This window comes from Streptomyces sp. AHU1 (assembly GCF_045343905.1).
Taxonomy (GTDB): domain Bacteria; phylum Actinomycetota; class Actinomycetes; order Streptomycetales; family Streptomycetaceae; genus Streptomyces; species Streptomyces triticiradicis.
On record NZ_CP174283.1, the window covers coordinates 1960515 to 2015491 of the forward strand.

General features: G+C 72.2%; 51 protein-coding genes, 7 tRNA genes and 2 pseudogenes (2 of these 60 cut by a window edge). 23 read left to right on the forward strand and 37 right to left on the reverse strand.

The window, feature by feature from the left end:
* Positions 1-917 carry the 3' portion of a DUF1705 domain-containing protein gene (locus ACICHK_RS08950; protein WP_151468444.1) on the forward strand. It extends 751 nt beyond the left edge of the window, so the window shows 917 of its 1668 coding nt (coding positions 752-1668); its start codon lies off the left edge, out of view; it ends in the stop codon at positions 915-917.
* A gap of 66 nt (positions 918-983) precedes the next feature.
* Here the strand turns inward: ACICHK_RS08950 and ACICHK_RS08955 are convergent, their stop codons facing one another.
* A complete protein-coding gene (locus tag ACICHK_RS08955; protein WP_151468443.1) occupies positions 984-1544 on the reverse strand; it encodes an HIT domain-containing protein in 561 nt (186 codons plus the stop codon).
* A 67-nt stretch (positions 1545-1611) separates the two neighbouring features.
* On the opposite strand from ACICHK_RS08955, the gene ACICHK_RS08960 reads away from it, so the two are divergent.
* The gene (locus ACICHK_RS08960; protein ID WP_406836491.1) at positions 1612-2271 is read left to right on the forward strand and encodes a potassium channel family protein; all 660 of its coding nucleotides are present in this window, start codon (positions 1612-1614) and stop codon (positions 2269-2271) included.
* Between the two features lie 42 nt (positions 2272-2313).
* Here ACICHK_RS08960 and thrS read toward each other — a convergent pair whose 3' ends face one another.
* The 3 genes from thrS to ACICHK_RS08975 all read right to left on the reverse strand — a co-directional run bounded on the left by thrS (position 2314) and on the right by ACICHK_RS08975 (position 6250).
* Complete coding sequence (gene thrS, locus ACICHK_RS08965) at positions 2314-4290, reverse strand: threonine--tRNA ligase (RefSeq protein WP_406836492.1); 1977 nt, start codon at positions 4288-4290, stop codon at positions 2314-2316.
* 179 nt (positions 4291-4469) lie between these two features.
* Positions 4470-5687: a hypothetical protein gene (locus tag ACICHK_RS08970; RefSeq protein WP_406836493.1), complete on the reverse strand. Its 1218-nt coding sequence runs from the start codon at positions 5685-5687 to the stop codon at positions 4470-4472.
* The gene (locus ACICHK_RS08975; protein WP_151468439.1) at positions 5684-6250 is read right to left on the reverse strand and encodes a DUF4365 domain-containing protein; all 567 of its coding nucleotides are present in this window, start codon (positions 6248-6250) and stop codon (positions 5684-5686) included. Before ACICHK_RS08975 ends, ACICHK_RS08970 begins: the two co-directional genes overlap by 4 nt.
* Before the next feature lie 170 nt (positions 6251-6420).
* Here ACICHK_RS08975 and ACICHK_RS08980 point away from each other — a divergent pair, with 170 nt between their 5' ends.
* On the forward strand, positions 6421-7146 hold the full coding sequence (locus tag ACICHK_RS08980; RefSeq protein WP_406836494.1) for a 3'-5' exonuclease: 726 nt from the start codon (positions 6421-6423) through the stop codon (positions 7144-7146).
* A gap of 66 nt (positions 7147-7212) precedes the next feature.
* Here the strand turns inward: ACICHK_RS08980 and ACICHK_RS08985 are convergent.
* Positions 7213-7284 (reverse strand) — tRNA-Val (locus ACICHK_RS08985).
* A 39-nt stretch (positions 7285-7323) separates the two neighbouring features.
* The gene (locus ACICHK_RS08990; protein ID WP_406836495.1) at positions 7324-7770 is read right to left on the reverse strand and encodes an SRPBCC family protein; all 447 of its coding nucleotides are present in this window, start codon (positions 7768-7770) and stop codon (positions 7324-7326) included.
* Positions 7771-7894: 124 nt separating this feature from the next.
* Between ACICHK_RS08990 and ACICHK_RS08995 the strand changes: the two genes are divergently transcribed.
* Positions 7895-10291 (forward strand): SCO7613 C-terminal domain-containing membrane protein, encoded by a 2397-nt coding sequence (locus ACICHK_RS08995; RefSeq protein ID WP_406836496.1) that lies wholly within the window; start codon positions 7895-7897, stop codon positions 10289-10291.
* A 130-nt stretch (positions 10292-10421) separates the two neighbouring features.
* On the opposite strand, the pseudogene ACICHK_RS09000 reads toward ACICHK_RS08995, so the two are convergent.
* The 3 genes and pseudogenes from ACICHK_RS09000 to ACICHK_RS09010 form a co-directional block, all read right to left on the reverse strand.
* A pseudogene (locus ACICHK_RS09000) lies at positions 10422-11258 on the reverse strand (ABC transporter substrate-binding protein); the annotation flags it as partial.
* A gap of 853 nt (positions 11259-12111) precedes the next feature.
* Positions 12112-12183 (reverse strand) — tRNA-Val (locus ACICHK_RS09005).
* A gap of 82 nt (positions 12184-12265) precedes the next feature.
* Positions 12266-12724, reverse strand: coding sequence for a TIGR02611 family protein (locus ACICHK_RS09010; protein ID WP_406836497.1), 459 nt, complete (start codon positions 12722-12724; stop codon positions 12266-12268).
* 191 nt (positions 12725-12915) lie between these two features.
* Here ACICHK_RS09010 and ACICHK_RS09015 point away from each other — a divergent pair, with 191 nt between their 5' ends.
* Complete coding sequence (locus tag ACICHK_RS09015; protein ID WP_003959770.1) at positions 12916-13329, forward strand: SsgA family sporulation/cell division regulator; 414 nt, start codon at positions 12916-12918, stop codon at positions 13327-13329.
* A gap of 245 nt (positions 13330-13574) precedes the next feature.
* Positions 13575-14132 (forward strand): CGNR zinc finger domain-containing protein, encoded by a 558-nt coding sequence (locus ACICHK_RS09020; RefSeq protein WP_151468434.1) that lies wholly within the window; start codon positions 13575-13577, stop codon positions 14130-14132.
* A gap of 149 nt (positions 14133-14281) precedes the next feature.
* Here the strand turns inward: ACICHK_RS09020 and ACICHK_RS09025 are convergent, their stop codons facing one another.
* On the reverse strand, positions 14282-14434 hold the full coding sequence (locus ACICHK_RS09025) for a hypothetical protein (RefSeq protein ID WP_167455603.1): 153 nt from the start codon (positions 14432-14434) through the stop codon (positions 14282-14284).
* A gap of 155 nt (positions 14435-14589) precedes the next feature.
* On the reverse strand, positions 14590-15036 hold the full coding sequence (locus tag ACICHK_RS09030) for a hypothetical protein (protein ID WP_151468433.1): 447 nt from the start codon (positions 15034-15036) through the stop codon (positions 14590-14592).
* 173 nt (positions 15037-15209) lie between these two features.
* Here ACICHK_RS09030 and ACICHK_RS09035 point away from each other — a divergent pair, with 173 nt between their 5' ends.
* On the forward strand, positions 15210-15731 hold the full coding sequence (locus ACICHK_RS09035; protein WP_406836498.1) for a DsbA family protein: 522 nt from the start codon (positions 15210-15212) through the stop codon (positions 15729-15731).
* 92 nt (positions 15732-15823) lie between these two features.
* On the opposite strand, the gene ACICHK_RS09040 is transcribed toward ACICHK_RS09035, so the two are convergent.
* The 3 genes from ACICHK_RS09040 to ACICHK_RS09050 all read right to left on the reverse strand — a co-directional run bounded on the left by ACICHK_RS09040 (position 15824) and on the right by ACICHK_RS09050 (position 18681).
* Entirely contained in the window at positions 15824-16648 is an 825-nt protein-coding gene (locus tag ACICHK_RS09040) for a GNAT family N-acetyltransferase (RefSeq protein WP_406836499.1), read from the reverse strand.
* A 79-nt stretch (positions 16649-16727) separates the two neighbouring features.
* Complete coding sequence (locus tag ACICHK_RS09045) at positions 16728-17549, reverse strand: aminotransferase class IV (protein ID WP_151468430.1); 822 nt, start codon at positions 17547-17549, stop codon at positions 16728-16730.
* An 85-nt stretch (positions 17550-17634) separates the two neighbouring features.
* Positions 17635-18681 carry a chorismate-binding protein gene (locus tag ACICHK_RS09050; RefSeq protein WP_406836500.1) on the reverse strand — a complete coding sequence of 349 codons (1047 nt, stop codon included), beginning with the start codon at positions 18679-18681 and terminating at the stop codon, positions 17635-17637.
* A 156-nt stretch (positions 18682-18837) separates the two neighbouring features.
* On the opposite strand from ACICHK_RS09050, the gene ACICHK_RS09055 reads away from it, so the two are divergent.
* The 5 genes from ACICHK_RS09055 (at position 18838) to ACICHK_RS09075 (ending at position 19315) form a co-directional block, all read left to right on the forward strand.
* Positions 18838-18910 (forward strand) — tRNA-Gly (locus ACICHK_RS09055).
* Positions 18911-18947: 37 nt separating this feature from the next.
* Positions 18948-19021 (forward strand) — tRNA-Cys (locus ACICHK_RS09060).
* A gap of 1 nt (position 19022) precedes the next feature.
* Positions 19023-19094: transfer RNA gene (locus tag ACICHK_RS09065), tRNA-Val, on the forward strand.
* 34 nt (positions 19095-19128) lie between these two features.
* Positions 19129-19200 (forward strand) — tRNA-Val (locus ACICHK_RS09070).
* 40 nt (positions 19201-19240) lie between these two features.
* Positions 19241-19315 (forward strand) — tRNA-Val (locus tag ACICHK_RS09075).
* A 160-nt stretch (positions 19316-19475) separates the two neighbouring features.
* Here the strand turns inward: ACICHK_RS09075 and ACICHK_RS09080 are convergent.
* From ACICHK_RS09080 to ACICHK_RS09095, 4 genes are all read right to left on the reverse strand, one after another.
* Positions 19476-19778 (reverse strand): zf-TFIIB domain-containing protein, encoded by a 303-nt coding sequence (locus ACICHK_RS09080; RefSeq protein WP_103547841.1) that lies wholly within the window; start codon positions 19776-19778, stop codon positions 19476-19478.
* A gap of 74 nt (positions 19779-19852) precedes the next feature.
* On the reverse strand, positions 19853-20812 hold the full coding sequence (locus tag ACICHK_RS09085) for a phosphotransferase (RefSeq protein WP_406836501.1): 960 nt from the start codon (positions 20810-20812) through the stop codon (positions 19853-19855).
* 275 nt (positions 20813-21087) lie between these two features.
* Complete coding sequence (locus ACICHK_RS09090) at positions 21088-21294, reverse strand: hypothetical protein (protein ID WP_406836502.1); 207 nt, start codon at positions 21292-21294, stop codon at positions 21088-21090.
* 241 nt (positions 21295-21535) lie between these two features.
* The gene (locus ACICHK_RS09095) at positions 21536-21769 is read right to left on the reverse strand and encodes a hypothetical protein (protein ID WP_386600777.1); all 234 of its coding nucleotides are present in this window, start codon (positions 21767-21769) and stop codon (positions 21536-21538) included.
* A 196-nt stretch (positions 21770-21965) separates the two neighbouring features.
* On the opposite strand from ACICHK_RS09095, the gene ACICHK_RS09100 reads away from it, so the two are divergent.
* Positions 21966-23249 (forward strand): serine/threonine-protein kinase, encoded by a 1284-nt coding sequence (locus ACICHK_RS09100; protein WP_406836503.1) that lies wholly within the window; start codon positions 21966-21968, stop codon positions 23247-23249.
* Positions 23250-23311: 62 nt separating this feature from the next.
* Here the strand turns inward: ACICHK_RS09100 and ACICHK_RS09105 are convergent, their stop codons facing one another.
* The 9 genes and pseudogenes from ACICHK_RS09105 to ACICHK_RS09145 form a co-directional block, all read right to left on the reverse strand.
* Positions 23312-24130 carry a TrmH family RNA methyltransferase gene (locus ACICHK_RS09105; RefSeq protein WP_406836504.1) on the reverse strand — a complete coding sequence of 273 codons (819 nt, stop codon included), beginning with the start codon at positions 24128-24130 and terminating at the stop codon, positions 23312-23314.
* 64 nt (positions 24131-24194) lie between these two features.
* Positions 24195-25427, reverse strand: a complete 1233-nt coding sequence (cobA, locus tag ACICHK_RS09110) for a uroporphyrinogen-III C-methyltransferase (RefSeq protein WP_406836505.1) — start codon at positions 25425-25427, stop codon at positions 24195-24197.
* Positions 25428-25576: 149 nt separating this feature from the next.
* The gene (gene cobT, locus ACICHK_RS09115) at positions 25577-29269 is read right to left on the reverse strand and encodes a nicotinate-nucleotide--dimethylbenzimidazole phosphoribosyltransferase (protein WP_406836506.1); all 3693 of its coding nucleotides are present in this window, start codon (positions 29267-29269) and stop codon (positions 25577-25579) included.
* Between the two features lie 347 nt (positions 29270-29616).
* The gene (gene cbiE, locus ACICHK_RS09120; protein ID WP_406836507.1) at positions 29617-30828 is read right to left on the reverse strand and encodes a precorrin-6y C5,15-methyltransferase (decarboxylating) subunit CbiE; all 1212 of its coding nucleotides are present in this window, start codon (positions 30826-30828) and stop codon (positions 29617-29619) included.
* A gap of 280 nt (positions 30829-31108) precedes the next feature.
* On the reverse strand, positions 31109-31747 hold the full coding sequence (locus tag ACICHK_RS09125) for a GNAT family N-acetyltransferase (protein WP_151468421.1): 639 nt from the start codon (positions 31745-31747) through the stop codon (positions 31109-31111).
* A gap of 174 nt (positions 31748-31921) precedes the next feature.
* Entirely contained in the window at positions 31922-32758 is an 837-nt protein-coding gene (locus tag ACICHK_RS09130) for a MetQ/NlpA family ABC transporter substrate-binding protein (RefSeq protein WP_103547851.1), read from the reverse strand.
* Between the two features lie 123 nt (positions 32759-32881).
* On the reverse strand, positions 32882-33619 hold the full coding sequence (locus ACICHK_RS09135) for a methionine ABC transporter permease (protein WP_103547852.1): 738 nt from the start codon (positions 33617-33619) through the stop codon (positions 32882-32884).
* A complete protein-coding gene (locus tag ACICHK_RS09140; protein ID WP_406841180.1) occupies positions 33616-34710 on the reverse strand; it encodes a methionine ABC transporter ATP-binding protein in 1095 nt (364 codons plus the stop codon). Before ACICHK_RS09140 ends, ACICHK_RS09135 begins: the two co-directional genes overlap by 4 nt.
* Before the next feature lie 335 nt (positions 34711-35045).
* Positions 35046-35204, reverse strand: a pseudogene (locus tag ACICHK_RS09145) (HAD family hydrolase); the annotation flags it as partial.
* A gap of 39 nt (positions 35205-35243) precedes the next feature.
* Here ACICHK_RS09145 and ACICHK_RS09150 point away from each other — a divergent pair.
* Entirely contained in the window at positions 35244-35603 is a 360-nt protein-coding gene (locus tag ACICHK_RS09150; RefSeq protein ID WP_406836508.1) for a hypothetical protein, read from the forward strand.
* 1 nt (position 35604) lies between these two features.
* Entirely contained in the window at positions 35605-36090 is a 486-nt protein-coding gene (locus tag ACICHK_RS09155) for a hypothetical protein (RefSeq protein ID WP_406836509.1), read from the forward strand.
* A 24-nt stretch (positions 36091-36114) separates the two neighbouring features.
* Here ACICHK_RS09155 and ACICHK_RS09160 read toward each other — a convergent pair whose 3' ends face one another.
* The 3 genes from ACICHK_RS09160 to ACICHK_RS09170 form a co-directional block, all read right to left on the reverse strand.
* A complete protein-coding gene (locus ACICHK_RS09160) occupies positions 36115-36618 on the reverse strand; it encodes a GNAT family N-acetyltransferase (protein WP_151468419.1) in 504 nt (167 codons plus the stop codon).
* A gap of 55 nt (positions 36619-36673) precedes the next feature.
* On the reverse strand, positions 36674-37168 hold the full coding sequence (locus tag ACICHK_RS09165) for a sigma-70 family RNA polymerase sigma factor (protein ID WP_406836510.1): 495 nt from the start codon (positions 37166-37168) through the stop codon (positions 36674-36676).
* Positions 37169-37307: 139 nt separating this feature from the next.
* The gene (locus ACICHK_RS09170) at positions 37308-38471 is read right to left on the reverse strand and encodes a glycerophosphodiester phosphodiesterase (RefSeq protein WP_406836511.1); all 1164 of its coding nucleotides are present in this window, start codon (positions 38469-38471) and stop codon (positions 37308-37310) included.
* A gap of 451 nt (positions 38472-38922) precedes the next feature.
* On the opposite strand from ACICHK_RS09170, the gene ACICHK_RS09175 reads away from it, so the two are divergent.
* Positions 38923-39552: a 1-acyl-sn-glycerol-3-phosphate acyltransferase gene (locus tag ACICHK_RS09175; RefSeq protein WP_225860412.1), complete on the forward strand. Its 630-nt coding sequence runs from the start codon at positions 38923-38925 to the stop codon at positions 39550-39552.
* A 105-nt stretch (positions 39553-39657) separates the two neighbouring features.
* Here the strand turns inward: ACICHK_RS09175 and ACICHK_RS09180 are convergent, their stop codons facing one another.
* From ACICHK_RS09180 to ACICHK_RS09200, 5 genes are all read right to left on the reverse strand, one after another.
* A complete protein-coding gene (locus ACICHK_RS09180; protein ID WP_406836512.1) occupies positions 39658-41175 on the reverse strand; it encodes an MFS transporter in 1518 nt (505 codons plus the stop codon).
* Positions 41172-41723, reverse strand: a complete 552-nt coding sequence (locus ACICHK_RS09185) for a TetR/AcrR family transcriptional regulator (RefSeq protein ID WP_406836513.1) — start codon at positions 41721-41723, stop codon at positions 41172-41174. Before ACICHK_RS09185 ends, ACICHK_RS09180 begins: the two co-directional genes overlap by 4 nt.
* Positions 41724-41847: 124 nt before the next feature.
* A complete protein-coding gene (locus ACICHK_RS09190; protein WP_406836514.1) occupies positions 41848-42819 on the reverse strand; it encodes an aldo/keto reductase in 972 nt (323 codons plus the stop codon).
* 120 nt (positions 42820-42939) lie between these two features.
* Positions 42940-44373: an argininosuccinate lyase gene (argH, locus tag ACICHK_RS09195; protein ID WP_151468414.1), complete on the reverse strand. Its 1434-nt coding sequence runs from the start codon at positions 44371-44373 to the stop codon at positions 42940-42942.
* Between the two features lie 133 nt (positions 44374-44506).
* Positions 44507-45700 carry an argininosuccinate synthase gene (locus ACICHK_RS09200; RefSeq protein ID WP_406836515.1) on the reverse strand — a complete coding sequence of 398 codons (1194 nt, stop codon included), beginning with the start codon at positions 45698-45700 and terminating at the stop codon, positions 44507-44509.
* A gap of 246 nt (positions 45701-45946) precedes the next feature.
* On the opposite strand from ACICHK_RS09200, the gene ACICHK_RS09205 reads away from it, so the two are divergent.
* Both ACICHK_RS09205 and ACICHK_RS09210 read left to right on the forward strand, forming a co-directional pair.
* Positions 45947-46768 (forward strand): hypothetical protein, encoded by an 822-nt coding sequence (locus ACICHK_RS09205; protein WP_406836516.1) that lies wholly within the window; start codon positions 45947-45949, stop codon positions 46766-46768.
* 133 nt (positions 46769-46901) lie between these two features.
* Entirely contained in the window at positions 46902-47489 is a 588-nt protein-coding gene (locus ACICHK_RS09210; RefSeq protein WP_406836517.1) for a pyridoxamine 5'-phosphate oxidase family protein, read from the forward strand.
* A gap of 211 nt (positions 47490-47700) precedes the next feature.
* Here the strand turns inward: ACICHK_RS09210 and ACICHK_RS09215 are convergent, their stop codons facing one another.
* Both ACICHK_RS09215 and ACICHK_RS09220 read right to left on the reverse strand, forming a co-directional pair.
* Positions 47701-49140, reverse strand: coding sequence for a sensor histidine kinase (locus tag ACICHK_RS09215; protein WP_406836518.1), 1440 nt, complete (start codon positions 49138-49140; stop codon positions 47701-47703).
* A gap of 92 nt (positions 49141-49232) precedes the next feature.
* Entirely contained in the window at positions 49233-50018 is a 786-nt protein-coding gene (locus tag ACICHK_RS09220; protein WP_406836519.1) for a response regulator transcription factor, read from the reverse strand.
* A gap of 306 nt (positions 50019-50324) precedes the next feature.
* Here ACICHK_RS09220 and ACICHK_RS09225 point away from each other — a divergent pair, with 306 nt between their 5' ends.
* From ACICHK_RS09225 to ACICHK_RS09245, 5 genes are all read left to right on the forward strand, one after another.
* Positions 50325-51683, forward strand: a complete 1359-nt coding sequence (locus ACICHK_RS09225; protein WP_406836520.1) for a ferric reductase-like transmembrane domain-containing protein — start codon at positions 50325-50327, stop codon at positions 51681-51683.
* A gap of 7 nt (positions 51684-51690) precedes the next feature.
* The gene (locus ACICHK_RS09230) at positions 51691-52158 is read left to right on the forward strand and encodes an FMN-binding protein (protein WP_406836521.1); all 468 of its coding nucleotides are present in this window, start codon (positions 51691-51693) and stop codon (positions 52156-52158) included.
* Between the two features lie 125 nt (positions 52159-52283).
* Positions 52284-53621 carry a ferric reductase-like transmembrane domain-containing protein gene (locus ACICHK_RS09235; RefSeq protein WP_406841181.1) on the forward strand — a complete coding sequence of 446 codons (1338 nt, stop codon included), beginning with the start codon at positions 52284-52286 and terminating at the stop codon, positions 53619-53621.
* A 19-nt stretch (positions 53622-53640) separates the two neighbouring features.
* The gene (locus ACICHK_RS09240; RefSeq protein ID WP_406836522.1) at positions 53641-54438 is read left to right on the forward strand and encodes an FMN-binding protein; all 798 of its coding nucleotides are present in this window, start codon (positions 53641-53643) and stop codon (positions 54436-54438) included.
* Positions 54439-54484: 46 nt separating this feature from the next.
* Positions 54485-54977: the 5' portion of an FAD:protein FMN transferase gene (locus ACICHK_RS09245; RefSeq protein ID WP_404818452.1), read on the forward strand. The gene runs 245 nt beyond the window's last position; 493 of the gene's 738 nt are visible here — the first part of the coding sequence; it begins with the start codon at positions 54485-54487; its stop codon lies off the right edge, out of view.

A 54977-nucleotide genomic window follows, 5' to 3' on the forward strand; every position in this document is an offset into this window, starting at 1 on the left:
GGCTCACCGCGGAGCAGCAGTCCAACTCGGTCTTCTACGCGGGCCCCAAGGGCGTGCTCGGCATGGGCACCCGCTGGGGCAGCTGGCAGCTCGCCGAGGACCTGGTGGCGCGGGACGAGAAGAAGGAGATCCACCCGTTCCGCAGCTGGGACGTCATCCGCAGCATCCACGACCAGCTGCGCATGCTGGAGCGCGGTCCGCTCAATACCGGTGGTTTCCCGGCGCCTTCGATAAAGCACTGGATCGTCACGCCGATCGGCGAGAAGGCGACCGCGGTGTCCCGGCCGGGCGGCACGGACGTGGACGCCTACACGGTCAAGACGCACGCCGTGCAGGACATCTGCAACAAGCAGCAGTTCGGCAGCGGGGACCGGCACTACCTCGGGGTCCAGTGGACGCTCTGGGACGGCCAGTTGATCATCACCATGATGATCACGGTGACCGTGCTGCACCAGACACTGCGCATCGAGGTGACCGGGCACGCGCTGGGGCCGGTGAACCCGCTGTTCACCACCAAGCCGGAGGCCCCCACCAAGGAGGTCGCCAAGACCGTCAAGTTCTGGGAGACCCGCAAGGTGAGCCTGCCGCTGGTCACCGCGGACGAGGTCGTACGGCTCGCGGCACGGGCGCCCCTGACCTGGTATCCCCCGCTGCTGAACTGGATCGGCGGGAGCCTCGGGCTGCCCGAGCCCTTCGGCCTGCGGCACGCCTGGGCCGATCAGCCGTGGCGGCACCGTTTCATGGCGGACGACGCGCTGCGGGCCGCGACGCCCGTGCTGCGCGTGGTGCACTCGGCGGCGATCAAGGTCCTCGAGGAGAACGGCGTCGACACGGAGAAGTTCGGCAACCGCTCGGCCTTCCTCAGCACGGCGGTGCAGGACCCCTCGCCGCGCAAGGCCGACGTGTACGACGCGTAGCCGCACGGCGGTCGCGCCCCGGGCGCGACGGCGGCCGGGGCGCCCGGTGGGGCGCCCCGGACCCGGCTACGCGGTGGGCCAGGCCTCCGCCAGCATCTTGCGGGTGTCCGCGAGAAGCTGGGGCAGCACCTTGGTGTGGCCGACGACCGGCATGAAATTGGTGTCGCCGCCCCAGCGGGGCACGATGTGCTGGTGCAGATGGGCGGCGATGCCGGCGCCCGCGACGGTTCCCTGGTTCATGCCGATGTTGAAGCCGTGGGCACCGGAGGCGGCACGCAGGGCGGTCATGGCCTGCTTGGTCAGCTCACCGAGTTCGGCGGTCTCCGGCCCGGTGAGGTCCGTGTAGTCGGCGACGTGCCGGTAGGGCACGACCATCAGGTGCCCGCCGTTGTACGGGTAGAGGTTGAGCACCGCGTACACGTGCTCCCCGCGCCTGACGATCAGCCCGTCCTCGTCGGACTTGGCCGGTATCGAGCAGAACGGACAACCGTCGTCGGCCCCCGGGCCGGTGGGCTTGTTCTCCCCCTGGATGTAAGCCATCCGGTGGGGCGTCCAAAGGCGCTGGAACGCGTCCTGCGTTCCCACCCCGATCTGCTGCTCCGGCTCACTCGTCATGTGTTGCAGCATATTGCTTCGCCCGTTCGCGGCGTGTCGGCGGGTGCCGGGCGAAGGAGCCTGCGACCAAGCTGTGGCCATGGACGACGACAGCCCGATGACCCGCTGGGAGCACCGCACCGAGGTACCGCTGGCGGTCGGGTCGCTGCTGTTCCTCTCCGCGTACGCGGTCCACGTCCTGGCGCACCAGCTGCCCGAGGTGGCGCGCGACATCTGCCTCTCGGTGATCATGGTCACCTGGGCGGCGTTCCTCGTCGATTACCTGGTGCGCTGGCGGCTGAGCGGACAGGGCCGGCGGTTCGTCCGGCACCACGTGCTGGACACCGTGGTCCTCTTCCTGCCGCTCATGCGGCCGCTGAGGGTCGTCAAGCTCTACGACGCCGTGCAGCGGCGCCACGGGGAGCCCCGTCTCCCGCTGTACGCACGGGTGATCTTCTACGCGAGCCTCTCGGTCCTGCTGCTCGGCTTCTCGGGTGCCCTCGCCGTCTACCAGGCCGAGTACCAGGCACCCCACGCGACGATCGTCACCTTCGGCGACTCGGTGTGGTGGGCCGCCTCCACGCTCGCGACCGTCGGGTACGGCGACGTGACACCGGTGACGCCGATGGGGCGGACGATCGCGGTCGCCATGATGGCGTGCGGTCTGGGGCTGCTCGGCGCGGTGACGGGGTCCTTCTCCTCGTGGCTGCTGCAGGTGTTCTCGCGCGAGGGCGACGACGAGAGGCCCCCGGGAAGCTGAGCTTCCCGGGGGCCCCGAAACCCCGCGTGCGCGGGGACGACGTCACACCTGAACGCGACGCTCCACGACATCGACGAGCTTCGCCAGCGCCTCGTCACGCGGAATGCCGTTCTCCTGCGAACCGTCGCGGTAGCGGAAGGACACCGTGCCCGCGTTCATGTCCTCGTCACCGACCAGGATCATGAACGGCACCTTCTGCTTCTGGGCCGTCCTGATCTTCTTCTGCATCCGGTCCGAGGACGCGTCGACCTCGACGCGCAGGCCCTTCTTCTTCGCCTCGGCGGCGAAGGTCTGCAGGTACTCCACGTGCGCGTCGCCGATCGGGATGCCGACCGCCTGGACGGGCGCCAGCCACGCCGGGAACGCGCCCGCGTAGTGCTCCAGGAGCACGGCGAAGAACCGCTCGATGGAGCCGAAGAGCGCGCGGTGGATCATGACCGGGCGCTGCTTGGAGCCGTCGGGGCCGGTGTACTCCAGGTCGAAGCGCTCGGGCAGGTTGAAGTCGAGCTGGACCGTCGACATCTGCCAGGTGCGGCCGATGGCGTCGCGGGCCTGCACGGAGATCTTCGGGCCGTAGAAGGCGGCGCCGCCCGGGTCCGGGACCAGCGGGAGGCCCTGCTTCTCGGCGACCTGGCGCAGCGTCTCGGTGGCCTCCTCCCAGATCTCGTCCGAGCCGACGAACTTCTCCGGGTCCTTGGTGGACAGCTCCAGGTAGAAGTCGGTGAGGCCGTAGTCGCGCAGCAGGTTCAGGACGAAGGTGAGCGTCTTGTCGAGCTCGTCCGCCATCTGCTCCTTGGTGCAGTAGATGTGCGCGTCGTCCTGCGTGAAGCCCCGGGCGCGGGTCAGGCCGTGCACGACGCCCGACTTCTCGTACCGGTACACGGTGCCGAACTCGAACAGGCGCAGCGGCAGCTCACGGTACGAACGGCCGCGCGCGTCGAAGATCAGGTTGTGCATCGGGCAGTTCATGGGCTTGAGGTAGTAGTCCACGCCCTCGTCGAGCTGCATGGGCGGGTACATGCCGTCGGCGTACCAGTCCAGGTGGCCCGAGGTCTCGAAGAGCTTCCCCTTGGTGGCGTGCGGGGTGTAGACGAACTCGTAGCCCTCCTCCTCGTGCCGGCGGCGCGAGTAGTCCTCCATGACCCGGCGGACGATGCCGCCCTTGGGGTGGAAGACGGCGAGGCCGGAGCCGATCTGGTCCGGGATGGAGAACAGGTCCAGCTCGTTGCCCAGCTTGCGGTGGTCGCGCTTCTCGGCCTCGGCGAGGAAGTCGAGGTGCGCCTTCAGCTCCTCCTTGGAGGGCCAGGCGGTGCCGTAGATGCGCTGGAGCATCGGGTTCTTCTCGCTGCCGCGCCAGTACGCGGCGGCGTTGCGCATCAGCTTGAAGGCCGGGATGTTGCGGGTGGTGGGCAGGTGGGGACCGCGGCAGAGGTCCTTCCAGCACAGCTCGCCGGTCTTGGCGTCGAGGTTGTCGTAGATGGTCAGCTCGCCGCCGCCCACCTCGACGTCCGCGCCGTCGTCCGAGGACGCGGAGCCCTTGATGCCGATGAGCTCCAGCTTGTACGGCTCGTCCGCGAGCTCCTCACGGGCGTCCTCGTCGGTGACGACGCGGCGGGAGAAGCGCTGCCCGCGCCGCTGGATCTCCTGCATCTTCTTCTCGACGGCCTTGAGGTCCTCGGGCGTGAAGGGCTTCTCCACGTCGAAGTCGTAGTAGAAGCCGTCCTTGACCGGCGGGCCGATGCCCAGCTTGGCCTCGGGGAAGAGCTCCTGCACGGCCTGGGCCATCACGTGGGCGGTGGAGTGGCGCAGGATGTTCAGGCCGTCCTCGGAGGAGATCTCGACCGGCTCGACCTCCTCGCCGTCCTTCACCTCGTGGGCGAGGTCCTTCAGCTCGCCAGCCACCCGGGCCGCGACGACGGTGCGCTCGCCGGTGAAGAGGTCGGCGGCCGTAGTGCCCGTCGTCACCACGCGCTCTTCCCGCTCGGAATCGCGTTGGATGATCACACGGACGTCTGACACCGGTCTCTCCTGACTGAAGGGGTCCCACACCACATACGGGATGGCATGGCAATGCCCCGAATCCTACCGAGCCGGGGGTCCCCTCCGCGAAACGGTTGTGGACAGTGCGCCCCGGTCCGTGCCGGGCGGGCGCCCGGATCCCCGCCGTACGGGCACCCGGCGCTCGCCGTCGGCGCGCCTCAGTCCTCGCTGCACGCCTCCTCGAAGAAGTCCAGGTTCTCCTGGAGCGACTTCATCAGCCGGTCCCGTTCGGCCTCGTCCACCTGGACGGGTACGACTCCGGTGGCGTCCGTGAGCCTGCGGAAGCCGCCGCGGCTCTCCAGGCGGCCGTGCACCCGTACCGGCAGTCCGACGATGTGGGCCTGGCCCGCTATCCGGTACGACTCCTCGTCGAGGGTCATCCGGACGTGCGGGACCTCGGCGCCCGCGATGACCCGCAGCCGTACCGTGCCCGCCCCGCGCGGGCCCGACCTGCGCATCCGGACCACGGCACCGGTGAGCCGCACCGGCACGGACGGCTCCTCGCGCAGATAGCGGGCCCCGGCCTCGCGCAGCACGGGCAGGTCGCCGGGCGAGAACTCGACGGGCTCGGCGGGGTTCGCGCCGCCCTCGGGGACGCCCGCGGCGGGTGACCACTCGACGGTGATCCGGGCGCCCTCGGTGCCCCGGACGAGGGCCACCAGGGACTCCGTCAGCTCATGGCTGACGCCCGCCTCGACGGCCGCGTCGAAGGCGTCCATGCCTCCGGTGGCCCGCTGGTAGTCGATGGCCTCGCGGGCGGCGCACAGCGCCTCGTGCAGGCGTACGGCGAGCGGCCGGCCCGTGGTGACGGGCACGAAGGCGGCGAGGCCGCGGCCGCCCGGTTCCGCGCCGACCAGGACGTTCTCCAGGGAGGCGGCGGCCGCCCTGCGGTGGCGGGCGCCGTAGTAGCCGGCCCGCGCGCGGGCCGCGAGCGCGCCGGCGAGCAGCATCTGGCGGGCGGCCCCGCGGGTCTGCTCCTCGACGGTCCAGGGCGCCGCGCCCACGGGACCGGTCGGGACGTCCCGCCACCAGTGGATCTCGTCGCTGGGCACGGCGAGGGCGAGGAGGACGTCACGCGCGGACGGGGAGGCGCTGCGGGCGAGCGCGACGAGCGCCTCGCCCAGGAGGTCGTCGCTGTCGGGGAAGGCCCGGTTCTCCGGCACCAGCAGGCTGGTGCCGCCGCCCCCGGGCCCGGGCGGGGTCCACCTGCCGTACCGCCCGGCCGCTCCCCCGCGGCGCTGCCAGCCGTGGCGCCGCAGCAGCGCGCCGAGAACGGCCGGGTCCACCTGATCGGGGGGCGGCGGATCGTTCCAGAAGGCTTCGGCGGGGTGGGGCCTGACCGGCCGGAGGGCCTCGTCGATGGGGCGGTGTGTCATGGTCTGCCTCCCGTCCCGACCCTCGTCATGATCTCGCACAGGGCCCGGTCGTCGAAGATCCGGGCCGTCGGGATGCGGACGGTGGTCCGGCGCCGGCCCGTGATGGCGTGTCCGGCGAGGTTGATCCAGTAGCAGCAGTGCCGCAGGTCGAGCCGGTCGTGGCTGGCGCGCAGCCAGTCGTCCTGGGACCTGGGCACGAGCATCACGACCAGGATCTTGTGCACCGAGACCGGGGTGCGCGCGAGCTTCGCCAGGTGCTCGTTGTCGAGCGTGAAGGAGAAGGCGGGGCCCGGGGGGTTCGGCGGGATCTGGTACGTGCACTTGAGCTGCACCTTGATGGTGACTTCGTCGTCGACCGTGTGCCCGGGGGCGCTGTGGCTGACGTGCCAGTCGATGCCGTTGTCGGGGAACGGCTGGGACAGCGAACAGCCCGCGGCCGCCGCGACGGCGTGCAGGTATCCCACCTGCAGGGTCTCCATGCAGGCGGTGGTGGCGAGCGATCCGCGGTGGGGTGCCGTCCGCTGGGGCAGCAGCCCGCCCCGTTCGGGCTGCGCGATTGCCATGAGCCCAACAGCCTCCCAGGCTTGGTGTATCCCCGTGACGGGTCGCTGAACTGCAAAGACCCGTATCTCTGTTGTCTCCTTCCGGCGTACGGCGCAAACAGCCCGGGTATCACCAAACGGGCAGAAGGCGGTGCGTCAGCTGCCGTGGGTGAACGAGGAGTTGTGTGCGTATGACGTGCTGGTACGAGGGCCCTTTGGCCGCGTTCGACACGGAGACCACGGGCGTGGACGTCGAGACCGACAGGATCGTGTCGGCCGCCGTCGTCGTCCAGGACGCCGCGGGTGCCCGTCCGAGGGTGACCCGGTGGCTGGTGAACCCGGGAGTGCCGGTCCCCGAGGGGGCCACGGCGGTGCACGGGCTCACGGACGAACATCTGCAGCGCAACGGCCGCTGGCCGTCGCCCGTGATGGAGGAGATAGCACGGGAGCTGAGCGAACAGGCCACGGCGGGCCGGCCGCTGGTGGTGATGAACGCCCCGTTCGATCTGACGCTGCTGGACCGGGAGTTGCGCAGACACCGTGCCTCGTCGCTCGACCGCTGGTTCGAGTCGGCGTCGCTGCGCGTGCTCGATCCCCGCGTCCTGGACAAGCATCTGGACCGCTACCGCAAGGGCCGCCGCACCCTGACCGATCTGTGCGCGCACTACGAGGTGACGCTGGAGGGCGCGCACGACGCGGCGGCCGACGCGCTGGCCTCCATCGAGGTCGTCCGCGCGGTGGGGCGCCGTTTCTCGGCCCGGCTGGAGCGGCTGTCGCCGTCCGAGCTGCACACGCTCCAGACGGTGTGGCACGCGGCGCAGGCGCGCGGGCTGCAGGCCTGGTTCGCGCGCAGCGGTTCACCGGAGGCGGTGGATCCGGCGTGGCCGCTGCGCCCGGAGCTGCCGGCGGCGGCCTGACCGGGCACGATGCGGGCGGGAACGACGAAAGACCGGCCCGTCGACGACGGACCGGTCTTTCCCGGGTGGGCGATACTGGGTTCGAACCAGTGACCTCTTCGGTGTGAACGAAGCGCTCTCCCACTGAGCTAATCGCCCGGGAACGCACTGAACAATACAGGTCCCGGCGGGTGGGGTTCAAACCGCGTCGAGACGAGCTTTCAGACCGCGCCGTCCCGCGCGCATCATCAGGGCGTGGTTGGCGCGGAAGAAGGGCCGTCCGGGCACGGCGAGCCGCCGCAGCAGCGGCGTGGTGACGTGCACTTCCTGGTCGTAGCGGGCACGGGTTCCCGGGCCGGCCGCGACGAGGGTCCAGCGTGCCCAGCCGTCGAGATCGCCCGACATCCCGATCTCCAGGACACCGGCCTCCGGGTCCCGGCGCGCCGTGCGGGCGGTGATGGTGATGTCGTACGGCAGGACCGAGCGGATCCGGATGACGCCGCTGTGCTCGTCGACGGGTCTCACCTCGCGCACCTGGGGCCACCAGCGCGGGTAGGCCTCGGCCTGCTCCAGGACCGCGTAGACGTCCGCCGGCGGCGCGGGCAGTTCCCACACGGTGCGGAAGCGGTAGTGGGTCCAGTCCATGGGCCGAGTGTGCCCGCAGCGGCCCGGCTGCCGGAAGTACCCGCCGCGTACGTGCGCCGACATGAGTACGGCGTGAGTACGCGCGCTCATGTCCGGGGGCACCGCCCGGACCACACTCCGAACCATGACCCACATCCCGTCCCCGGCCGAGGAATTGCGGCTCATCGACACCGAGCTGCGGCAACTCGACGCGCGCCGGACCGTGTTGCTGACCCGCCGCGCCTGGCTCGTCCACGCCCTCCGGCAGGCCTCCGTACGGACCGCGCCCCCGGCACCCAGCGCCCGGCGGTCCGAGACCACCGCGCCCGGCGTGCAGAACGTCCTCCTGCTCCTCGGCGGCGTCCTGCTGGCCGTCGCCGCCGTCGCGTTCACGCTGGTCGGCTGGGGGCACCTGGGGATCGCGGGACGGTCGCTGGTGCTCGGCGCGGTGACGCTGGCCGCGCTCGGCGCGCCCGTGCTCCTGCTGCGGCGCGGGCTGCGTTCGACGGCCGAGGCACTGGCGGGGATCGGTCTCGTGCTGACGGTCCTGGACGCGTACGCGCTGTACGCGGTCGCGCTCCCCCGCACGGACGGCGCCGGCTACGCGGCGCTCGCCTCGGCGGCGCTGGCCGCGGTGTGGGCGGCGTACGGAGTCGTGCTGGGCGCGCCGCTCCGGGCGGGCTCCGAGGCGCGTGCGTCGCTGCGGCTGCCCCTGCCCGCCGCCGTGGCCGCCGCGCAGCTGCCGCTGCTGCTGTGGGCGGTGGCCGCCTCCGCGGGTGCGTACGCCGTCACGGCCGCCCTGCTGGTCACGGCGGCGCTCGACGCGGCGCTCGCCCCGCGCACGCCCGTGAGGTCTATCCGCGCCGTCGCCGCCGCCGGGGCGTACGGCCTGGGCGGCTGGGGCACCTTCGCCGCCGGCTGGCTGTCCTGGACGTCCGCCGGCCCGGGCGCCGCCGCCCGGGCGGCGGCGCTCCTCCTCCTCGCCGCCTCGATCGCGCTGACGACGGCGTGGAGCGCCCCGAGGCCGGGCCTCGGCACGAACACCGCGACGGGCGTCGCCGCGGTCGGCGGGCTGATCGGTGTCGTCGCGGTCGGCGGGGTGCTGCGCGTGTCCCTGCCGGACGCGTGGACGGTCCCCGGCCATCTGGTGTGCGGCATCGCCCTGCTGGCCGTCGCCGGAACGGGACTTCCCGCGCCGGTGCGCCGCGGACTCGCCCTGGCCTCCGGCTGTGTGGGGACCCTCTCCGTGGCCTGGGCACTGCCCGTGGTCGCGCTCTCCCTGCTCGGGCCGGTCGGCCGGGTGGGCTCGGTCTGGTCCGGTGCTCCGGCGGACGCGCGGGCCGCGGTGACGAACGGTCTGCCCTGGCCCGCGGACGCGGTCACGGCACCGCTCGTGCTCGCGCTCGTCGCCGCCGCCCTGGTGGTGGCCGTCCGCACCGCCGCATGGCGTCCGTACGCCCTGGCCTGCGCGCTGATCCTGGCGTGGGCGACGCTGCTCGTCCTCCCGGCGACCCTCGAACTCCCCTACGCGGCCGCGCTGTCCGTCCACGGAATCGTCACGGCGGCCCTGCTCGGGTACGCCCGCCGGACCGGCCCCCGGCTGACGGCCCTGGTGCTCGCCCTGCTCACCTCCCTCGGCCTCGCCTTCCTCGCGCTGGCCTCCGAGGGCGCGACCCTGACGGTGCTCGCCGCGCTGACCGTCCTGTTCGCGGCGGCCGCCCCGCGGCCCGGCCTCGGTCCGGTCGCGGCTCCCGCGGCGCTCGGGTACGCGACGGCCCTCGTCTGCGCGGCGGGCGCCTCGCTCGGTCTGCAGCCCCAGCACACGGCGCTGCTCGTGCTGCTCGTGCCCGTGGCCGCCGCGCTGCTCGCCGCGCGCGCCGAGGACGGACCGACGACCCTGTCGGTCGAGATCACCGGTGCCCTGGCCGGGCTGCTCGCCATCGCCCTCGCGGTGGCCGAACCGGCCCTGCTGGCCACGGTCCTGGCCCTGTGCGGACTGATCGCCGCGGGGACGGCCGTACGGGAGGACCGGCACCCCGCCGGGTACGCGGCCACCGCCCTGTTCGTGCTGGCCTCCTGGGTCCGCCTCGCGTCCTGGGGTGTCGGCTCCCCGGAGGCGTACACCCTGCCGGTCAGCGCCGCCGCCCTGCTCCTGGGCGCGTACAGGCGCCGCTCGGACACCTCGGTGTCGTCGTGGACGGCGTACGCGCCCGGCCTGTCCGTGACGCTCGCGCCGAGCCTGTTCGCGGCGTGGGGCGACGGGCAGTGGCAGCGTCCGCTGCTGCTGGGCGCCGCGGCGCTCGCCGTGACCCTGCTGGGTGCCCGGCACCGGCTGCAGGCTCCGCTGGTGCTGGGCGGCGCCGTGCTCGTGCTGGACGCCCTGCACGAACTCGCCCCGTACATCGTGCAGGTGGTGGACGCGCTCCCCCGCTGGACGCCTCCCGCGCTCGCCGGTCTGCTGCTGCTCGCGCTGGGCGCCACCTACGAACAGCGGATCCGTGACGCGCGGCGGGTGCGGGAGGTGCTGGGGAGGATGGACTAGCCGGCCGTCCTCGGGGACCGGTCACGACGGCATCCGGTCCCCGAGGAGTGCCAGGTTCTCGATGGCGGCGAGGCCGTGGAGCGCCGTGTCGTTCGTGTGGACCCGATCGGCCTCGCTGCCCGGCACCGGTGCGACCGGCCCGCTTGCCGTCGGTCGTCGGAATCGGCGCCGGACCGTAACCGCTGTCGCCCTCCGCCGTATAACGGACCGTGAAGTTGTCCCAGGTGAACTCGGAGGCCGCGTGACCCGCCGAGAGGGAGGACTTGGGTTTGTCCTGTTCGACCCGCTTGGGATCGGTGACGATGCCGGCCTCGACGCGGTTGTAACCGTCGGCCCACCACTCCGTCAGATCGGCCTCGTCGAAACCGAGTCCGCCCTCGGTGAAGAACGTCTTGCCGTTCTGCCGGAGGTAGAGGTCGTACAGGTACATGATGCTGAAGTAACCGGTGTCGCCCGCCACCTTCTGGGTGTCGTGAATTCTCTTGAGCGCGGCGAAGTACTCGTCCCAGGTCCAGCCCTGCTGCGGCTTGACGCCCGCCTTCTCGAACACCTTCTCGTCGACGACAAGTGACATGGTGTTGGATCCGACGGGAATTCCGAGCCGCTTTCCGTCGACCTGGCCGACCTTCTCGACTCCGGCGCGGAAGTTCTTCAGGCTCGGATTTCCGGCGCCCATCTGGGACTTGAGGTCGAGCAGGATCCCTCGCTTGTCGTACTTCCGCAGAAACCCTACGGCGTTCTGGAATACGTCCGGCGGATTTCCGCCCGCAGCCCGGGTCTGGAACTTCTCCCAGAAAGCCACGTAATCCTGGAAGTCCGTCTGTACCTTGATCTTCGGATATTTCTTCTCAAAGAGCTCGACGGACCGGTTGATCCGCTTCGCCCGCTCGTCCGCGCCCCACCAGGCGTAACGGATCGTCACCGTCCCGTCCCCTGCGCCACTTCCACCTCCGCCGCAGCCCGTCGTCCCTCACTGCCGGGCCTCCCCGCAACGTCGACGCCGTCCGCGTGAATCGCTTCAAGCAAGCGCTTGCTACCACAAGGTGCGGAGGTGCTCCGAGCGCGCCAATGATTCGGGCGGGAATCGGTGTGCGGCACTCCGATCCCGCCGCGTCGGCCTCAACACCCTTCCCCGCGCACTCGTACACGAGTACGCAGGTCGAACCCGCGCGGGTCGGCCCGCCGAACGTTCCCTGGACGACGGAACGACTCGGCGGCGCGGCCGAAAACGTACCGTCACGGGGGTGCCGGCCGGGGGCGGGGGAAACGGAGCGTGAGGAGTGGAACACCTGTCCGTGTGCCGCGCCGGCGTTCACGGGCCCCGGCCCCTCCGAACCTCCCCACCCGAACCCCGACCAGGGCCGCCACCCCAGCCCCCCTCACCCTCTCGGGACACAACCTTCTTTCGCCCCCTCCGCCCCTGCCCTTCCCACCCCTGGGGCTCCGCCCCAGACCCCGCTCCTCAAACGCCGGAGGGGCTGGATCTTTCCCCGGCCGGGGCCGAAACTCTCCCCGCACCAGGAACCAAGCCGGAAGAACTGGATCTTGCACCCTCAGTCGACGGCGCACGGGCGGGGCCGAACGGCGAGCACGACGTACCCGCAGTCGGGTACGCGCGGAAGGGGCCGTGCCGGTACATCACATGCCCGTCGCTCACGTCCGGATCGAGCAGCGGCCCCTCGTCGACTCACGTCCGATCCAACGGCGACGGGCGGATGTACCGGCACGGCCCCGACCCACCCACCTCGCGGATCCGGCCCGGGACGACGAGAACGGCCCCGGTCCACGATGTCGTGGACCGGGGCCGTCTGTCGTACGTGTGGGCGATACTGGGTTCGAACCAGTGACCTCTTCGGTGTGAACGAAGCGCTCTCCCGCTGAGCTAATCGCCCGGGCGCAGGAAGAACATTACCCCATGTCAGGGGATGGCTTCGACCATCCGGACCAGCCCGGAGAGGGCCCGGCCCGGCCTCGTCACTCCTCGATGTTCCACGGCATCACGAGCCCGAACCTCCAGAGGTACACCCCCACCAGGACGGCGACGATCACGAGGCCGACCGTGGTGAGGACGATGTTGCGGCGCCGGACCTTGGGGTCGAGCGCCCGCTGCGCCGCCTCCGTGACCTTGCGCTTCGTCCAGCGGAGCACGAGCTGAGCCCAGACGAACTCGGTCGCCCAGATCGCCATGCCGCCGAAGATCACCAGCCAGCCGGGGCCCGGCAGTGGAAGCATGACCACACCGGCGGCGACCACCGCGAGCCCGACGACGAAAACGCCGACCTGCCAGCTCACGTGCAGCGCGCGGCGGGCCTTGATGAATTGGGGCGCACGCGAACCGAGCGCTCGCTCATTCTCCGCCCCGTCGCCTGCCCCGTCGTCCGCCCCGCCGTCCGTCATGGCGGCCTCACCCAGCTCGTCACTCCCCGTATTCATACGACCAAACCCTACCCGAGAGAAACCAGTCACCGGAATGGCCCTATCCGGAGAACGCGCCCTCGGCCGGATGAGTTACATAAAGACATGCAAAACCCTCAGAGTGGTTTACAACGGCACCGTAGGTGGCATGTCGATTTCGCCGACGTGCGAATCCCCGAGCGCACACTGAGCGAAAGGCCCTGGCGCTTATGAACACCACGGTCAGCTGCGAGCTGCACCTGCGCCTCGTTGTGTCGAGCGAGTCCTCACTGCCTGTACCCGCAGGACTGCGGTATGACACGGCCGATCCCTACGCCGTGCACGCCACCTTCCACACCGGAGCCGAGGAAACCGTCGAGTGGGTGTTCGCCCGCGACCTCCTCGCCGAGGGTCTCCACCGGCCCACCGGCACCGGCGACGTCCGAGTCTGGCCGTCCCGGAGCCACGGCCAGGGCGTCGTATGCATCGCCCTGAGCTCCCCGGAGGGTGAAGCCCTGCTCGAAGCCCCCGCGAGGGCCCTGGAGTCATTCCTGAAGCGAACGGACGCGGCCGTGCCGCCCGGCACGGAACACCGGCACTTCGATCTCGACACGGAGCTCTCACACATCCTGGCCGAGAGCTGACGCGTCACGACAGAGCCGCCCGGCGCCGTCCACTCGGGGAGACGGCTCGGGCCCAGACAACCGCATAGGGAAGGTACCGGCGCCGGCGCCGCGGAGGGTTCGCGGTGGCGGCGCCGCTGCGCGTTTCCGGACACGGGCTCCCGCTCCCGCGCACCCTCGCCCGTCTCCCCCGCGCCGCGAAGCCACTACCATCGGCCAGCATCGGGCGGGCGCCCTCGCCCGACCCCCAGGCCAGGGAGCGAAACGTGCTGATCACCCACGACACCCGGTGCGCACTCGACGCCGTGGTGGATCTGGTGAACACCGCGCCGGAGGACGAGACGGCGGACGGGCTCGCCGATGTGCCGTCCCTCGCCGATTTCGTGCGAAAGCACGAGATCAGTGATGTCGGCGTGCTGTCGGAGCGCGATCTCGCAGCCGTACGGGACGTTCGCGGCCGGTTCGCCGGGGTCTTCGCCGCCGACGATCCGCGTGTCGCCGCCTCGCTCATCAACGAGCTGGTCGCGGCCGCGGGCACCACGCCCCGGCTGACGGACCACGACGGCTACGACTGGCACGTCCACTACTTCGCGCCGGGCGCCTCGGTCGCCGATCACCTCGCGGCCGACTGCGGGATGGCGCTGGCCTTCTTCGTGGTCGCCGGAGAACAGGACCGGCTGCGGCGCTGCGAGGCCCCGGACTGCCGGCGGGCCTTCGTCGATCTCTCCCGCAACCGCTCCCGCCGCTACTGCGACAGCCGCACCTGCGGGAACCGGCTCCATGTCGCCGCCTACCGGGCACGCCGCAAGGAGGCCGCGGGCTGACCTGCTCGCACCACCACCCGACCCCAGGGACCACAGGGGTCACGGGAACCACCCGACCACAGGGACCGCGGGAGTCGCCGCGGTCAAGGGGTCGGCCGGCCGGACCGACGGAGCCCTCGGCGGGTGGCGCCAGGGGCTCCGTGTACAGCTCAGAGCAGCAGCAGGTCGTGCAGCGAAGCCATGAGCAGCAGACAGCCGATCACCGCAAGGAAGATCATCAGCGGCGGCTGGGAGAGCGCGAAGAGACAACCACGCCGCTCCTCGGGAGGAGCAGCGGTGTCGCTCGTTGTTGTGTCCAGCATCTCGCGGGCGATGATGCAGCAGAGGACGCCCGCTTCGCGATCAACACGCCCGGAACATACGGGAGTTCGCTGGATGATGTGACGGGAGCGCTCGAACGTGAACGGTTCCGCGCGTTCCCTGTGTCACGTATGCGATCTCGTGTCGTCCCAGCAGGTCATATTCCGTGCTTCTTCAGGATCGCCTCGATGTCGCTGAAGTCGTCCCCGGAGCCGTTCGCCCGCGGCGCGGCGGCCGGTCGGACGGCGGGGCCGGAGCCCTGGCCCAGCGACGGGGCCGAAGCCGCGGGAGCCGCCGCCTCGCGCCGGCCGGCGGCCTTCGCGGCTCTGCGTTCCTTCCGCGTCCCGCCCTCGCGCCGCTCCACGGCACGCGTGATCATGAACAGTGCCCAGGCGGCGCCGAGCACCGCGAAGCCGGCCCACGCGGTCGGACTGAACGCGGTGTCGGCCAGCCAGCCGACCACTCCGGTCATGACCAGGCCGATCGGCACCAGGGAGTAGGCGGCGATCCGGGCGGCCGCCAGGAAACGCTTGCGGTACGCCGTCACCGCGGCGATGCCCAGGCCGGCGACGGAGACGGCTGAGCAGACGGTCTCTGCGATCATTCCGGTCCTCCAGGCGGGGCTCGGCGCGACATGGTTCCTCGTCCCCTCCATCCTGCACCGCCCCGTGCCCGGTATGCCACGGTCCGGGCAGACCTCAGGGACATCTCGGGGTCGCCGTCCTCCTCAGGTCCCGGTGGGGCCGCCCCCCTCACCGGACTGGGAGACTGGATCCCATGAACGACTCCTCCACCGCGCGCCCAGCCCCCGTCGTCCTGGAGGTCTGGTGCGATCTCCAGTGCCCCGACTGCCGTGACGCCCTCGCCGACCTCCGCGCGCTGCGCGCCCGCTACGGCGACCGTCTGGAGCCGCGCCTGCGGCACTTCCCCCTGGAGAAGAACAAGCACGCCTTCGCCGCGGCGCAGGCCGCCGAGGAGGCCGCCGAGCAGGGGGCCGCCTGGCCGTACGTCGAGGCCGTACTCGGTCGCGTCGAGGAGCTGAACCGCGGCGGCGAGGACTTCCTGGTCTCGGTCGCGCGGGAACTCGGCCTGGACGCCGAGGAGTTCGACACGGCCCTGATCGACGGGCGGCACATCCTGATCGTCGACGCGGACCAGGCCGAGGGCAAGGCGATCGGTGTCACCGGCACCCCGACGTACGTCGTCGGCGGTGAGCGCCTGGACGGCGGCAAGAGCCAGGAGGGGCTGCGCGGACGGATCGAGGAGATCGCCGACCGCCTGCTCGCCGGACAGGCCTGACGCCCGCCGGGTCCGTGACGGGCTCGGGCTCGGGTTCGAACCGAGGCCGGGTCTCGGACTCGGGCTCGGGCCGGAGCGGCGTCCCGTCCCGGCTAGAGCAGCGTCTTGTACAGGTGGTACTCCGTCGTCCCGTAGCCGAGTGACTCGTAGAGCCGCTCGGCCGGGGTGTTCCCCGCGAAGACGTTGAGGGCGATGCGGGGCAGTCCGGCGGCCGCCGCCCGGGCCTCGGCGAGCCGCATGAGCGTCCGGCCGTGTCCGTGCCCGCGCCGGTCGGCGCGGACGCGGACGTCGTAGACGAAGGCGAGTCCGCCCCGGCGCCCCAGCCAGAGATCGCCCACGGGGACGCCCTCGTGCTCCAGGACGCTCAGCCACATGTTCGCGGTGGCCGGGCCCTGCGGCAGCGCGCCGCCGAAGTCGCGGTCCGCCTTGGCGAGCGCCTCGGCCTCCGGCACCCCGCGCCGGATCCAGTCCTCGGCGTAGTCCAGCCTGCCCGCCCGGTCCCAGACCTCGTATTCGTCCTGGGTCATGGGACGGTCGGCGCTGCCCGGCGGGAGGACGAGCGCGGAGCCGTCGAGCGACTTCTCCATGATGCGGTTGCGCAGCACGTAACCGAGGGTCCCGGTGAGCCCCAGGGCCGCCGTGGCCTCGCCGGGAACGGTCACCTCGATCCGCCGGCAGCCCCAGCCGCGGGCCACCTCCTCCGCGGCCAGCGCGGCCACGGTGCCCCGGCCGCGGCCCCGGTCCGGCTCGTCGATGCCGAGCTCGTGGATCCTGGCGGCGGGCGGGCCCGAGCCGGGTTCCGTGGCGAGGTGTACCCGGCCGACGGGACGGCTGTTCACGCACACCTGGTAGCGGCGTGAGAGCGTCCCGTCGGCGGCGCGGTGGAGCGGCTCGGTCGGCCGCAGGGTCGTGGTCATCACGGGTGTTGTACCCGCTGGGGCGCACGTCGTCAGCCGAATTGCCCGGCGATCACGGGCCGGCGGCCTCCGGGACCGCTCAGGGGTCGAGGTCGTCTCCGGCCCGCTCGTCGAAGACGCGCATCGCCTTGGCGGTCACCGGGCCCGGCGCGCCCGGCAGTTCACGGCCGTCGACCCGGTGCACGGCCTGCACGTCGCGCAGCGTGGACGTCAGGAAGATCTCGTCCGCGCGCTCCAGGACGTCGAACGGCAGGTCGGTCTCCTTGGCGCCGGTCCATTCGACCGTGAGGGCGCGGGTGATGCCGGCGAGACAGCCGGAGGCGACCGGCGGGGTGTGGATCTCGCCGTCGAGGACGACGAAGACGTTCGACCCGGTGCCCTCGCAGAGTTGGCCCACCGTGTTGGCGAACAGCGCCTCGGACGCGCCGTGTTCGCGCGCGCGGGCCAGGGCGACGACGTTCTCGGCGTACGAGGTGGTCTTGAGGCCGGTCAGGGCGCCGCGCTCGTTGCGGGTCCAGGGAACGGTGACGACGGCCGTGGAGTCGGGGCGCGGGGCCGAGCCGCCGAGCGCGACGACGAGGGTCGGGCCGTGCTCTCCGCGGTCGGAGCCGAGCGGGCCGTGACCGCCGGTGTAGGTGATGCGGAGCCGGCCGAGCGGCATCGGGTTGGCGTCGAGGACGGCGGCGCAGGCGCGGCGCACCTCGTCGGCGTCGGGCTCGGGCAGGCCCAGACCGCGTGCCGAGCGGGCCAGCCGGTCGAGGTGGCGGGTCAGCGCGAAGGGCCGGCCGTCGACCGTCTTCACGGTCTCGAAGATGCCGTCACCCACGGTCAGCCCGTGGTCGAAGACGGAGACGCGGGCGGCCTCGATGTCCTGCAGCCCGCCGTCGAGCCAAAGCTTCACTGGTCCCTACCTCGCTCGTGAGTGTGCCGGGTGTGTCGTCCGGCACAGCGTTCCGGCCCGGTCCCCGCGCCGTCCCGATACCGGATCAGTCGGAGAGGGGCCCGTCACCCGCGTCGTACGTCCCCGACGCTACCGCGAGCAGCCGGGACGCCTTCAGCTCGGTCTCCCGCCACTCCCCCTCGGGGTCGGACCCCCAGGTGATGCCCGCCCCCGTGCCGAAGCGCAGGACGCCGTCGGCGCGGTCGATCCAGAACGTACGGATGCCCACGGCCAGCTCCCCGGTGCCCCGGTCGGCGTCGACCCAGCCGATGCCTCCGCAGTACGGGCCGCGCGGCGCGGTCTCCAGGGCCTCGATGATCCGCAGCGCGCTGGACTTCGGGGCGCCGGTGACGGAGCCGGGCGGGAAGGCCGCGGCCAGGAGTCCGGGCCAGCCGACGTCCTCGCGCAGTTCGCCGCTGACGGTGGAGACGAGGTGGACGAGCCCCGGGTGCTTCTCGACGACGCACAGGTCGGGCACGGTGACGGTGCCGGTGGCGCAGACCTGGCCGATGTCGTTGCGGACGAGGTCCACGATCATCACGTTCTCGGCGTAGTCCTTCTCCAGGAGGTCCGCCTCGGTGCGTCCGGTGCCCTTGATCGGGCCCGACTCGACGCCGCGGCCCGCACGGCGCACGAAGAGTTCCGGGGAGGCGGTGGCTATCTCGACGCCGTGCTCCGGCAGCCGAATCGTTCCGGCATAGGGCGCCGGGTTGCCGCGGGCCAGCAGGGCGGTCAGCGCGTCGACGTCGGCGTCGGGCGGGACGGGCGCGGAGAGCACGCGGCAGAGGTTCGCCTGGTAGACCTCGCCGGCCGCGATGTGCTCCCGGATGCGCCGGACACCGTCCGTGTACGCGGCGCGGTCGAGGGACGACGTCCAGTCGCCGGCCGCCGGGCCGTGCCACCGTCCGGGCACCGGGGCGGGCACCGGCTCCTCTCGTACGTCCCGGAAACGGGCGCAGGTCAGACGTCCTTCGAAGTCGGCCGAGACGGCCCAGAAGCCGGTCGAGTCCAGGGCCGCGGGATCGCTGGTGACGTCGAGGAGACCGGTCGCGACGAGGCCGCCGAAGCGGGCGAGAGGAGGGAGGTCGAGCACGCAGACGAGTCTAGGGCGGGTGTCCTGCGAGTGCCCTGGCCATGTCCTCGGGCGGGCAGACCGCAGCACGCTGCGCAAACGCGTTTTTGTACTGGCCCGGGAATCCGCTAGAGTTCAACTCGTCGCCGGGACGCGCAAGCGAAACGGAAACGACAAGCGGACGTAGCTCAGTTGGTAGAGCGCAACCTTGCCAAGGTTGAGGTCGCCAGTTCGAACCTGGTCGTCCGCTCGCAGGAAGTGGGGGATCTTCCCGAACCCGCACTCCTGGTGGAGTGGCCGAGAGGCGAGGCAACGGCCTGCAAAGCCGTCTACACGGGTTCAAATCCCGTCTCCACCTCCAAGGACGATTAGCTCAGCGGGAGAGCGCTTCCCTGACACGGAAGAGGTCACTGGTTCAATCCCAGTATCGTCCACTGGTCCGCAAGGACCTGATCCGCAAGGATCCCCGCGCGATTAGCTCAGCGGGAGAGCGCTTCCCTGACACGGAAGAGGTCACTGGTTCAATCCCAGTATCGCGCACGCAGTACCGGCAGCAAACGTGGCCCCGGCCGCGTGACCTGCGCGATTAGCTCAGCGGGAGAGCGCTTCCCTGACACGGAAGAGGTCACTGGTTCAATCCCAGTATCGCGCACCAGCAAAGCCCCCGGCCGTCTCGACGGCCGGGGGCTTCGTCGTACCCCCGCGCTCCGGCCGGGGCGCGCCGTGTCCGCCGCCCGGACCCACGGGCCTGGACACGCGCGGACCCGGACACGACGAAGGGCCCCTCCGCCGGGGAGGGAGCCCCTTCGTGTCGTTCAGGACGAGAAGAGCATGTGGCCGAAGCTCTTGTGACGGTGGTGGCCGCCGTGACCGCCGTAGTGACCACCGCCGTGACCGCCGTGCTGCGGGGCGCCCCAGGCGGGGGCCGGCGCGGACGGGTACGCCTGCGGGGCGCCCGGAGGCGGCGGCGCGGGCTGGGACCACTGCGACTCCACGCGGGTCAGCGCCTCCAGCTCGCCGTAGTCGAGAAAGATCCCTCGGCAGCCGCTGCACTGCTCGATCTGGACGCCGTTGCGGTTGTACGTGTGCATCGGCGCATGACATTTCGGACACTGCATGCTCGGCTCAACTCCTCGCCGGTCGGTACTGCTTCCGCCAGGACAGACACTGCCCGGCCTCGGTCGGTTGCAGCCTACGTCGCGAAACCTCGGGCCAACTCGGGCGGGAGGGCACTCATTCGGTCACAGGCGTCGACCACGGCCCGCTGCACCTCGTCCAACGGCCTCTCCGCGGCGGCGGACTTGGCCACCGCGAGGGCCGCGGTCTGCACGGTGAGGGCGCGGGCCGCGACGTCCAGGGCGGGCCAGGGATCGCCGTCGGCGGGAACGGCGGGACCGCCCGCGTCCCGGTAGGCGGTCAGGAAGCGGATCCACTCGTCGGGCGGCAGCAGCCCGCAGGCGTACCAGGCGGCGGGGCGGGCCAGGTCCCAGGACGGGTCGCCGACGCCCAGGTCGTCGACGTCGATGAGGAGCCAGGGACCGTCCGGCGCGGGGCGGCGCACGAGCTGGCCGAGGTGCAGGTCGCCGTGGCACAGGGTGGCGGTGTCCGGCATCGGGGCCTCGGCCCGCGCCCAGCCGGGCAGCGCGGCCCAGGCCCCGAGGACCGGCGCGGCGGCCGGGTGCGGGCCCGCCGCGCGCAGCCGGGCCACCGCGCGGGCGGCCTTGACGGGTCCGCGCATGGGCGGCAGCCCGTCCGGGGCGGGGGCCAGGTGCAGTCGGGCCAGCAGGGTCGCGGCCTCCTCCCAGGGGGCGGCGTCGGGGGTGTCGGGATCGACGGGGGAGCCGTACGGCCAGAGGGTCACCCGGCGGCCGAGGAGTCCGGCGGGGGCGGGGTCCAGTGGCGGCAGGAGGATGCCGGGCAGACGCGTGGCCGCGGTGACGCGCAGGGCGAGCTCGTGGGGTTCGGTGTCCGGGGCGTGGGCCTTGGCGACGATGTCGCCGTGGCGGACCACCGTGCCGTCGTCCCGGTCCGCGAGGAGCGCGTCCTCCGCGCCGCAGGGGCAGGCTCCGCGGGGGTGGGGCACGGGCGCCGCCGGGTGGGCCGCGTCGCGCGCCACGGCGGTGAGCGCGGGCAGCAGGCCGTCTACGGTCACGGATCTCCCTGGGCTGTACGGCATCTGCCGGTGAGGGTACGCAGCCGCGGGCGGACCCCGGCACCCGGCACCGCGGCAGCCGGGCGGGCACCCCGCCTCGCGCCCCGGAGCCCCGGCGTTCCGGAGCCCGGCACACGGCACACGGCACAAAGAGATGCCCGCGCAGCTCCCCAGCTGCGCGGGCATCTTCCTGCCGTCCGCCGCACCCCCGTCCCCACGGGGTTTCATGGCCGGATGTCCCCGCCCGGACCGCTCTTCCGGGCCCGGGGCGCCGCTCAGCGCCCCAGCATCACGCCCACGGACGACGCCTGTGTGACCACCGCGTCCCAGCCGCCGAAGACGACCACGAGCAGGGCCGCCAGGGGGAGGACCATCGCTGTCGCCACCAAGGGGTGGCGCTGACCCTGGCGGGTGCCGAACGCGGCGGTGTACACCTTGCGTCCCTGCGTACGGAGCTCTGTCCGCGGTGCCGTGTGGGCCATGGTCCCTCTCCTGACCGAGATTCCGTCGTGTCTGGCAGCGGCGGGTGTCTGACCTCGGGGGACGAGTGCTGCACCCGCCGCTTGACCTCAAATCTAGGCGCGTGACGGCGTCGGGTCGTCATGCCCTCGTACCGATTGCCGGGCCTCCCGGAGGATGAGCCGTGACCTGCGGAGTACTACCGTGGGTGGAGACGCGGACCCGGGTCTCAGGGTCTTCCCGGAGGGGGCGTCCGATGTGCCCCTACTGTTCCGGACCGTCCTCCCGGGGAACCGGCTGCTCGACGAGTGCCAGCACCCGAGTCGCCATGAAGCGGGCGGTCCGTACCACTGTTCCGTTTCGAGTGACTTCGCTCACTTCCACGACACCTCGGCGCACCGCCGTCTCCACCCGGCGGCCCGCCCTGCTCGCCACCACCTCGTACGTACGCGTCGTGTCCCCCGCGTCCACGACTATCTCCACACGGTCACCCTTCACGGGCTCAATCCCCCTTCTGCGACAGACGGTTGGGATCACAGGCGGCCCAAAGGGGCCCTGTTCGCACGCTCTCTGACCACCTCTCAAGTTTCCCACCCGGCACTGACAATCGATCGGAACGAGAGGGCGCGGCCTCTGCGCGCACCCGGCCGCGGAAACGTAAGCTGTGGCTCGTCAAACGGACCGGGCAGCGGGGATGAACATGGCGATGATGCGCCTGAGGCGCGAGGACCCGCGTGTCGTCGGCTCGTTCAGGCTTCACCGACGGCTCGGCGCGGGCGGCATGGGTGTCGTCTACCTGGGCTCCGACCGGCGTGGCCAGCGGGTCGCACTGAAGGTGATCCGGCCTGACCTGGCGGAGGATCAGGAGTTCCGTTCCCGGTTCGCACGCGAGGTCTCGGCGGCACGGCGGATCAGGGGCGGCTGCACGGCACGGCTCGTCGCCGCCGACCTGGAGGCGGACCGGCCGTGGTTCGCCACGCAGTACGTGCCCGGCCCCTCCCTGCACGACAAGGTCGCCGAGGAGGGTCCGCTGTCGGCCGCCGACGTGGCCGCCGTGGGCGCCGCCCTCTCCGAGGGGCTGGTCGCGGTGCACGAGGCCGGGGTGGTCCACCGCGACCTCAAGCCGTCCAACATCCTGCTGTCCCCGAAGGGGCCGCGGATCATCGACTTCGGCATCGCGTGGGCGACCGGGGCGAGCACGCTCACCCACGTCGGCACGGCGGTCGGCTCCCCGGGCTTCCTGGCGCCGGAGCAGGTGCGCGGTGTCGCCGTCACCCCGGCCACGGACGTGTTCGCCCTCGGGGCCACCCTCGCCTACGCGGCGACCCAGGACTCACCCTTCGGACAGGGAAGTTCCGAGGTGATGCTCTACCGCGTGGTCCACGAGGAGCCCCACCTGCACGGGGTTCCGGACGCGCTCGCGCCGCTCGTGCGGGCCTGTCTGGCGAAGGACCCCGAGGAGCGGCCCAGCACCCTCCAACTGTCCCTGCGGCTCAAGGAGATCGCGGCCCGCGAGGCCCAGGGCATGGTGGACGCCCGCCCGCCCGCGCCGCGCTCGGACCCGGACCGGCCGACGGGACGCCTGGCCGAGCAGTACGCCGAACAGCGCACCCAGAGGCGCCCGGGGACCACTCCCCCGCCGCGGGGGACCACTCCGCTGCCGCGCACCGGCGGGACGAACGGCGGATCGCGGTCGGGATCGCGCCCCGCGCCCGTCCGCAACACCGGCCGCACCGGGAACAGGCCCGCCCCCCGCAGCGGCGCCGGTCGGCCCGGTCAGCGCACCACCAGGACCGGCAGGCGCCCCGCCAATCCGCGGCTGCTGCGCCAGCGGCTCTTCGTGTTCGTGGTGGTGACGCTGCTGGTCGCGCTCGGCATCGCGGCGGCCCAGGGGTGCCAGGGGCCGTCCCGCGGACTCGACCACGGCCCGCGCGAGGTCGTGCACCAGGAACGGCCGGCGTCCGGGGCGCTCCCGTAGCAGGCGCGGTCCCCGGTCCGTACGGGCACGCCTCACGACGGCCGGCGTACGGTCCTCGGTCCTCAGCTCTCGGGGCGGCCCGTCGCCACCGCGTAGAAGGCCACCGCGGCCGCCGCGCCGACGTTCAGGGAGTCGACGCCGTGGGCCATCGGGATGCGGACCCATTCGTCGGCCGCCATCAGGGCCCGGGTGGAGAGCCCGTCGCCCTCCGCGCCGAGCATCAGCGCGACCCGGTCCATCGTGTGCGGGGCGGCCTCGTCGAGGGGCCTCGCCTTCTCGTCCGGGGTGAGGGCGAGCAGGTTGAACCCGGCGTCGCGCACCGACTCCAGGCCCTTGGGCCAGGTGTCCAGACGGGCGTACGGGACCGAGAAGACCGCGCCCATCGAGACCTTCACCGACCGGCGGTAGAGGGGGTCGGCGCAGTCAGGGGAGAGCAGCACCGCGTCCATGCCGAGGGCGGCGGCGGAGCGGAAGATGGCGCCGATGTTGGTGTGGTCGTTGACCGACTCCATGACGACGACCCGGCGCGCGGTCCGCAGCAGTTCCTCCGCCGTCGGCAGCGGCTTGCGCTGCATCGAGGCGAGCGCCCCCCGGTGCACGTGGTAGCCGGTGACCTGCTCGGCGAGCTCCGGGCTGACCGCGTAGACGGGTGCCGGGAGCTCGTCGATGACGTCGCGCATGACGTCGACCCACTTGGCGGACAGCAGCATCGAGCGCATCTCGTAACCGGCGTCCTTGGCCCGTCTGATGACCTTCTCGCCCTCGGCGATGAACAGGCCCTCGGCGGGTTCGCGCTTGCGGCGCAGTTCCACGTCGGTCAGGCCCGTGTAGTCGCGCAGACGCGGGTCGTCGGGGTTCTCGACGGTGATGAGATCGGCCACAGGGTGATACTGCCTTGTCCTGGGTGCGGTGCCAACGGCTGGGAACGGGTTGGGTTACCCGTGGTTACTCGGAGAGTCCGGAGCCGACGTCCACGACCTCGCCGATGACGACGACCGCGGGCGGTCGCACGTCCTCGGCGCGGACGGTCTCGGCGACGGTGGCCAGGGTGGCGTCGACACGGCGCTGAGCGGCGGTCGTGCCCTCCTGGACCAGGGCGACGGGGGTGTCGGCCGGCCTGCCGTGCGCCACGAGCGTGTCGGCGATCCTGCCGATCTTGTCGACGCCCATGAGGACGACGAGGGTGCCGCGCAGCTTGGCGAGGGCCGGCCAGTCGACGAGGGAGCGCTCGTCGTCGGGGGCGACATGACCGCTGACCACGGTGAACTCATGGGCGACACCCCGGTGGGTGACGGGGATTCCGGCGGCGCCCGGCACCGAGATCGAGCTGGAGATGCCGGGGACGACCGTGCAGGCGATGCCCGCCTCGGCGAGCGCCTGGGCCTCCTCCATCCCGCGGCCGAAGACGAACGGGTCCCCGCCCTTGAGCCGGACGACCGACTTGCCCTGCTTCGCGTGCTCGATGAGCGCGTTGTTGATGGCCTCCTGCGCCATGAACCGGCCGTACGGGATCTTCGCCGCGTCGATCACCTCGACGTGCGGCGGGAGTTCGGCGAGCAGGTCACGGGGGCCGAGGCGGTCGGCGATGACCACGTCGGCCTCGGCCAGCAGCCGGCGCCCGCGGACCGTGATCAGGTCGGGGTCACCGGGACCCCCGCCGACCAGGGCGACGCCGGGGGTACGGGTGCGGTGGTGCGGTGCGACGAGCGTCCCGTCGCGCAGCCCCTCGACCACGGCGTCGCGGATGGCGGCGGTGTGGCGGGGGTCGCGGCCCTTGGCGTCGGTGGTGAGGACGGCGACGGTCACGCCCTCGCTGTGGCCGGTGGCCGGGGTCCAGGCGGTCGCCGCGTCGGCGTCGTCCGAGCGGACGCACCAGACGCGGTGGCGCTCGGCCTCGGCACTGGCCTCGGCACTGGCCCGCGGGTCGCTGGTGGCGATCAGGGCGTACCAGGCGTCGGCGAGGTCGCCCTCCTCGTACGGGCGCCTCGTCCAGGTGATCTCGCCCGCGTCCGCCATCGCCTCGACGGACGGGGTCGCCTCCGGGGACACGAGGTGGACGTCCGCGCCCGCCGCGATGAGCGCGGGAAGCCGGCGCTGGGCCACCTGGCCACCGCCGAGGACGACGACACGACGGCCGGAGAGGCGGAGGCCCACCGGGTATGCGGGGTGTTCGGCCATGGCGGTGCGGCTCCTCGTACGGGCGGGCGGTGCGATGGGCGCTACGGCTCTGGAGCGGCCCTGACATGGGGTTCTTCGGTAGGAGTCCAGACTACGGCGGGGCGGGTGGGCGGCGCCGGACGCCTGCCCACCCCTCCCGTGCCGCGGACCTACTTCTCGGTCACCCCGGCCGAGTCGAACGTCGCGACCTCGTGCATCGCCCGCGCCGCGCTCTGCACGACGGGCAGGGCCAGGAGGGCGCCGGTGCCCTCGCCGAGACGCAGGTCGAGGTCGATCAGGGGACGCAGGCCCAGCTTGTTCAGGGCGGCCACGTGACCGGGCTCGGCGCTGCGGTGGCCCGCGATGCAGGCGGCCAGGACCTCGGGGGCGATGGCACGGGCCACCAGGGCGGCGGCGCCCGCGCTGACGCCGTCCAGGATCACCGGCGTCCGCAGGGACGCGCCGCCCAGGAGGAGACCGACCATGGCGGCGTGCTCCAGACCGCCGATCGCCGCGAGGACGCCGATCGGGTCCGCAGGGTCCGGCTGGTGGAACTCGATGGCACGGCGGACGACCTCGGTCTTGCGGGCCAGGGTCTCGTCGTTGATGCCGGTTCCGCGGCCCGTCACCTCGGCGGGGTCGGCACCGGTGAAGACCGAGATCAGGGCGGCCGACGCGGTCGTGTTGGCGATGCCCATCTCACCGGTCAGCAGCGCCTTGTTGCCCGCGGCCACCAGGTCGCGGGCCGTCTCGATGCCCACCTCGATCGCGGCGACGGCCTCTTCCCGGGTCATGGCGGGACCCGTGGTCATGTCGGCGGTGCCGGCACGGACCTTGCGCGGCAGCAGGCCCGGGGTGGCGGGCAGGTCGGAGGCGACGCCCACGTCGACCACGCAGACCTCGGCGCCCACCTGGTTGGCGAAGGCGTTGCAGACCGCGCCGCCGCCGAGGAAGTTGGCCACCATCTGGCCGGTGACCTCCTGCGGCCAGGGGGTGACGCCCTGCGCGTGGACACCGTGGTCACCGGCGAAGATCGCGACGGCGGCCGGCTCCGGGATCGGCGGCGGGCACATCCGGGACAGGCCCGACAACTGCGCGGAGATGATCTCCAGCATGCCGAGGGCGCCCGCGGGCTTGGTCATCCGCTTCTGGCGCTCCCACGCCTCGCCCAGCGCCTTGGCGTCCAGCGGGCGGATGTTGGAGACCGTCTCGGCGAGCAGGTCGTGCGGCTCCTCGCCGGGCAGGGCGCGGCGGCCGTACGTCTCCTCGTGCACGACCCACGACAGGGGCCGGCGCTTGGACCAGCCGGCCTGCATCAGCTCGGGCTCCTCCGGGAACTCGTCGACGTACCCGACGCACAGGTAGGCGACGACCTCCAGGTGGTCGGGCAGGCCCAGGGCGCGGACCATCTCGCGCTCGTCGAAGAAGCTGACCCAGCCGACGCCGAGACCCTCGGCACGGGCGGCGAGCCAGAAGTTCTCCACGGCGAGCGCGGCGGAGTACGGGGCCATCTGCGGCTGGGTGTGCCGGCCGAGGGTGTGCCGTCCACCGCGGGTCGGGTCGGCGGTGACGACGACGTTCACCGGGGTGTCGAGGATGGCCTCGATCTTCATTTCCTTGAACTGCTTGGCGCGGCCCTTGGGAAGCGACTTGGCGTAGGCCTCGCGCTGGCGCTGGGCGAGTTCGTGCATGCTGCGCCGGGTCTCGGCGGAGCGGATGACGACGAAGTCCCAGGGCTGGGAGTGGCCGACGGACGGAGCGGTGTGCGCGGCCTCCAGGACGCGCAGCAGCACGTCGTGCGGGATCGGGTCGTTGCGGAAGCCGTTGCGGATGTCACGGCGCTCGCGGATCACGCGCAGGACGGCCTCGCGCTCCACGTCGTTGAAGGCGGGGGCCGCCGGTCCGGTGGACTCGTGCGCCTCTTCCACCGCGGCCGCGTCCTCTTCCTGGTCGGCGACCTGGGTGCGCAGGTCCTCCGCCTGCTGCGCGGCCACGGGTTCCGGCTCCCCGGTGGGCGGCTGCGGCACGGGCACGGCCTCGGGCTCCGCCTCCCGGGGGGCGGGCACCGACGCCTGCGCGACCGGCTCGGTCTCCGCCACGGGGATCTCCTCGGCCGGGACGGGGGCCACGGTCACGGCGGTCTGGACCGGCTCCTGGGCCGGCTCCTGGAGCTGCGGCTGCTCCTCGACGGCCGACGGGACGGTCATGCCGTGCGGCGGGGTCGGGGCCAGGTGCGCGGTCGTCGGCACCGTGCCCTCCACGGGCACGAAATGGCCGAGGCTCTGGTCGGCCTGGGGCGCGCCGGGGAATCCGGGGACGCCGGCCGCCGCGTCCGCACCGCTCTCGGGGTGCGGGACGCCGTCGGCCAGTACCTCGGCCGGGTGGGCGGCCTCGGTCCGCGCGTCCGCGTCCACCGGTGCGGCCTGCGGGGTCTCGGCGGTGCCGGGGCCGGGCAGGGCGGCGTCGTCGTCGTCGTGGACGGCGGCGTCCTCGGCCGGAACGGCGCCGTTCTCGGCGAGGGCCGACCGGTCGGTGAAGTGCTGGGCCCCGACCGTGCCGAGGGCGATGTCCCGTCCGCCCTGCGAGGCGTCCGCCGAGCGTGCGGAGAGCGCCGACAGCGCGGAGTCCGGGGTCTCGTAGGGGTGCGGGACGGGGGCGCCGACGGACTCCTCGGTTCCGGGCAGGGAGGTCTCGTCCGCGAGGGACACGGCCTGTTCCGGCGCGGGGGCGGCGGGCTCGGCGAGCACGGCCTCCTGAACCTCGGACTCGGCCGGGCCGGCTCCGTGGGTGTCCTGGCCCACGGGTCCCGCCGGGGCCTGCGCGGCGGTGTCCTCGACGGGCACGGGGTCCTCGGCCGGGGCGAGCGGCACCGCGGGCCCGGCGTCCTCGGCGGGCTGCGCCGGTACGGCCTCGGGCACGGGCACGGGCACGGGCGTCTCCGCCTCGCTCGTGATCCCTTCCGCGGCCTCGGCGGTGTCCGGCGCGCCCGGGGTCTCCAGGGCGTCCGGGGTCTCCGGGGCGTCCTGGAACTGCGGGGCGCCGGTAACCTGCTGGGCGGACGAGCCGTCCGCCGCGGGCACGGCCTCGGGAGCCGGACCGTCCGTCCGGTCCTGGAGGTCGAGCGGCACCGCGTCGGCCCCCGGCACGGGTGCCTGGGCGGCGTCGTGGACGAGGGGCTCCGCCACGTCGGCGGCGGACACCTGCTCGGTCGGCCCGGCCTGCGGCGCCTCGGGGCCCGGCACGGGCTCCGCGTCCACCACGGAGCCGGGCAGCTGTCCCGTCTCCGGAACGGCCGTGGCCTCGCCGCCCTCCGGCACGGTCCCCCAGGGCGCCGCGCTCTGCGGCGGGGCCTCGGCGGACTGGGGCACGTCCAGGTACTCGGGACCGACGGTCTGCGGGCCGGCCTGGCGCAGGGGCACGACCGGGATGGTCGTGGAACCGGTGCGGGCGCCCGCCGGTCCGCGGTCGGCGAGCGAGCGCACCGGACTGGAGGAACCGTCCGGCGTGGGCGGGCCGAGGTGCAGCGGACGGCGCGGCGTCACGGGCTGCGGTACCGGCTGGGGCACGGGCGCAGGGCCCGGCGCGCGCACGGCGCCGAGGTCGACGGCGCCGCTGTCACGGCCGTCCGTCTCGTGCGGACCGGGTTCGTCGGTGAAGGGCATCGGGGCCGGCGGCGGCACCTCGTTGCCCCAGGCTCCCTGGGCACCGGGCGCGCCCGGCAGCAGGAGCAGGTCGTCGTCCTCGACAGGGTTCTCGGAAGGATCGAGGAAGGTGTACGCATCCGGCGCGGTGACGCCCGGCTGCTCCACCATGCCTGCGTTCTCCGGCAATCCCTCGCCCGGGACCTGGCCGGTGTCGGTCATGCGTACCCCTCGCCCATCGGATTAGTGCTCCAAAGTCCAGCTCGCCCGGAACGGCGCACCGACCGCCCCACAGTGAAGAACGAGCGTGCGTGCCCAGCGGCACGAACGACCCGCCTACAAAGACGACAAAGCCATTAACTGGCATTGTCCCGGTCATCCCGCCCTCGCGACAGCATGATCCGCGAGTGCCCGCTGTGGACTGCGCCACGTTGCGCGTCCTCCGGCTCCGCCGTACCCCACACACGCCTCAAAACGGGCGGGTTTTCCGGACATTGGCCGACGAAAGGCCGACCCCCGGGAGCGGTACGACGATCGGCCAGCCTACCGCGCGCAGGACGACGGCAGGATCACGGGGCGCGATCCGGCAGACGGCCGCTGAGCAGGAACGCGACGCTCCGCTCCTTCTCCGTCCAGGCCCTCGTGTCGAGTTCGACGGACTGGATGAGGGCGCACTCGACGTCATAGCCGTGTTCGCCCAGATCGCGGCCGATGAGTTCGGCGGCGTCGCGGGTGGCGGCGTGCGCGACGATGCGCTGGGGCCGGCGGTCCGCGACCGCGGAGACGACCTCCGCTCCCCCGCCCCCGACGCGCACGACATCGGGTTCGGGCAGGTCCTCCAGGACGTGCGGGGCGCTGCCGTGCACGATCTGCATCTGCACGCCGTAACGGCGGGCCGAGTGCTCGGCGCGGGCGCAGGAGCCCGGACTGCGGTCGACCGCGATGACGGCGGCGCCGGTGCGGGCGGCCTCGACGGCGAAGGCGCCGCTGCCGGAGCCGATGTCCCAGACGAGGTCGCCGACGCGCGGTCCCAGCCGGGCGAGTTGGGCGGCGCGCAGCAGATCGGTCTCGCCCTCGCCGAGCGCGCCGCCGTACGCGCCCGCGGGCAGCGCCCAGCCGCGCGGTCCGCCGCCGGGGTCCCGGCCGGCGATCCAGCCGCTTCCCTGGGCCGCGGCCACGAAGCCGCCGATGACGATCACCACGTTCGGGTCGCGCCAGGTGTGGTCGGCCGCCTTGTCGGAGGTCAGGATCGTGACCTGCTCGCGGGCGGTGCCGAGCTCCTCGCAGATGACGAAGGTGCGGTGCACTCCTTCGAGCAGCAGCCCGAGTTCGGCGGGTCCGGCCCCGGGTGAGGTGAGAACCGCGACTTTAGTGTGCGCTCGGCATACATTCACCGCGCGTCGCAGCGTGCGGCTATGTGCGACGACTACTTGTGCGTCGTCCCAGGGCATTCCGGCGCGGGCGAAGGCGGCGGCCACGGAGGAGACGGCGGGCACGACCTCGACCTCCAGGCCGAACTCGGGTGCGCGCAGGGTGCGTACGACGCCGAAGAATCCCGGATCCCCGTCGGCGAGGACGACGGCGGTGCCCCGGTGGCCCGCGATCCGGCGGGCGGCGAGGGCGACACTGCCCAGCCGCACGCGTTCGGCGCTCTCCGGCACTTCGGGGAGCTCGAGATGGTGAGCCGCGCCGGCCACCAGTGTGGCGGCGCCGAGGGCCGAGAGCGCCGCGGCGGCCAGCGGCGAGCCGTCCCAGCCGATCACCGTGACCCGGTCGGCCATCGTCGTCAGTCTCCAGAGGGTCTTCGCAGGTCTCAGGTGCAGCCCGGGCGGGCTTGGTGAGGGTACCCCGGTGCGGTCCGGCGGCGGTGTGCCGGTCGGCGTGGCGCGCGCGAGCGGTCCCGTCGCCCCCGGACGACGGCCCCGGTCCACGGGACCGGGATCCGGTGGGGCGACCCATGTGCACCCGCACGACCCGGCGCGACCGTATACGACCCGCCGTGACGGGTCCCGTTCCCCGGAGCGGGCCCCGCGCGGATGCCGCCGCGCCTGCCCGGCCCCCTCAGTTCCAGTCGTTGAACGAGGCGAAACCGCCCGTGCCACCGAGGTGCCCGTCCATGCCGTCCAGGTCCTCGGGCAGCAGGCTCCACACGATGAAGTCGGTGCGCAGGTCGACCCAGGTGCCCTCCTCGGTCCGGGTCCGCGCTATGCAGGCGTTGCGCAGCACTCCCTCGCTGATGCAGCCGATCTTCTGGGCGACCTGCTGCGAGGCGGTGTTGCCGGCGGCCGTGCGCAGTTCGACGCGCTCGAACTTCTGGTCGCTGAAGAGCCATCGGGCGGTGGCGAGCGCGGCCTCGGAGGCGTAACCCTCGCCGCGCGCCCAGGGGGCGATGATGTAGGACAGCTCGGTGGAGCGGACGCGCCAGTTGGTCTTGCCGAGCTGGACGACGCCGACCAGGCGCTGGGTGAGGAACTCGGTGACGGCGAGGTCGAGGCCACGCCCCCGGGCGCGTTCCGTGGGCGCGTAGTCGGCGATCCAGTCGCGGGCGCCGTCCTCGGTGAACGGCTGCGGGATCGACGTCCAGGCCGCCACCATCTCGTCGTTCATCATCTCCGTCAGCGCGGGCACGTCGTCCTCGTCGAGCGCACGCAGGACCAACCGCTCCGTGCTGATGGAGATGTCGGGGAAGGTGCTCGTCATGCGACGCTCCGTAACCGTCGGGGACTTCGGACCTGATGTACCGTCGGGTCCGCTGAACTGCCCAGCATGCAGCATGAAACCACCGAACGGCACAACGGGGTCCACTCCGGGTAATGGAGTGGACCCCGTGCGGTGACGAGGGCGGCCGCGGGCGGCGGGCCGCCCGTCCCCGGCCTACTTGAACGACGGGATGACGGAACCGGCGTACTTGTCCTCGATGAACTTCTTCACCTCGGGCGAGGTGAGCAGCTTGGCGAGCTTCTTCACCCGCGGGTCGTTCTCGTTGCCCTTCTTGACGGCGAGGAAGTTCCCGTACGGGTTGTTCGTCGCCGACTCCAGGACGAGCGCGTCCTCGGCGGGCTTGAGGCCGGAGGATATGGCGTAGTTGCCGTTGATCACCGCGGCGTCCACGTCGTCCAGGGAACGCGGGGTCTGAGCCGCCTCGACCTCCTTGAACTTGAGGTTCTTGGGGTTCTTGGCGATGTCCTGCGGGGTCGCCTCGCTGCCGGCGCCGTCCTTGAGGGTGATGAGCCCGTTGGACGCGAGCAGCTTCAGGGCCCTCGCCTCGTTCACGGCGTCGTTCGGCACGGCGACGGTCGCGCCGCTCTTCAGCGCGTCGGCGCTCTTCACCTTGTGGGAGTAGAGGCCGAGCGGCTCCAGGTGCACCGTGACGACGGGCACGATGTGGGTGCCGCGCTTCTTGTTGAAGTCGTCGAGGTAAGGCTGGTTCTGGAAGTAGTTGGCGTCGACCGAGCCGTCCTCGGTGGCCGTGTTGGGGACGATGTAGTCCTGGAACTCCTTGACCTCCAGGTCGAGGCCCGCCTTCTTCGCCAGGTTCTTCTCGATGAAGTTCAGGATCTCGGCGTGAGGGACCGGGCTGGCGGCGACGACGAGCGGGCCGCTGTAGTCGGAGGACGAGGAGGAGTCCTTGTCCGAACCGCAGGCGGAGAGACCCAGGGTGAGGGCTCCGGCGGCGAGGACGGCGGTGGTGATCTTGGCAGTGTTACGCACGAAAAGTGCCTTTCCTGAGGGGTGGAGCGACCCCGTCATGGGGTGGACGGGGAAATCTGTGAGGGGGTCGGGGCCTCGCGGGTCCACGGCCGGGCCGGGGAGCACGCGGGGTCCGCGGGTCGTTCAGGCGGCCTCGCCGACGTCCGCGGCGGCGGGCCGGCGGGACTTCAGCAGGCGCAGCCTCGGGGCCGGGCCCGAGTGGCCGCCGCGGCGGTCCAGGGTGCGGGCCGCGTGGTCACCGGCGAACTGGATGGCCGAGATGACCACGGCGAGGATGGCGACGATGATCCACATCAGCTCGGTCTCGAAGCGCTGGTAGCCGTAGCGGATGGCGAGGTCGCCCAGCCCGCCGGCGCCGACGGTGCCGGCCATCGCGGAGTAGCCGATGAGGGCCACGACCGTGGTGGTCGCCGAGGAGATCAGCGACGGCAGCGCCTCGGGGACGAGGACCTTGCGGACGACGGTCCAGGTGTTGCCGCCCATCGCCTGCACGGCCTCGACGAGCCCGCCGTCCACTTCACGGACGGCCGTCTCGACCAGACGCGCGAAGAACGGGATCGCGCCGATGGCGAGCGGCACGATGGCGGCCTCGCGGCCGATGGTCGTGCCGGTGACCCAGCGGGTGAAGGTCATCAGGGCGACCATCAGGATGATGAACGGCATCGAGCGGGCGATGTTCACGACCTGCCCGACGACCTTGTTGGCGACGACGTTCTGCAGCAGGCCGCCGCGGTCCGTCAGCACCAGCAGGAGACCGAGCGGCAGACCGCCGACGATCGCTATGAGGGTGGACCAGCCGACCATGTAGAGCGTGTTCCAACACTCCTCGGACAGCAGCGGCTGCATCTCGTTCCAGCTCACTTGGCGGCACCTTCCTTGACCAGCTCGGGCTGCTGCCCCTGGATGTCGATCTGCAGGCCCTGCTCGCGCAGGAATCCGATCGGCACGACGTTCTCCTCGTAGCGGCCGGGCAGTTCGATGCGCATCCGACCGACCTGCCTGCCGGCGACGGTGTCCATCGCGGCGCCGAGGATCGAGATGTCGATGTTGTAGGTGCGCGAGAGCTGCGAGATGACCGGCTGGGTGGCCGACTCCCCGTGGAAGGTGACGTCGATGACCGTGCGGTCGTCGCCGGAGGCGGTGCCGCTGACCGGGAAGAGGGCGGAGGCCAGCTCGGAGCCGGGCGTCGCGAGCAGTTCGCTGACGGTGCCGGACTCGACGATGCGGCCCTTGTCCATCAGCGCGGCCGAGTCGCAGACCGTCTTGACGACGTCCATCTCGTGGGTGATGAGCAGGACGGTGAGGCCCAGCTGGCGGTTCAGGTCGCGCAGGAGCTGGAGGATGGAGCGGGTGGTCTCCGGGTCGAGGGCGCTGGTCGCCTCGTCGGAGAGCAGCACCTTCGGGTCGCCGGCCAGCGCGCGGGCGATGCCGACGCGCTGCTTCTGGCCGCCGGAGAGCTGGGCCGGGTAGGCCCCCGCCTTGTCGGACAGACCGACCAGGTCGAGGAGCTGGAGGGCCTTGTGGCCGCGCTCCCTCCTGGTGAGCCCGAGGATGTCGAGCGGCAGCTCGACGTTCTCCTGGACGGTCCGCGAGGACAGCAGGTTGAAGTGCTGGAAGACCATGCCGATCCGGGTGCGCGCCCGGCGGAGTTCCCGGCCGGCGCGCGGACCGCGCCCGACGAGGGCGGTGAGGTCCTGCCCGGCGACGGTGACCGTGCCGGAGGTGGGACGCTCCAGGAGGTTGACGCAGCGGATGAGCGAGGACTTGCCGGCGCCGGACTGGCCGATGACGCCGTACACCTCGCCTTCGCGGACGTGCAGATCGACGCCGTCGAGGGCGGTCACTTCACGGCCGCGCGAGCGGTAGACCTTGGTGAGGCCCGTTGTCGTGATCACTGGGGTTTCCGTCACTGTCGAGTGCGGGGCGTGGGTGTGCGCCGGGCACGGGTGCATTCGGTCGGAACGCGGCACGGTTCTCGCGATGGCGATGGAACCGGAAGGAGAACGTGTGCGCGGGGCAGCCCGGTCACGTACGCGGTACGGACACAGGGCGCGGCGGTCCCGCTTCGGGGCGCGGGATCAGGCGGTGGTGCGGGGGCCCTCTAACAGGCACACATTCGACACATACAACGAGCACCGGGCGCCATGGTCGCCTCGGTCGCAAGGATGCGGTTGCTCGTCGTGGTCATGAGAGGAAGTAAAGCAGACCGGAGGCCGGGGGCCGCCACCGCTGTCCGAATAGCGGACAGCAGTGGACGGTCACCGGCTGCCGCGGAGGTCTTCCGGCCACGGACGGAGATCCCCGTCCTCTCGTCCGTCACCAGTACGGACAAGGCGGAGAGGTCCTCGACGACGAGGTCCGCGTCGAGTTCACCGGCCTGGCGCGTTGTGGCCGACGCCACGGCGATCACGCCCGCGGCACGGCCCGCCCGGAGCCCGGCGGGGGCGAGGGCATCAGGTCTTTTGGCCCGTAATAGGGTCACGGCATGTTCGATGCCCTGACGGTCGCGACGGCCGTCGCCGCGCTCGCGCTCGCCGCCTGGTGCGGCTGGGCCGCCCACCGCGATCAGCCCACCAAGGACTGGCACTTCATCGGCATGGCCGTGGTGAGCGCGCTCGCCCTGCTCCAGCTGGTGATCGGCGTCGTCCAGCTGGCACGCGGCGAGAAGCCGGAACAGGGCACGACGATCTTCGTCGCGTACCTGATCGGCGCCTTCGCCTGCATTCCCGCCGCGGGATTCATGTCGCTGGCGGAGCGCACCCGCTGGGGTTCGGTCACGGTGGCGGCCGGCGGCGTCGTCCTGGCCGTGCTCGAGGTCCGGCTCTACGACATCTGGGGAGGCTGAGATGACGGCCGCGGAGGAGAACACGACCGTGAAGCGGGACACGCGGGACGAACAGGACGGGACCCCGGCGGAGCCGGCCGCCGGCACGGGGCGCGCGCGGCTCATCGGCGGCCCGGGCATCCTGCTGGTGTGGCTGTACGGGGTGATGGTCGTCGGCGCCGTCTCGCGGTCGGCCGTGCAGATCTCCACGCAGTTCGACAAGGCGCCGCTCGCCTACTCGCTGTCCGCGGTCGCCGGTCTCGTCTACGGGTTCATCACGTACTCGCTCGTGCGCGGCGGCGAGACGGCGCGCAGGGCGGCGCTGGTGTGCTGCGCCGCCGAGCTCGCGGGCGTACTGGTCGTCGGGACCTGGACGCTGGCCGAGCCGTCCGCCTTCCCCGACGCCACGGTGTGGTCGGACTACGGCATGGGCTATCTCTTCATCCCGGTCCTGCTGCCGCTGTCGGCGATGTACTGGCTGCGCAAGGCGCGCACGACCGCCGGCTGACGGCCCGGCGGAAGCCGGCCGCGGTCAGGCGCTGGTGGCGTACGCGCCGGCGTCGGCGCCCTTGGCCAGGGTCACCAGCGTCAGCCGCTCGCCCACCCGCTCCTGCGCGACGGGGGCGTAGCCGTGCTTGCGGTACAGGCGCAGGTTGCGCTCGCTGCGGTGGCCGGTGAACAGCTGGAAGGACTTGGCCGCTCCCTCGGCGCCGAGGCGGGCCTCGATCGCGTCGAGCAGACGTCCGCCCAGGCCGTGCCGCTGCATGCGCGGGTGCACGATGAGCTTGTTGATGCGGGCCGTGCCGTCGGCGTCGACGGTGCCGCGCACGGAGGCCACCACCTCGTCGCCGAGCCGGGCCACCAGTACGGTGCCGCCCGCCAGTTCCGCCCTGAGCGAGTCGAGCGGCTGCGTGAGCGGTTCGATGCCGTAGTCGCCGTACAGCTCGGCCTCGCTCTGATAGCAGAGGTACTGCAGCTTCAGGATCGGTTCCGCATCCTGCTCGGTCGCCGCCGAGATGGTCACGCTCATGCCCATGTGTGCATGCCTCCCGCTCACCTGTTCCGGTCGTCCCCCACTCCTATCCCCGTCGTCAGCGGGCCGCAACCTCCGCGGTCAGCAATCGCCGGAGACATCCGAGACATCTGGAGCGTTCCGGACCGAGACTGCCCTGTGAGATACCCAACTCGCCCGCGATCTCCCGGTAGGTGAGGTCCTCCGGGGAGAGCAGGGCGGCCATCAGGGCCGGACAGCGGCCGGGCAGCCGGCGCACCGCCTCGTGCAGCTCCCGGCGGCGGGCGGCGGTCATCGCCCGCTGCTCCGGGCCGGGGCCGCCGTCGTCCGCGGGCTCGGTGGCGTAGGGCCGCTCGGCGCGGGCCCTGCGGCGGCTGCGGCGGGCCTCCGAGCGCACGGCCCGGCGCACCCAGCGCCGCGGGTCGGCGGGCGGTCCCGTCGTGTCCAGGCGTTCCAGCAGCCGCAGCCAGACGGCCTGTTCCAGGTCGCCGGACTCCTCGCCGCAGGCGTGGGCCTCCGCCGACGCCTCGGCGGCGAGCAGCGGCCCGAGGGCGGTCACCATCTCGTGGGTCATGCGGGGAACGACACGGCCGCCCCGGCGAGAGGTTGCCGGGGCGGCCGTTTCTCACCCCATCCGGGGCGAGCGGGCGATTTGTTGACGTCTGCGGGCGTCCGCCCCGTTCTCGTCGCCCCGGTCCGCCGGGGCGACGGGCTCACCGTCCCAGGAAGTCCGCGCGGGCCAGCACCGCGGTGTCCGCGTTGTCGGAGAAGACGCCGTCGATGCCCGTCTCGAAGTAGGTCCTGAAGGCGCCGAAGGGGTCCCCGTAGGCGTCCACGGCGGTGCCCTTGCGGAAGTTCGCGGGCAGGAAGGGGTTCTCGTTGCGCATGGTGTACGGGTGCAGGATCAGGCCCGCCCGGTGCGCGTCGGCGACGAGCGTGGTCGGGGTGGTGAGGTTGCCGGCCGCGTCCTTGGGGATGACGAGGTCGAGGGTGGGGCCGATGCCCTGCGCGTACGAGGCGATCCACTCCAGGCCGGCGGGTGTGACGAGGTCGGCGACCGTGCGGGGGTCGCCCGCCGCGACGAAGTCCCAGGGGCGGGTGCCCGCGGCCGACAGCAGGACGACGAGCGGATTGCCGACGAGCTTGTCCAGCCGCTGGATGCTGCTCGGCTCGAAGGACTGGAGGATGACCGGCGAGTCCTTCCTGTCCTTGCCGTACTTGCGCAGCAGTTTCGCGACCCGCTCCTCCAGGCCGAGGCCGAGCGCCCGGAAGTAGGTGGGGTGCTTGGTCTCGGGGTAGATCCAGACCTGCTTGCCGCGCCTGCGGGTCTGCTCGTCCTGCCAGCGGAGCACCTCTTCGAAGGTGGGGATCTCCCAGCGGCCGTCGTAGAGGGTGTTGTGCGGACGGTTGGCGGGGACGCGCTCCACGGCGCGCAGGGTCTTCAGCTCGGCGAGCGTGAAGTCCTCGGTGAACCAGCCGGTGGTGGGGACCCCGTCGAGCGTCTTGGTGGTGCGGCGGCCGGCGAACTCGGGGTGCGCCGCGACGTCCGTGGTCCCGCCGATCTCCGGTTCGTGCCGGCACACGAGGTGACCGTCCTTGGTGGGCACCAGGTCGCCCGCCTCGACGACGTCGGCGCCCAGGTCGAGGGCGAGCTGGTACGAGCCGAAGGTGTGCTCCGGCCGGTAGCCGCTGGCCCCGCGGTGACCGATGACGGTCGGTCTGGGCAGGCTCCGGTAGCCACCGCCCCCGTGGCGTTCGTCCGCGCTCGCGGTGCCGGGCAGGCCGAGGGCCGCTCCGCCCGCCCCGAGCACCGCGGCCGAGAGCAGCGCCCGCCGTGCCGTGCCCCGGTCCTGACCGTTCGACTCCTGCGCCCCCATGAGCGCTCCTCCCGCCGTAGGTGCCCTGCCTGACGAAGCGGGACGATCGTAGGTGCCCCCGTGTGACGGGAGGGAGGCCCGCGGCGGAACAGTGGGTGACCTCGGACGGCCTTCCGGGAAGCGGAACATGACGGTCCGTCGGCATCGGCCGGGCGGCCCCGGGTAGGCGTGCACCGAGGCGGGCGGGCGGCCCCGCACCGGGCGCTCACCCGTTCGCCGGTACCCTCGCGCGATGTCCGTCACACCGGTCCGCCCCGCTCCGCACCGCTCACGGGCACGCAACCGCAGGTAAACGTAGGTCAACAGTGCGTATCCGGTCGATGAAGTCGATGTGCAAGAGACCGGGAACCGCGAGTATCGTCCTCACCTGCACAGATTCCATACCGATCCCTTGAAACCGGAGGGCCCGTTGTCCCGCTTCGCGCTCATCAAGGCAGTGTTCGGAACGATCATGCGCCCGATGTTCCGCCTACGGGTGGAAGGCGTGGAGAACATCCCCGGCGACGGCCCGGTGATCCTCGCCGGCAACCACCTGACGTTCATCGACTCGATGATCCTCCCGCTGGTCTGCGACCGGCAGGTGTTCTTCATCGGCAAGGACGAGTACGTCACGGGCAAGGGCCTCAAGGGCCGGCTCATGGCGTGGTTCTTCACCGGCGTCGGCATGATCCCGGTGGACCGGGACGGCGCCAACGGCGGCGTGGCCGCCCTCATGACCGGCCGCCGGGTCCTGGAGGAGGGCAAGATCTTCGGGATCTACCCCGAGGGCACCCGCTCCCCCGACGGCCGCCTGTACCGCGGCCGCACCGGCATCGCCCGGCTGACCCTGATGACCGGCGCCCCGGTCGTCCCGTTCGCGATGATCGGCACGGACAAGCTCCAGCCGGGCGGCGCGGGCATGCCGCGGCCGGGCAAGGTCACGGTCCGCTTCGGACCGGCCATGGAGTTCTCGCGCTACGAGGGCATGGACCGCGACCGGTACGTGCTGCGCGCCGTCACCGACTCCGTGATGACCGAGGTCATGCGGCTCTCCGGCCAGGAGTACGTCGACATGTACGCCACCAAGGCGAAGGCCGCCTAGCGGCGCGGCACACCAGGGCAAAAGGGTGGGCTCCGACCGGAGATCTCCGGTCGGAGCCCACCCTTTTGCGGCCACGTCTCCCGCCGGGTCCCCGTTCCCGCGCGGTTACGCTTCCAGCTTCTGGTCGCGGAGCAGGAACCAGGCCGCCGCCGCGGTGGCGAGCAGGACCGCCGCGCCGGCGCCGGAGGCGAGGGCCAGACCGTCCACGAAGGACTCCCTGGCCGCCGTCAGCAGCGCCTCGGCGGTGTGTCCGGGCAGGTGTCCGGCGGCCTCCACCGCTCCGCCCAGCGAGTCGTGCGCCGCGGCCGGCGTGCCCGCGGGGCCGGTGAAGCCGGAGTAGACGCCGGTCACGACGGAGCCGAGCAGGGCGATGCCCAGAGCCGCTCCGAGTTCGTACGCCGTCTCGGAGACCGCGGACGCGGCGCCCGCCTGCTCCTTGGGCACGGCGGAGAGGATGACGTCGGCGGTGACGGTGAACGAGAAGCCCGCGCCGACACCGACGACCAGCAGGGCCGCACCGAGCAGCGGATAGCCGGTGGAGCGGTCCAGCACCGTGAGCACACCGAGCGCGAGGCCCACCGCGGCGAGTCCGCCGGACACGACGGTCCGCACGGAGAAGCGCCGCGCGAACCGTCCGGCGACCAGACCCGCCGCCACCGCGCCCACGGCGGCGGGGACTTCGGCGAGCCCCGCCTCCAACGGACCGCGGCCCTGCACGAGTTGCAGGTACTGGGACAGGAAGAACACGAGACCGGACATGCCGAGCACGGTGAACAGGTCGGCGAGGACCGCACCGGAGAACCCCCGGTTGCGGAACAGACGGACGTCCAACAGCGGTTTGCTGAGATTCAGTTGGCGGCGCACGAAGCAGAAGAGGGCGAGCGCGCCCAGCAGGCCCGCGGCGAGTGCCGTGCCGCCCGGTCCGTGTGCGGCGAACTCCTTCACCGCGTACACCGCACCGATGAGCCCGACGAGCGAGAGCGCCACGCCGATCAGGTCCCAGGGGCCGGGGTCCGGGCTCTTCGACTCGGGGAGCAGCCTGCGCCCGACCAGGACGAGGACCACCATCACCGGCAGGTTGATGAGGAAGACCGAGCCCCACCAGAAGTGTTCGAGCAGGAAGCCGCCGACGACGGGACCCACCGCCGTGCCCGCGGAGGCCGTCGCGCCCCAGATGCCGATGGCGAGGCTGCGCTCGCGCGGGTCGTGGAAGATGTTGCGGATCAGGGCGAGGGTGGCGGGCATCAGGGTCGCGCCCGCGACACCGAGCAGCGCCCGCGCCAGGATCATCGACCCGGGTGTCGTGGCATAGGCGTTGAGCACGGATATCAGGCCGAACGCCGTGGCGCCGGTCAGCAGCAGCCGCTTGCGGCCGATGCGGTCACCGAGACTGCCCATGGAGACGAGGAGCCCGGCGATGACGAAGGAGTAGACGTCACCGATCCACAGGAGCTGGGTTCCCGAGGGTTCGAGGTCCTCACTGATGTACGGGGTCGCGATGCCGAGGACGGTCGCGTCGACGGCCACCAGCAGCACGGCGAGGACGAGGACGCAGAGCGCGAGCCAGCGGCCCGGGCGCTTCCGTGTCTCCGTCGCGACCGCCGGCCGCAGGGTGCTGGTCATGGTTCCTCTCTCCTGAGCGCGCCGCCGAGCAACAGCCCGACGATCATGTGGTGGAAGTCCTTGGCGGCGACCCGGCCCTCGGTCACGGCCCAGGACGCCGAGGCCATCAGCCCGTAGAGCGCCTCGGTGAGCCAGGCCGGGGTGAGATCGATGCGGAACTCGCCGCTCTCCTGGCCGCGCCGGAACAGCGCGGCCACCCGGACGTCGATCCGGGCCCAGCCCTCGTGCTGCCCGTCGCCCTCGAACAGCTGGTTCTCCGTGTAGAGGAAGGCGAGCAGTCCGGCCGACCGCTCCAGCTCGCTCACCAGGCGGCGCACGGCCTCCTGGGCGGTGCCGTCGCCGAGACGGGCCGCGTCCAGCGCGGCCTCGCACTCCTCGATGCAGAGCGCTTCCAGCGCGCGCACGAGCGCGTCCCGCCCGGCGAACTGGCGGTGCAGCGTGGCCCGGCTGATCCCGGCGGCCTTGGCCACCTCGTCCATCGTCGCGGTGGATTTGCGGGTGAGCAGGGCGGCTGCGCTGCGCAGCACGTGTTCACGGTCGACAGCCATGAGACAACAGTACCGCAAGTGAGACATGAATGTCTCACAAGATGCATGCACGTCTCACACCCATCCGATCCGGAGTGCTCGGAACACTTCCGACGGGACTCCTGGCGCCCCGGCCCGCCGGCGCTCAGTGCCAGGGCAGCTGCCCGCGCCGCTCCCAGTACGCCCGCGGCTCCTCCACCAGGACGGCGAGCCGGGACAGCTGGTCGTCGTCGAGGTCGACGACCGCCGCGTGCAGGTTCGAGGCGAGCTGGTTGACGGTGGCGGCCCCCGACAGCACGACACCGGCCCAGGGCTGCCGCAGGATCAGCGCGAGGGCGACCGCGTCGCAGCCCAGGGAGGTCTCCTGGGCGACGGCGCGCAGCGCCCCGGGCGCCTGCGGCCCGGCGAGCCGGCCGTTGGCCACGCCCTCCTTGACGATCACCGTGAGCCCGGCGTCGTGGGCCTCGGCGAGCGCCGGGGCGGCGGAGGTCTCCAGGACGTTGTACGTGGACTGGACGGTACGGAAGAGCGGCTCGCCGTCGACCGTGACGGCCAGCGCCGCCCGGATCGCCTCCGCCTGGGCGGGCCCGCTGGTGGAGAACCCGATCGACAGGCCGCCGGCGGCCGCCTCGGCGAGGGCCGCGTGCAGTTCCTTGTCGGTGAGGGCCGGACTGTCCGGGGTCACCGAGTGGATCTGGTAGAGGTCGAGCCGGTCGCCGAGCAGTTCCGCGGTCTCGGCGCGCTGCCGCTCGTACATGGCGAGGCCGTGGTCCTTGACCTCGTGCGCCTCGGCGTCGGTGCGCCAGTCGGCCGTGTACCTGTAGCCCCACTTGCTGCCGACGACGACGTCGTCGACGTCCGGGCGGCCGTTCAGCCAGTCGGCGAGGAACTCCTCGGAGCGGCCGTAGGAACGGGCCACGTCGAAGTAGCGCACGCCCTGGGCGTAGGCGGCCTCGAGGAGTTCATGGGTGCGCTCGCGCAGGGCGTCGACGCTGCGGTCGGCCGGGAGGTCCTCCTCGCGGCCGAGGTTGATGTAGCCGGGGCGCCCCACCGCGGCGAGCCCCAGGCCGAGGTGGGCGGTGGGAGTCGTGGCTGAGGCGAGACGTGCGAAGGGCATCGCGGCTCCGTTCGGTCGGCTCCTTTACGGCTCCCGGCCAACGTAACCCGCGACACCCTCCGTCGTACGGCACCCGCCCCGGACCGCGGACCGTGTCCGCTCGCCGGGGCCGGGGGCCGGCTACTTCTTCCGCTTGGCCGCCGCCCACGTCTGCTGCGCGGCGACGTCCGTCTTGACCTCGGCCAGCTGGACGGCGACGGCGCTCGGGGCCGTACCGCCGCGGCCGTCGCGGGAGGCGAGGGCACCGGGGACGTTCAGGACGGACCGCACCTCGGGCGTCAGGTGCGCCGAGATCTTCGCGAACTGCTCGTCGGTCAGCTGGTCCAGTTCCTTGCCGTCCGCCTCGGCGACCTTCACGCACTCACCGGCGACCTCGTGCGCGACGCGGAACGGCACGCCCTGCTTGACCAGCCACTCGGCGATGTCGGTGGCGAGCGAGAAACCGGCGGGGGCCAGCTCCTCCATGCGCTCGCGGTGGACGGTCAGCGTCGCCATCATGCCGGTGAAGGCGGGGAGCAGGACCTCCAGCTGGTCGCAGGAGTCGAAGACCGGCTCCTTGTCCTCCTGGAGATCGCGGTTGTACGCGAGGGGCAGCGCCTTGAGCGTGGCCATCAGCCCGGTCAGGTTGCCGATCAGACGGCCCGACTTGCCGCGCGCCAGCTCGGCGATGTCCGGGTTCTTCTTCTGCGGCATGATCGACGAGCCCGTGGAGAACGCGTCGTGGAGGGTGACGAAGGAGAACTCCTTCGTGTTCCAGATGATGACCTCCTCGGCGATCCGGGAGAGGTTAACGCCGATCATCGCGGTGACGAAGGCGAACTCCGCCACGAAGTCGCGGGAGGCCGTGCCGTCGATGGAGTTGGCGGAGCTGCCGTGCTCGAACCCGAGGTCCTTCGCCACCGCCTCCGGGTCCAGACCGAGGGAGGAGCCGGCCAGCGCGCCGGAGCCGTACGGCGAGACGGCCGTCCGCTCGTCCCACTGGCGCAGCCGCTCCGCGTCCCGGGACAGGGACTGGACGTGGGCCAGGACGTGGTGCGCGAACAGCACGGGCTGGGCGTGCTGGAGGTGGGTGCGCCCCGGCATCGCCACGTCCGGGTGGGCCTCCGCCAGACCGATCAGCGCCTCCTGGAGGTCGGCGATCAGGCCGCCGATGATCCGGGCGTGGTCGCGCAGGTACATCCGGAAGAGCGTGGCCACCTGGTCGTTGCGGGAGCGGCCGGCACGGAGCTTGCCGCCGAGGTCGGGCCCGAGGCGCTCCAGGAGGCCGCGTTCGAGAGCCGTGTGCACGTCCTCGTCGGCGATCGTGCCCGTGAAGGAGCCGTCGGCGACGTCCGCCTCCAGCCGGTCCAGGCCCTCGATCATGCGCGTGAGTTCGTCCTCGGTGAGCAGGCCCGCACCGTGCAGCACGCGCGCGTGGGCACGCGAGCCGGCGATGTCGTACGGCGCGAGGCGCCAGTCGAAGTGGACCGACGCGGACAGCTTGGCCAGGGCCTCGGCGGGACCGTCGGCGAACCGTCCGCCCCAGAGCCGGACGTCACCGCTGTTGCTGCTCACTTGCGTTACTCCTCGAAAGGTGTGGATGTGCCACCGCCTCCCCACGCGCGCGTGAGGAGGCGGCTGCCAGGCTAGTGCTCGGGAGGCTTCGAGGCGGGGGACACGACACGGCCCGCGCCAAGCCCCTTGCTGATTACGCCAGGTCCCGCTTGGCGGCGATCTTCGACGACAGGCTGTAGATGTCGATGAAGCCCTTGGCCGCGGCCTGGTCGAAGGTGTCGCCGGTGTCGTACGTGGCGAGGTCGAAGTCGTAGAGCGAGGTGTCGGAGCGCCGGCCCGTGACGACCGCGCGGCCGCCGTGCAGGGTCATCCGGATGTCGCCGTTGACGTGCTGGTTGGCCTCGTCGATGAAGCCGTCCAGGGCGCGCTTGAGCGGGGAGAACCACTGGCCGTCGTAGACCAGTTCGCCCCAGCGCTGCTCGACCTGCCGCTTGTAGCGGGCGAGTTCACGCTCGACGGTGACGTTCTCCAGCTCCTGGTGCGCGGTGATCAGCGCGATCGCGCCCGGGGCCTCGTACACCTCACGGGACTTGATGCCCACGAGCCGGTCCTCGACCATGTCGATCCGGCCGATGCCCTGGGCGCCGGCGCGCTCGTTGAGCTGCTGGACGGCCTGCAGGACGCTGACGGGCCTGCCGTCGATGGCGACCGGGACGCCCTGCTTGAAGGTGATGATCATCTCGTCGGCCTCGCGGTGCTCGGCCGGGTTCGAGGTGTACTCGTAGATGTCCTCGATCGGGGCGTTCCAGATGTCCTCCAGGAAGCCCGTCTCGACCGCGCGCCCGAAGACGTTCTGGTCGATGGAGTACGGGGACTTCTTGGTGGTGGCGATCGGGAGCTGCTTCTCCTCGCAGAAGGCGATCGCCTTGTCCCGGGTCATCGCGTAGTCGCGGACCGGGGCGATGCACTTGAGGTCGGGGGCGAGGGCGACGATGCCGGCCTCGAACCGCACCTGGTCGTTGCCCTTGCCGGTGCAGCCGTGGGCGACCGTGGTGGCGCCGTGCTTCTTCGCGGCGGCGACGAGGTGCTTGACGATCGTCGGCCGGGAGAGGGCGGAGACCAGCGGGTAGCGGTCCATGTAGAGGGCGTTGGCCTTGATCGCCGGGAGGCAGTACTCGTCGGCGAACTCGTCCTTGGCGTCGGCGACCTCGGCCTCGACGGCACCGCAGGCGATGGCCCGCTTGCGGATGACGTCCAGGTCCTCGCCTCCCTGGCCGACGTCGACCGCCACGGCGATGACCTCGGCGCCCGTCTCCTCGGCGATCCAGCCGATGGCGACGGAGGTGTCCAGACCGCCCGAGTAGGCGAGTACGACGCGCTCGGTCACGGGGTTCTCCTCACAGTGCATTCGCTGACATGCATGAGTATGCAGCACTCTGCATGATTCGTCAATCGCGGCCCGCCCCGCACGCCCGGCGAAGGAATCTTCACGGAGGGTTGAACACCCGAAACCGCTTTCGCGTATCTCCCGCTGAACGCAGGCGCCGCGTTCACGCACGGCAGGAACACGAACGATGGCCGACCAGCCGAACACCGGACGGCCGTCCGCCCCCGACCCGAGTGAGGATTCCGCATGTCCAGGGCTCTTCCGAAGTACAACAAGCGGCGCGTCGTGATGATCGGCGGAGCCTCCGCCGTGGTGCTGTCCGCGGCCGTGATCGCCGGCAGCGCCCTGGCGGGCGAGACGCACAACAACGCCCAGAACGCCACGACGAAGGCCGCCGCGAACACCATCACCTGCCCGGACGTCGCCTCGAAGCTGCCCGCGGTCCCCGCCTCCGCGAAGGCCGAGGTCGACCGCAACCTCGCCCTGCTCAACACCCAGATCGCCGAAGCCAACAAGCGACTGGCCGACACCGTCGGACAGGGCGGCCCCAACTTCGTCCAGAACGCGATCCTCGGCCCCCTCAAGGACAAGCGCGTCTCCACCATCGACCGCATCGCGATCTCCATCGGCCGCACCGCCGCCAAGCCGCAGGGACTGGACGCGCTCGCGCCCTGCGCCCTCGGCACGGGAGGCGCGGCCGCCGGCGGTGCGGGCGCCGCCACCACCGCGCCGAGCGCGCCGGCCGCCGCGCAGACGGGCGGGGCCGCCACCGCGGCGGGCACCATCACCTGCCCGGACGTCGCCTCGAAGCTGCCCGCGGTCCCCGCCTCCGCGAAGGCCGAGGTCGACCGCAACCTCGCCCTGCTCAACACCCAGATCGCCGAAGCCAACAAGCGGCTCGCCGACACCGTCGGACAGGGCGGCCCCAACTTCGTCCAGAACGCGATCCTCGGCCCCCTCAAGGACAAGCGCGTCTCCACCATCGACCGCATCGCGATCTCCATCGGCCGCACCGCCGCCAAGCCCACCGGACTGAACGCGCTCGCGGCCTGCACGCTCAACAAGTGACCTGACCGGTGATACGACCGCCCCGTCGACGCCGGCCGGGGCGGCCCACGGGTTCCGGCGGTGCCCCTGAACGACGCCGCCGGAACCCTTAACCCTTAGACAGGCGAAAGGTTTTCCCCGATAATCGTTAGACATGGGAAAGACCTATGAGCGCATCGACGGCCGCCTCCGCGCCTTCATCGAGGCACAGCCCCTCTTCTTCACCGCGACCGCGCCCCTGTCCGGGGACGGCACGGTCAACCTCTCCCCCAAAGGACTCACCGGTTCGTTCGCCGTCATCGACGAACTGACCGTGGCGTACCTGGACTTCGCCGGGAGCACCGCGGAGACGATCGCGCACCTGCGCGAGAACGGCCGGATCACCCTGATGTGGTGCGCCTTCCAGGGCCCGCCCAACATCGTCCGGGTGCACGGCCGCGGCGAGCCCGTCTTCCGCGACGACCCGCGTTTCAAGGAACTCCTCGCCCGTTTCCACGGCATCGACCCGACCGCCCACGGACTGCGCGCGATCATCGTCGTGACCGCCGAGCTCGTCCGCGACTCCTGCGGCTACGCGGTGCCCTTCATGACCTACGACGAGGACCGCGACCTGCACGGCAAGCGCTTCGCGCGCGAGGACGACGTCTCGCTGAGCGAGTACTTCACCAAGAAGGAGCACATCGCGACGAGCCTGGACGGACTTCCCGGACTGCCACTGCCGTTGCCCCCCAGTACGGTCTGAGCCAGGCCCCGCGAGACCACCGGCCACCACGACGCACCCGCGGCCGGGATCCGGCGGGAGGGGCCGTGCCGGTACATCGAATGCCCGCAGGCCGGACGGATCAGAACCCCCCTGCGCTTCACAGCGCCGCTGGGATCCGTCCGGATGCGGGCGGATGTACCGGCACGGCCCCGCCCCACCCACCGGAGCCGGGCCGGCGCTCAGGCCACTCTCAGGCCAGCGGAAGCGTGACCGTGAACGTGGTGGCTCCCGGACCGCTCTCCAGGGCGACCGTGCCGTCGTGCGCCTCGACCACGGCCGCCACGATCGACAGACCGAGCCCCGCCCCGCTGCCGGAGGCGTCGGCACGGCGCCGGTCCGCCCGGGTGAAGCGCTCGAAGACCCCCGGCCGGACGTCCTCGGGAACCCCGGGGCCGTCGTCGTGGACCCTCAGCACGGCGTCCTTCCCGTCGCGCTCCAGGGACACCGTCACCCGGGTCCCCGGGGGCGTGTGGACGCGGGCGTTGGCCAGCAGGTTGGCCGACACCTGCTGGAGCCGGTGGGCGTCGCCCGTCACCGTCACCGGCTCCTCCGCCAGCTCCAGCACCCAGCGATGACCGGGACCCGCCGCGCGGGCGTCGGTCACCGCGTCGAGGACGAGCCGGGTCAGGTCGACGGGCAGGCGTTCCAGGGGACGCCCCGCGTCCAGACGGGCCAGCAACAGCAGGTCGTCGACCATCTCGCCCATGCGCGCCGACTCGGCGGCGATCCGTTCGAGGGCCCGCGTCACCTTCGGCGGCACCGGGCCGGGGTGCAGCAGCGCGAGCTCGGCGTGGCCGCGGACCGAGGCGACCGGGGTGCGCAGCTCGTGGCTGGCGTCGGCGGCGAAGGTGCGCAGCCGTTCCTCGCTCGCGTGCCGCTTGGTGAGCGCGTCCTCGACATGGCCGAGCATGCGGTTGAAGGCACCGGCGACACGGCCCACCTCGCTGCGCGGGTCCGACGCGGGCGCCCGTGGGGGCAGTGCCACCTCACCGCTGGCGAGCGGGAGCTCGCTGACCCGGGTGGCGGTCGCGGCGACCCGGTTCAGCGGCCGCAGCGAGAAGCGCACCCACAGGGCCCCGGCGACCCCGGCGACCACGAGTGCCACGCCGAAGACCAGGGAGGCGACGAGTTCCAGGCGGTGGACGGCCGCCTCGACCGGCTCCGTGGGCAGCCCGGTGACCAGGACGTCACCGTCCTCGCCGGGCGTCGCCAGGACGCGGTAGTCGCCGAGACCCGAGAGGCACACGGTGTGGGCCCGGCCGTCCACCGGGACCGCGGCCAGGGCCGCCTCGTCGTGGGCGGTCGGATCCACGTTCCGGACGGCCGTGCCGGGGCCCGGCGGCACGACGGCGGCGTTGGTGACGTCCCCGCCGACCAGGCGCGCCCCGAACGTGCCGGTGCTCTGGCGCCGGATGTCGCCGTGTTCGTCGCCGTCGTGGTCGGACGGCTTGCCGGGCCGCGTCGTCGAACCGTGCTCCAGGCTCGCCGGGAACCGTGCCCCGGCTTCCTGGAGCTGCTGGTCGAGGCGGCCGGTCAGGAAGCCGTCCAGTTCGTAGACCGCGGCCAGGCCGACGGCCGCGCAGCTGACGGCCAGGAGCACCACGAGTCCGGCGGTGAGGCGGGCGCGCATCGTGCGGGGCCGTGGCAGCGCGCGCACTGCCGAGGCGACCCGGGCCCGCCGGCGCCCGGGTCCCTTCCCGTTCCCGTTCCGCGTGTCCGGCTTCACCGGCCCGCCGCGGGCTTGATGACGTACCCGGCGCCCCGGACCGTGTGGATCATCGGCTCCCGGCCCGCGTCGACCTTCTTGCGCAGGTAGGAGATGTAGAGCTCGACGACATGGGCCTGGCCCCCGAAGTCGTAGGACCAGACGCGGTCGAGGATCTGTGCCTTGCTGAGCACCCGGCGCGGGTTGCGCATGAGGAAGCGCAGCAGCTCGAACTCGGTCGGCGACAGCTCGACCAGGTCGCCGCCCCGGGTCACCTCCCGGGCCTCCTCGTCCATCGCCAGGTCCCCGACGACGAGCCGCGGGCCCTCGTCGATCCGGCGGGCCATACCGGCGCGGCGGAGCAGTCCGCGCAGCCGGGCGACGACCTCCTCCAGGCTGAAGGGCTTGGTGACGTAGTCGTCGCCGCCCGCCGTGATGCCGGCGATGCGGTCCTCCACCGCGTCCCGGGCGGTGAGGAAAAGGACGCAGACACCCGGCAGCACGGTGTGCAGATCGCGCAGCACGGCGAAGCCGTCGGTGTCCGGGAGCATCACGTCGAGGACGACGGCGTCGGGCAGCAGCTCGCGCGCCTCGGCCGCGGCCGCGGCGCCGTCGTGCGCGGTACGGACCTCCCAGCCCTCGTAGCGCAGCACGCCGGAGAGGACCTCGGCCAGGTCCGGGTCGTCGTCGACGACGAGGACGCGCACGGGGGTGCCGTCGGGCCGGGTGAGCGCGGGCGGCCGTCCGGCCCCACGGGACCGGCCGGCACCGGCACCCGCAGGCAGGGAAGCGCCGGGCTCCATGACTCGGGAAGCACCGGCACCCGTGGGCAGGGAAGCGCCCGGGTCCGCGGCTCGGGGAGTGCCTGGGGCTGGGGAGGGAGTGTTCATGTCGCCTTCCAGCATCACCCCTCCCGGCGGTCCCTCCCCTCCGCGCGGCCTCTGAGTTTCCTCTGAGTCGCCTCTGCGCGAGAACCCGCCGAGCAGCCCCCGTGCGAGACCCCGCTCTCAGTTTGCTGTGAGTCCGCCCGGAACGGGCTCGTTCAGAGCCGCCTCAGAGGTTCACGACGCACAGTTTGCTCCCGGACCGCAGGAAAGAAGGACGGACGGATGACCACGGTGTACGAGCGGGCGGACCCGCGCACGACACGAGGACGCGGGCGGCCCCGGCCCTCGCCCGCCGGACCGCTGCTCGCCCTGCTGTGGGCGGGAGCGGCCGGGGTCCTCGCCCTCTGGTGGGCCGACACCCGGTCGGTGGTGGGCCTGGCCGGCTGGCTGACGGACGCCGGGCGGATCGCCGGACTGCTGTGCGGCTACAGCTGCGCCGTCCTGGTGGCCCTGATGGCCCGGGTCCCGCTCCTGGAGCGGCGCGTCGGCTCCGACCGGGTGGCCCGCTGGCACGCGATGGCCGGCCGCTACACGGTCTGCCTGCTGGTCGCGCACGTCGCACTGATCCTGTTCGGCTACGCCGCGCAGGACGGGACGGGCGTCGTCCACGAGACGCTCAGCGTGGTCCTCGACTATCCGGACATGCTCAAGGCGACGACCGGCACGGTCATCCTGTTCGCCGTCGGGATCACCTCGGCACGGGCGGCCCGCCGCCGGATCAGCCACGAGTTCTGGTACTACGTGCACCTGCTGACGTACGCGGCGGTCTTCCTGGCCTTCTTCCACCAGGTCTCGCTCGGCTCCGACCTCGTCGGCAACGCGGCGGCCCGCGCGGCCTGGTACGCCCTCTACCTCGGTACGGCCGCGCTCGTCGCGTGGTTCCGGCTGCTCGCCCCGGTGCGGCTCAACCGGCGCCACAAGCTGCGCGTCCAGTCCGTGCACCGGGAGGCCCCCGGGGTCTTCTCCGTCGTGGTCCGCGGGGAGCGCCTGGACGAACTGGACGCGCGGGCGGGCCAGTTCTTCCGCTGGCGGTTCCTCGCGGACGGGATGCGATGGACCTCGACGCCGTACTCCCTCTCCGCGCCGCCCCGGCCGGACCTGATGCGGATCACGGTGAAGGCGCTCGGCGACCACAGCGCGGCCGTCGGGACGCTGCGTCCCGGCACCCGGGTGTGGGCGGAGGGCCCCTACGGCTCGCTGACCGCAGACCGCAGCAGTACCTCGAAGGCCCTGCTCGTCGCGGGCGGCGTCGGCATCACACCGCTGCGCGCCCTGTTCGAGACCCTGCCCGGCCGGGTCACGCTCCTCTACCGGGCGCGCACGGCCGAGGACCTGGCGCTGGGCGGCGAGCTGGAGGACATCGCGCGGTGGCGCGGGGCCCGCGTCCTGTACGCGCTCAACGCCGCCGACGGCACCCGCCCGCGGTTCACCGCCGAGTCGCTGCGCGAGGCCGTGCCGGACGTCGCCGAGCACGACGTCTATCTCTGCGGTCCCCCCGCGATGGCCCGGGACCTGTACGGGGCGCTGCGCGCAGCGGGCGTCCCCGACCGCCGTATCCACCACGAGTCGTTCGAGCTGTGAGGCCGCCGTGCACGCCCTGAAGAAGAACCGTCCGCTGCGCCGGGTGACGCTGGCGGCCGCCGCCACGGTCACCGGTTTCGTCCTGCTGCTCTCGCTGAAGCCGCACACGCCGCCGACGCCCGCCGAGGCCTCCTCGTCCGTGGGCCACTCCTCCACCGCGTCCCCGGGCGACTCGTCCGGGGGCTCGAAGAGCACGGGTACCAGGACCGTCACCGGCGATTCGGTGCAGACCCGTTGGGGCCCGGTCCAGGTGCGGATCACGCTGAAGGACGGCAAGATCACCGAGTCCGCCGCGGTCGTCTATCCTTCGGACAATCCCAGGGACCAGGAGATCAACGGTTACGCGATTCCCCAGCTCAGGCGCGAGACACTGGCCGCGCAGAGTGCTCGGATCGACTCGGTGTCCGGAGCGACCTACACCAGCGACGGATACAAGCAGTCACTCCAGTCGGCACTCGACTCGGCAGGCTTCTGAACACACGGGCGTCGTGGACCGTATCTCTGGGCCAGGGGGCCACTCCCCTCACCCCGTCTCTCCAGGACGAACACGGAGGAACCGTGTCCACGATCGCCGGTGGTCGCGCCGCGCGGCGCCAGACCATGCGCCGAATCCGCCCTCGCCGCTCGCCCGCCGTCCCGCTGTTGATCGCCGTCTGGGCCGGCGCCGCCGCCGTCCTGTGGCTGTGGTGGAACAACACCCCGTCCATCGCGGACAACAACGGCAGGATCCTCAACGCCGGGCGCATCACCGGGCTGCTCGCCGGCTATCTGATGGCCCTCGTGGTGCTGCAGATGGCCCGCGTCCCCGCCCTTGAACGCCGGGTGGGATCGGACCGGGTGGCGCGCTGGCACGCGATGACCGGCCGCTACACCATCTGCATGGTCCTCGCCCACCTCTTCCTGACGATGTGGGGCTACGCCCTGCAGTCCGGCAAGGGGCTCGGCGGGATCGTGCAGCAGACCGTCGACTCGGTCAACCAGCTGCCCGACATGGGCAAAGCGGCGATCGGCACGGGTCTGCTCGTGCTGATCGGGTTCATCTCCGTCGGCTGGCTGCGCCGGCTGATCCCGTACGACACCTGGTACCACGTCCACCTGCTGACGTACGCCGCGGTGTTCCTGACGTTCTGGCACCAGCTGTCCACCGGCAACGACTTCGCGGTGGAACCCGTCGCCAAGACCGTCTGGTACGGGCTCTACGGATCGGTGACCGCGCTGGTCCTGTGGTACCGAATCCTTTCTCCGATCCGGCTGAACCTGAAGCACCGGATGCGGGTCCAGGCGGTCATCGAGGAGACGCCCGGCATCGTGTCGGTGCTGATCAGCGGACGCAAGCTGCACCGGATGGGCGCGGAGGCGGGGCAGTTCTTCCGCTGGCGCTTCCTGGCGCCCGGGATGCGCTTCAGCTCCCACCCGTACTCGCTCTCGGCGTCGCCCCGGCCCAACATGCTGCGCATCACCGTGAAGGCGATCGGCGACCACAGCGCCGCCCTGCGGGAGCTGGCGCCGGGCACCCGGGTCTGGGCCGAGGGCCCCTACGGCGCCCTGACCGCCGACAAGCGCAGCCGCGGCAAGGTGCTCCTGGTGGCGGGCGGCGTCGGCATCACCCCGATGCGGACGCTGTTCGAGACCCTTCCCGGCGCGTCGGGCGACCTCACGCTGCTCTACCGGGCCAACACCACCCAGGACCTGGCCCTGTGGGACGAACTGGCCGCCATCTCCAAGGAGCGCGGGGCGCGGCTGATGTACGCGGTGAACAGCCCCGAGGGCGAACGTCCGGACATCTCGGCGGACTCCCTGCGCCGCAAGCTGCCCGATATAGAGGACCACGACGTGTTCATGTGCGGGCCGCCCGGCTTCGCCCAGGAGGTGTACGCGGCACTGCGCGGCGCGGGCGTCCCCGCCCGCCGCATCCATCACGAGTCGTTCGAGATGTGAGCGACGGGAGTCAGGAACGATGAAGAAGAATCACCCCATCCGACGGTTCATGCTGGCGAGCGCCGCCACCGTGTCCGGAGTAGTGCTGCTGCTGGCGCTCAAGCCGGCCTCCGACCCGGCCGCCGCCTCGGCGCAGGCCGGTGCCGTGCCCCAGCAGACGGCGGCCGCCCAGGGGGCGGCTCAGGGCGGCGCCGCCGAGCAGGCGGGCGCCGGCACCGTCCTCGGTGACGTGGTGCGGACCGAGTACGGTCCGGTCCAGGTGCGGCTCACCATGAGCGGCGGCAAGATCACCAAGGCCGAGGCGGTCCAGGCGCCCGCGGGCGGGACCAGCTCGCAGAAGACCGAACTCTCGGTGCCCAAACTCAACCAGGAGGCCGTCGCGGCGGGCAGCGCCGACATCGACAGCGTCTCCGGCGCCACCTACACCAGCGAGGGCTACAAGAAGTCCCTGCAGTCCGCCCTGGACAAGGCGAAGACCGCGGGCGGCGGCGCGTCGGACTCCTCGGGCTCCCCGGGCAAGGCCTCCGCGGCACCGGCCGCGCAGGCACGCGTCGTGACCGGGGCCGTGTCCAACACCCAGTACGGCCCGGTCCAGGTCCGGCTCACGCTCGACGGCAAGAAGATCACCAAGGCCGAGGCGGTCCAGGCGCCCGCGGGCGGGACCAGCTCGCAGAAGACCGAACTCTCGGTGCCCAAACTCAACCAGGAGGCCGTCGCGGCGGGCAGCGCCGACATCGACAGCGTCTCCGGCGCCACCTACACCAGCGAGGGCTACAAGAAGTCCCTGCAGTCCGCCCTGGACAAGGCCGGTGTCTGAGCCCGCCGGGGACGCACCGCAGGAGCTGCGCCACGCCGAAGAAGTGATGGGCACGGTCTTCTCCTTCGACGTGCGCGGCGGCGAACCCGGGGCCGTGCGCACGGCGTTGGAGGAGGCGGTCGCCCGACTCCACCGCGTGGACGAGGTGTTCAGCACCTACCGCGAGGACAGCCAGATCTCGCGGCTCGTCCGCGGGGAGATCACCGTCGAGGAGTGCGACCCGGAGGTCGCCGAGGTCCTCGAACTGGGCGCCGAGGCGGAACGGGTCAGCGACGGCTGGTTCAGCACGCGCTACGAGGGGCGGCTCGACCCCACGGGGATCGTCAAGGGCTGGGCGGCGGAACGCGCGGCCCTGCATCTCGCCGCGGCCGGGGCGAGCGGGGTGAGCGTCAACGGCGGCGGTGACGTCCAGCTGCTCGGCGTCCCCGGACCGCACCGCCCCTGGCGGGTGGGCGTGTCCGACCCGCTCCGCCCGGGCACGCTCGCCGCGGTGATCTCCGCGGCCGGTGCCGACGAGCTGGCCGTCGCGACCTCGGGCA

Coding starts and splice junctions, on each gene's coding strand:
- ACICHK_RS09040 (WP_406836499.1), bottom strand. CDS start 16,648: ATGACCACGACCCTGCGGCCGACCGAGCCGCTCCACCGCGCCGCCGAC.
- ACICHK_RS09220 (WP_406836519.1), bottom strand. CDS start 50,018: ATGGAGCCCGGCGCTTCCCTGCCTGCGGGTGCCGGTGCCGGCCGGTCC.
- ACICHK_RS08975 (WP_151468439.1), bottom strand. CDS start 6,250: ATGGCAATCGCGCAGCCCGAACGGGGCGGGCTGCTGCCCCAGCGGACG.
- ACICHK_RS09185 (WP_406836513.1), bottom strand. CDS start 41,723: ATGGCTGTCGACCGTGAACACGTGCTGCGCAGCGCAGCCGCCCTGCTC.
- ACICHK_RS09205 (WP_406836516.1), top strand. CDS start 45,947: ATGTCCAGGGCTCTTCCGAAGTACAACAAGCGGCGCGTCGTGATGATC.
- ACICHK_RS09035 (WP_406836498.1), top strand. CDS start 15,210: ATGAACGACTCCTCCACCGCGCGCCCAGCCCCCGTCGTCCTGGAGGTC.
- ACICHK_RS09225 (WP_406836520.1), top strand. CDS start 50,325: ATGACCACGGTGTACGAGCGGGCGGACCCGCGCACGACACGAGGACGC.
- ACICHK_RS09210 (WP_406836517.1), top strand. CDS start 46,902: ATGGGAAAGACCTATGAGCGCATCGACGGCCGCCTCCGCGCCTTCATC.
- cobT (WP_406836506.1), bottom strand. CDS start 29,269: ATGACCGACACCGGCCAGGTCCCGGGCGAGGGATTGCCGGAGAACGCA.
- ACICHK_RS09235 (WP_406841181.1), top strand. CDS start 52,284: ATGCGCCGAATCCGCCCTCGCCGCTCGCCCGCCGTCCCGCTGTTGATC.
- ACICHK_RS09155 (WP_406836509.1), top strand. CDS start 35,605: ATGACGGCCGCGGAGGAGAACACGACCGTGAAGCGGGACACGCGGGAC.
- ACICHK_RS09030 (WP_151468433.1), bottom strand. CDS start 15,036: ATGATCGCAGAGACCGTCTGCTCAGCCGTCTCCGTCGCCGGCCTGGGC.
- ACICHK_RS09175 (WP_225860412.1), top strand. CDS start 38,923: ATGCGCCCGATGTTCCGCCTACGGGTGGAAGGCGTGGAGAACATCCCC.
- cbiE (WP_406836507.1), bottom strand. CDS start 30,828: ATGGCCGACCGGGTCACGGTGATCGGCTGGGACGGCTCGCCGCTGGCC.
- ACICHK_RS09010 (WP_406836497.1), bottom strand. CDS start 12,724: ATGAATACGGGGAGTGACGAGCTGGGTGAGGCCGCCATGACGGACGGC.
- ACICHK_RS08995 (WP_406836496.1), top strand. CDS start 7,895: ATGACCCACATCCCGTCCCCGGCCGAGGAATTGCGGCTCATCGACACC.
- ACICHK_RS09025 (WP_167455603.1), bottom strand. CDS start 14,434: ATGCTGGACACAACAACGAGCGACACCGCTGCTCCTCCCGAGGAGCGG.
- ACICHK_RS08970 (WP_406836493.1), bottom strand. CDS start 5,687: ATGACACACCGCCCCATCGACGAGGCCCTCCGGCCGGTCAGGCCCCAC.
- ACICHK_RS09165 (WP_406836510.1), bottom strand. CDS start 37,168: ATGACCCACGAGATGGTGACCGCCCTCGGGCCGCTGCTCGCCGCCGAG.
- ACICHK_RS09090 (WP_406836502.1), bottom strand. CDS start 21,294: ATGGCCCACACGGCACCGCGGACAGAGCTCCGTACGCAGGGACGCAAG.
- ACICHK_RS09080 (WP_103547841.1), bottom strand. CDS start 19,778: ATGCAGTGTCCGAAATGTCATGCGCCGATGCACACGTACAACCGCAAC.
- ACICHK_RS09215 (WP_406836518.1), bottom strand. CDS start 49,140: ATGCGCGCCCGCCTCACCGCCGGACTCGTGGTGCTCCTGGCCGTCAGC.
- ACICHK_RS09100 (WP_406836503.1), top strand. CDS start 21,966: ATGAACATGGCGATGATGCGCCTGAGGCGCGAGGACCCGCGTGTCGTC.
- ACICHK_RS09150 (WP_406836508.1), top strand. CDS start 35,244: ATGTTCGATGCCCTGACGGTCGCGACGGCCGTCGCCGCGCTCGCGCTC.
- ACICHK_RS09140 (WP_406841180.1), bottom strand. CDS start 34,710: ATGCACCCGTGCCCGGCGCACACCCACGCCCCGCACTCGACAGTGACG.
- ACICHK_RS09240 (WP_406836522.1), top strand. CDS start 53,641: ATGAAGAAGAATCACCCCATCCGACGGTTCATGCTGGCGAGCGCCGCC.
- ACICHK_RS09180 (WP_406836512.1), bottom strand. CDS start 41,175: ATGACCAGCACCCTGCGGCCGGCGGTCGCGACGGAGACACGGAAGCGC.
- ACICHK_RS08960 (WP_406836491.1), top strand. CDS start 1,612: ATGGACGACGACAGCCCGATGACCCGCTGGGAGCACCGCACCGAGGTA.
- ACICHK_RS08955 (WP_151468443.1), bottom strand. CDS start 1,544: ATGCTGCAACACATGACGAGTGAGCCGGAGCAGCAGATCGGGGTGGGA.
- cobA (WP_406836505.1), bottom strand. CDS start 25,427: ATGGCCGAACACCCCGCATACCCGGTGGGCCTCCGCCTCTCCGGCCGT.
- ACICHK_RS09125 (WP_151468421.1), bottom strand. CDS start 31,747: ATGACGAGCACCTTCCCCGACATCTCCATCAGCACGGAGCGGTTGGTC.
- ACICHK_RS09160 (WP_151468419.1), bottom strand. CDS start 36,618: ATGGGCATGAGCGTGACCATCTCGGCGGCGACCGAGCAGGATGCGGAA.
- ACICHK_RS09170 (WP_406836511.1), bottom strand. CDS start 38,471: ATGGGGGCGCAGGAGTCGAACGGTCAGGACCGGGGCACGGCACGGCGG.
- ACICHK_RS09190 (WP_406836514.1), bottom strand. CDS start 42,819: ATGCCCTTCGCACGTCTCGCCTCAGCCACGACTCCCACCGCCCACCTC.
- ACICHK_RS08990 (WP_406836495.1), bottom strand. CDS start 7,770: ATGGACTGGACCCACTACCGCTTCCGCACCGTGTGGGAACTGCCCGCG.
- ACICHK_RS08980 (WP_406836494.1), top strand. CDS start 6,421: ATGACGTGCTGGTACGAGGGCCCTTTGGCCGCGTTCGACACGGAGACC.
- ACICHK_RS09015 (WP_003959770.1), top strand. CDS start 12,916: ATGAACACCACGGTCAGCTGCGAGCTGCACCTGCGCCTCGTTGTGTCG.